General features: G+C 46.7%; 41 protein-coding genes and 4 tRNA genes (2 of these 45 cut by a window edge). 27 read left to right on the plus strand and 18 right to left on the minus strand.

Features of this window, described 5'->3' with window-relative positions; translation table 11 throughout:
- Positions 1–627, plus strand: partial view of a porin family protein gene (locus HGH91_RS10750; RefSeq protein WP_145662472.1) — the 3' portion only. Its footprint begins 75 nt before the window's first position; 627 of the gene's 702 nt are visible here — the last part of the coding sequence; the start codon falls outside the window, past its left edge; its stop codon occupies positions 625–627.
- Between the two features lie 69 nt (positions 628–696).
- Here the strand turns inward: HGH91_RS10750 and HGH91_RS10755 are convergent, their stop codons facing one another.
- A complete protein-coding gene (locus tag HGH91_RS10755) occupies positions 697–1,473 on the minus strand; it encodes an enoyl-CoA hydratase/isomerase family protein (RefSeq protein WP_168738445.1) in 777 nt (258 codons plus the stop codon).
- A 21-nt stretch (positions 1,474–1,494) separates the two neighbouring features.
- Complete coding sequence (locus tag HGH91_RS10760) at positions 1,495–3,480, minus strand: alpha/beta hydrolase family protein (RefSeq protein WP_247651706.1); 1,986 nt, start codon at positions 3,478–3,480, stop codon at positions 1,495–1,497.
- A gap of 155 nt (positions 3,481–3,635) precedes the next feature.
- Between HGH91_RS10760 and hflX the strand changes: the two genes are divergently transcribed.
- The 10 genes from hflX (at position 3,636) to HGH91_RS10810 (ending at position 22,424) form a co-directional block, all read left to right on the plus strand.
- The gene (gene hflX, locus HGH91_RS10765) at positions 3,636–4,826 is read left to right on the plus strand and encodes a GTPase HflX (RefSeq protein ID WP_168738447.1); all 1,191 of its coding nucleotides are present in this window, start codon (positions 3,636–3,638) and stop codon (positions 4,824–4,826) included.
- Positions 4,826–5,167, plus strand: a complete 342-nt coding sequence (locus HGH91_RS10770; RefSeq protein ID WP_168738448.1) for a Rieske (2Fe-2S) protein — start codon at positions 4,826–4,828, stop codon at positions 5,165–5,167. The genes hflX and HGH91_RS10770 overlap by 1 nt, the downstream gene beginning before the upstream one ends.
- Positions 5,168–5,299: 132 nt before the next feature.
- Positions 5,300–6,865, plus strand: coding sequence for an ArnT family glycosyltransferase (locus tag HGH91_RS10775; RefSeq protein WP_247651707.1), 1,566 nt, complete (start codon positions 5,300–5,302; stop codon positions 6,863–6,865).
- 160 nt (positions 6,866–7,025) lie between these two features.
- A tRNA-Asn gene (locus HGH91_RS10780) sits at positions 7,026–7,099 on the plus strand.
- A gap of 195 nt (positions 7,100–7,294) precedes the next feature.
- Positions 7,295–8,314 carry an SDR family NAD(P)-dependent oxidoreductase gene (locus tag HGH91_RS10785; protein WP_168738450.1) on the plus strand — a complete coding sequence of 340 codons (1,020 nt, stop codon included), beginning with the start codon at positions 7,295–7,297 and terminating at the stop codon, positions 8,312–8,314.
- A gap of 53 nt (positions 8,315–8,367) precedes the next feature.
- Entirely contained in the window at positions 8,368–9,105 is a 738-nt protein-coding gene (locus tag HGH91_RS10790) for an SDR family oxidoreductase (RefSeq protein WP_168738451.1), read from the plus strand.
- Between the two features lie 38 nt (positions 9,106–9,143).
- Positions 9,144–9,956, plus strand: a complete 813-nt coding sequence (locus tag HGH91_RS10795) for a helix-turn-helix domain-containing protein (RefSeq protein ID WP_168738452.1) — start codon at positions 9,144–9,146, stop codon at positions 9,954–9,956.
- Positions 9,957–10,223: 267 nt separating this feature from the next.
- Positions 10,224–12,002, plus strand: a complete 1,779-nt coding sequence (locus HGH91_RS10800) for a 7TM diverse intracellular signaling domain-containing protein (protein WP_168738453.1) — start codon at positions 10,224–10,226, stop codon at positions 12,000–12,002.
- Positions 12,003–12,232: 230 nt separating this feature from the next.
- Positions 12,233–13,147: a PorP/SprF family type IX secretion system membrane protein gene (locus HGH91_RS10805; protein ID WP_168738454.1), complete on the plus strand. Its 915-nt coding sequence runs from the start codon at positions 12,233–12,235 to the stop codon at positions 13,145–13,147.
- Positions 13,148–13,175: 28 nt separating this feature from the next.
- Positions 13,176–22,424 (plus strand): Ig-like domain-containing protein, encoded by a 9,249-nt coding sequence (locus HGH91_RS10810; protein WP_168738455.1) that lies wholly within the window; start codon positions 13,176–13,178, stop codon positions 22,422–22,424.
- On the opposite strand, the gene HGH91_RS31395 is transcribed toward HGH91_RS10810, so the two are convergent.
- A complete protein-coding gene (locus tag HGH91_RS31395) occupies positions 22,411–22,542 on the minus strand; it encodes a hypothetical protein (protein ID WP_262888314.1) in 132 nt (43 codons plus the stop codon). The genes HGH91_RS10810 and HGH91_RS31395 overlap by 14 nt on opposite strands.
- A 90-nt stretch (positions 22,543–22,632) precedes the next feature.
- On the opposite strand from HGH91_RS31395, the gene HGH91_RS10815 reads away from it, so the two are divergent.
- From HGH91_RS10815 to HGH91_RS10825, 3 genes are all read left to right on the plus strand, one after another.
- Positions 22,633–23,703, plus strand: a complete 1,071-nt coding sequence (locus HGH91_RS10815) for a glycosyltransferase family A protein (protein ID WP_168738456.1) — start codon at positions 22,633–22,635, stop codon at positions 23,701–23,703.
- A gap of 61 nt (positions 23,704–23,764) precedes the next feature.
- Positions 23,765–24,463, plus strand: coding sequence for a dTMP kinase (tmk, locus tag HGH91_RS10820; RefSeq protein ID WP_168738457.1), 699 nt, complete (start codon positions 23,765–23,767; stop codon positions 24,461–24,463).
- 223 nt (positions 24,464–24,686) lie between these two features.
- Complete coding sequence (locus tag HGH91_RS10825; protein WP_168738458.1) at positions 24,687–25,853, plus strand: glycoside hydrolase family 76 protein; 1,167 nt, start codon at positions 24,687–24,689, stop codon at positions 25,851–25,853.
- A gap of 35 nt (positions 25,854–25,888) precedes the next feature.
- Here HGH91_RS10825 and recB read toward each other — a convergent pair whose 3' ends face one another.
- The 3 genes from recB to recD are packed head-to-tail and all read right to left on the minus strand — an operon-like array spanning position 25,889 to position 34,407.
- On the minus strand, positions 25,889–29,338 hold the full coding sequence (gene recB, locus HGH91_RS10830) for an exodeoxyribonuclease V subunit beta (protein WP_168738459.1): 3,450 nt from the start codon (positions 29,336–29,338) through the stop codon (positions 25,889–25,891).
- Between the two features lie 2 nt (positions 29,339–29,340).
- Positions 29,341–32,544, minus strand: a complete 3,204-nt coding sequence (gene recC / locus HGH91_RS10835; RefSeq protein ID WP_168738460.1) for an exodeoxyribonuclease V subunit gamma — start codon at positions 32,542–32,544, stop codon at positions 29,341–29,343.
- A gap of 45 nt (positions 32,545–32,589) precedes the next feature.
- The gene (gene recD, locus HGH91_RS10840; protein WP_211092260.1) at positions 32,590–34,407 is read right to left on the minus strand and encodes an exodeoxyribonuclease V subunit alpha; all 1,818 of its coding nucleotides are present in this window, start codon (positions 34,405–34,407) and stop codon (positions 32,590–32,592) included.
- A 97-nt stretch (positions 34,408–34,504) separates the two neighbouring features.
- Here recD and HGH91_RS10845 point away from each other — a divergent pair, with 97 nt between their 5' ends.
- Together HGH91_RS10845 and pth2 are read left to right on the plus strand one after the other, a co-directional pair.
- Positions 34,505–35,071 carry a hypothetical protein gene (locus HGH91_RS10845; protein ID WP_168738461.1) on the plus strand — a complete coding sequence of 189 codons (567 nt, stop codon included), beginning with the start codon at positions 34,505–34,507 and terminating at the stop codon, positions 35,069–35,071.
- 32 nt (positions 35,072–35,103) lie between these two features.
- On the plus strand, positions 35,104–35,499 hold the full coding sequence (gene pth2 / locus HGH91_RS10850) for an aminoacyl-tRNA hydrolase (RefSeq protein WP_168738462.1): 396 nt from the start codon (positions 35,104–35,106) through the stop codon (positions 35,497–35,499).
- Here the strand turns inward: pth2 and HGH91_RS10855 are convergent.
- The 5 genes from HGH91_RS10855 to HGH91_RS10875 all read right to left on the minus strand — a co-directional run bounded on the left by HGH91_RS10855 (position 35,496) and on the right by HGH91_RS10875 (position 37,612).
- Positions 35,496–35,705, minus strand: coding sequence for a YwbE family protein (locus HGH91_RS10855; protein ID WP_145662520.1), 210 nt, complete (start codon positions 35,703–35,705; stop codon positions 35,496–35,498). The genes pth2 and HGH91_RS10855 overlap by 4 nt on opposite strands.
- Before the next feature lie 75 nt (positions 35,706–35,780).
- Positions 35,781–36,875, minus strand: coding sequence for a slipin family protein (locus HGH91_RS10860; RefSeq protein ID WP_168738463.1), 1,095 nt, complete (start codon positions 36,873–36,875; stop codon positions 35,781–35,783).
- Between the two features lie 491 nt (positions 36,876–37,366).
- Positions 37,367–37,454: transfer RNA gene (locus HGH91_RS10865), tRNA-Tyr, on the minus strand.
- A 4-nt stretch (positions 37,455–37,458) separates the two neighbouring features.
- Positions 37,459–37,530, minus strand: a tRNA-His gene (locus HGH91_RS10870).
- Between the two features lie 9 nt (positions 37,531–37,539).
- A tRNA-Ile gene (locus HGH91_RS10875) sits at positions 37,540–37,612 on the minus strand.
- A 1,068-nt stretch (positions 37,613–38,680) separates the two neighbouring features.
- Between HGH91_RS10875 and HGH91_RS10880 the strand changes: the two genes are divergently transcribed.
- From HGH91_RS10880 to HGH91_RS10890, 3 genes are all read left to right on the plus strand, one after another.
- Positions 38,681–39,091, plus strand: a complete 411-nt coding sequence (locus HGH91_RS10880; protein WP_168738464.1) for a PleD family two-component system response regulator — start codon at positions 38,681–38,683, stop codon at positions 39,089–39,091.
- A gap of 320 nt (positions 39,092–39,411) precedes the next feature.
- Complete coding sequence (locus HGH91_RS10885; protein ID WP_168738465.1) at positions 39,412–40,134, plus strand: response regulator transcription factor; 723 nt, start codon at positions 39,412–39,414, stop codon at positions 40,132–40,134.
- A gap of 103 nt (positions 40,135–40,237) precedes the next feature.
- A complete protein-coding gene (locus HGH91_RS10890) occupies positions 40,238–40,513 on the plus strand; it encodes a hypothetical protein (RefSeq protein ID WP_168738466.1) in 276 nt (91 codons plus the stop codon).
- A 49-nt stretch (positions 40,514–40,562) separates the two neighbouring features.
- Here the strand turns inward: HGH91_RS10890 and HGH91_RS10895 are convergent, their stop codons facing one another.
- Positions 40,563–40,850, minus strand: a complete 288-nt coding sequence (locus HGH91_RS10895) for a hypothetical protein (RefSeq protein ID WP_168738467.1) — start codon at positions 40,848–40,850, stop codon at positions 40,563–40,565.
- A gap of 222 nt (positions 40,851–41,072) precedes the next feature.
- Here HGH91_RS10895 and HGH91_RS10900 point away from each other — a divergent pair, with 222 nt between their 5' ends.
- Positions 41,073–41,798, plus strand: a complete 726-nt coding sequence (locus HGH91_RS10900) for a hypothetical protein (protein ID WP_168738468.1) — start codon at positions 41,073–41,075, stop codon at positions 41,796–41,798.
- Here the strand turns inward: HGH91_RS10900 and HGH91_RS10905 are convergent.
- Positions 41,784–42,533 (minus strand): HNH endonuclease, encoded by a 750-nt coding sequence (locus HGH91_RS10905; protein ID WP_168738469.1) that lies wholly within the window; start codon positions 42,531–42,533, stop codon positions 41,784–41,786. The two genes, HGH91_RS10900 and HGH91_RS10905, sit on opposite strands and share 15 nt — an antisense overlap.
- A gap of 182 nt (positions 42,534–42,715) precedes the next feature.
- Here HGH91_RS10905 and HGH91_RS10910 point away from each other — a divergent pair, with 182 nt between their 5' ends.
- Positions 42,716–43,201 carry a sigma factor gene (locus tag HGH91_RS10910; protein WP_168738470.1) on the plus strand — a complete coding sequence of 162 codons (486 nt, stop codon included), beginning with the start codon at positions 42,716–42,718 and terminating at the stop codon, positions 43,199–43,201.
- A 9-nt stretch (positions 43,202–43,210) separates the two neighbouring features.
- The gene (locus HGH91_RS10915) at positions 43,211–43,525 is read left to right on the plus strand and encodes a hypothetical protein (RefSeq protein ID WP_168738471.1); all 315 of its coding nucleotides are present in this window, start codon (positions 43,211–43,213) and stop codon (positions 43,523–43,525) included.
- A gap of 96 nt (positions 43,526–43,621) precedes the next feature.
- Here the strand turns inward: HGH91_RS10915 and HGH91_RS10920 are convergent, their stop codons facing one another.
- Positions 43,622–45,469, minus strand: coding sequence for an ABC transporter ATP-binding protein (locus tag HGH91_RS10920; protein ID WP_247651708.1), 1,848 nt, complete (start codon positions 45,467–45,469; stop codon positions 43,622–43,624).
- 343 nt (positions 45,470–45,812) lie between these two features.
- Between HGH91_RS10920 and HGH91_RS10925 the strand changes: the two genes are divergently transcribed.
- Together HGH91_RS10925 and HGH91_RS10930 are read left to right on the plus strand one after the other, a co-directional pair.
- Positions 45,813–47,033: a glycosyltransferase family 87 protein gene (locus HGH91_RS10925; protein WP_168738472.1), complete on the plus strand. Its 1,221-nt coding sequence runs from the start codon at positions 45,813–45,815 to the stop codon at positions 47,031–47,033.
- Positions 47,034–47,097: 64 nt separating this feature from the next.
- A complete protein-coding gene (locus HGH91_RS10930; protein ID WP_168738473.1) occupies positions 47,098–49,374 on the plus strand; it encodes a GH92 family glycosyl hydrolase in 2,277 nt (758 codons plus the stop codon).
- 63 nt (positions 49,375–49,437) lie between these two features.
- Here HGH91_RS10930 and HGH91_RS10935 read toward each other — a convergent pair whose 3' ends face one another.
- From HGH91_RS10935 to HGH91_RS10945, 3 genes are all read right to left on the minus strand, one after another.
- A complete protein-coding gene (locus HGH91_RS10935; protein ID WP_168738474.1) occupies positions 49,438–50,523 on the minus strand; it encodes a family 10 glycosylhydrolase in 1,086 nt (361 codons plus the stop codon).
- Between the two features lie 5 nt (positions 50,524–50,528).
- Positions 50,529–51,650, minus strand: a complete 1,122-nt coding sequence (locus HGH91_RS10940) for a carbohydrate-binding family 9-like protein (RefSeq protein ID WP_168738475.1) — start codon at positions 51,648–51,650, stop codon at positions 50,529–50,531.
- Between the two features lie 170 nt (positions 51,651–51,820).
- On the minus strand, positions 51,821–53,863 hold the full coding sequence (locus HGH91_RS10945; RefSeq protein ID WP_168738476.1) for a M13 family metallopeptidase: 2,043 nt from the start codon (positions 53,861–53,863) through the stop codon (positions 51,821–51,823).
- 118 nt (positions 53,864–53,981) lie between these two features.
- Between HGH91_RS10945 and HGH91_RS10950 the strand changes: the two genes are divergently transcribed.
- The 3 genes from HGH91_RS10950 to HGH91_RS10960 all read left to right on the plus strand — a co-directional run bounded on the left by HGH91_RS10950 (position 53,982) and on the right by HGH91_RS10960 (position 55,857).
- Positions 53,982–55,199, plus strand: coding sequence for a DUF5009 domain-containing protein (locus tag HGH91_RS10950; protein ID WP_168738477.1), 1,218 nt, complete (start codon positions 53,982–53,984; stop codon positions 55,197–55,199).
- Between the two features lie 153 nt (positions 55,200–55,352).
- Positions 55,353–55,580 (plus strand): hypothetical protein, encoded by a 228-nt coding sequence (locus tag HGH91_RS10955; RefSeq protein ID WP_168738478.1) that lies wholly within the window; start codon positions 55,353–55,355, stop codon positions 55,578–55,580.
- 28 nt (positions 55,581–55,608) lie between these two features.
- Positions 55,609–55,857 carry a hypothetical protein gene (locus HGH91_RS10960; RefSeq protein WP_168738479.1) on the plus strand — a complete coding sequence of 83 codons (249 nt, stop codon included), beginning with the start codon at positions 55,609–55,611 and terminating at the stop codon, positions 55,855–55,857.
- 2 nt (positions 55,858–55,859) lie between these two features.
- On the opposite strand, the gene HGH91_RS10965 is transcribed toward HGH91_RS10960, so the two are convergent.
- Positions 55,860–57,671, minus strand: the 3' portion of a protein-coding gene (locus tag HGH91_RS10965) for a monovalent cation:proton antiporter-2 (CPA2) family protein (RefSeq protein WP_168738480.1). 81 nt of this gene lie beyond the right edge of the window; 1,812 of the gene's 1,893 nt are visible here — the last part of the coding sequence; the start codon falls outside the window, past its right edge; it ends in the stop codon at positions 55,860–55,862.

Raw genomic sequence — 57,671 nt, forward strand, 5'->3', positions numbered from 1 at the left:
ATGAATAAGGCGGTGAATAAGCTTACCCATTCCAACGACTTTTTGATGATTCAGTTGTCTTACGATGGCTGGGCTGGTAAGCCAGACAGCTTAAAGAGTGGGCTGAACAGGGGATTTAATATAGCGCTGATGTATGATTTCCCGTTTAAGAAGTCTAAAATGAGTTTAGCGGCTGGTTTGGGTTTCAGCACCAGCGGCGTATATCTGAAAGATCATTATATGGAGATAGGAAAAAATAACAGTTCTGTGGCATCCTTCCCCTCTTCTTCCTATAAAAAGAATAAAGTAGCAACTACTTACCTGGAAATTCCGATTGAATTACGGTACCGTAGCGTCCCAGATAATGCCAATAAAGGTTTTAAAGCGGCTATCGGCGTAAAGGTAGGCGCACTGGTAGATGCACATACGAAGGTGAAATATACCGGGGCCAATGGCAATAAGGAGTTTGACAAGGTATCCAACAAAGGGTTCTTTAATCCATGGCGTTTTGCGGCTACAGCCCGTGTAGGTTATGGTAACTTCGCGTTATTTGGCGCTTACTCGCTGAATCCATTATTAAAAGACAATGCTGCCAATAACCTGGACATCAGGCCGTACTCTATCGGTATCGCCCTGAGTGGACTGTAATAACAGCTAACATTATAAAAAGCGAAAGACTGAAGCTACCTGCTTCAGTCTTTCGCTTTTTATAATGAATTAGATTCCTTTAAACGCTGGTTTTCGCTTTTCCCGGAAGGCCTGTAGGCCTTCGGCGTTATCTGCCGAGTTGCCGGCTATTTCCTGGCAATAGGCTTCGTAGTCGAGTACGGCATCAAGATTTTCCGTCATGCCTTTGGTCAGCATTTTTTTCATGAGTGCAATCGCTTTCGTAGGGGCGGCAGCGTAATAGGCTGCTTCTTCCTGTACGGCGGTGTCGAGGTCGCCGGCAGGCACTACTTTGTTGACAAGTCCCATTTGCAGGGCTTCCGCAGCCGTGATTTTAGTAGCCTTGGTGGCCAGTTCAAATGCACGGTGGTAGCCTACAGTGCGGGGCAGGAAATAGGAAGAGCCGGAGTCCAGCACCAGTGCAATGTTGACGAAGATTTCGATCATGGTAGCTGTTTCGCTGGCGATGATCATGTCGCAGGCCAGGGCTATGGAGCATCCGGCGCCAGCCGCCACGCCATTAAGCCGGCAAATGACCGGCTTAGGCATGTTGCGGATGGCGCGAATAATGGGATTATAGCGTTTGTGCAGTGACTCGCTGAGATTACGTTTACCTGACTCCATAGATGCTTTCAGGTCCTGGCCGCTGCTAAATGCTTTGCCAGCGCCTGTAAGCACCACCACTCTCACGGAAGCATCCTTTTCGACCTTTTTTAATGCGTCCTGTAGCTCATAGCTGAGCGGGTCGTTGAACGCATTATATACTTCAGGTCTGTTAAGGGTGATGGTGGCAATACCATCCTGAATATCCATTAATAAAGTAGTCATGATACCAGGTTTAGCGGTTATTTACAGGGTTTCTTTCAGCCAGTTGAAGAATTCACGTTGCCATACGATGGCATTTTGTGGTTTCAGCACCCAGTGATTTTCTTCCGGGAAATAGAGCAGTTTGCTCTTGATGCCCTTTAATTGTGCCAGCTGGAAGGCCTGTAATCCCTGCTCGATAGGTACGCGGAAGTCGATACCTCCCTGGATAATGAGGATAGGCGTATTCCATTTGTTGGCGTATTCGCTGGGGTTGAAATGCTTAAATCCATTGGCGTTGGCCGCATCCCAGTAGGCGCCGATATCCCAATTGGCGAACCAGAGTTCTTCGGTGGTACCGTACCAGCTTTTCAGGTCGAACAGGCCATCATGAGCAATAAATGATTTGAAGCGATTTTCGTGTACACCTGCCAGCATGTATACAGAGTAGCCGCCATAGCTGGCACCTACAGCACCCCGGCGGTTTTTATCTACATAGCTTTCCTTGCTCACATCATCTATAGCGCTCAGGTAGTCTTTGATTGGTTGTCCGCCCCAGTCTTTACTGATAGAAGCGTTCCATTCCACACCATGTCCGGGCATCCCTCTCCTGTTGGGTGCTACTACGATGTAGCCCTGGGAAGCCATAAGCTGGAAGTTCCAACGGAAGGAGTAAAACTGTGATACGGCCGATTGTGGGCCACCCTGGCAGTACAGGAGGGTGGGATATTTTTTAGCGGGATCAAAATCCGGTGGATAGATCACCCAGGTGAGCATGTCTTTATTGTCGGTCGTTTTCACCCAGCGCTTTTCTATTTTGCACATACCGATCTTATCGTAAATAGGTTTGTTAACGCTGGTGAGTGGGGTTACTGTACCTTTCTGGAGGTCTACGGTAAATAGTTCCGCGGCGTGGTTCATATCGGCACGGGATACCACCATGGTATTGCCGGCCTGGGCTACCATGTCGTTGATGTCGAAGTCGCCGGTAGTTACCTGGCGTATATGTTTGGCGTTGGTTTGCGCCAGGTTTTTCTGGAGCGTTATTTCCAGCAGTTGCTCAGTGCCTTTGATTACGGCTACGAAGTATATTTTTTTGCCATCGTTGCTGAAGCGGGAGGAGGCGGCAGTGCCATCCCAATCTTTGGTGAGGTTGGTGATAACGCCAGCCGCACGGTCCATCACGATCACATCATTTTTATCAGACTCATACCCATCGTGGGCCATGCTTAACCAGGTGATGTATTTTCCATCCTGACTGAAGGAAGGGGCTACATCGTAGCCCATCATGCCGGTAGACAGGTTGCGGGTATTTTTGGTATCCAGGTTATATTCGTAGATATCGGTATTGGTGCTGAGGGCGTATTCTTTCCCGAATTTCTTCTTACAAACATAGATAATGCTTTTGCCGTCCTGGCTCCAGATCATGTCTTCTGGGCCACCAGAGGGCATTTGTGGACAGTCGTGCGGCTCTTCTGCCATGATGTCTATAGGGGTACCTACTTCGCCATTATTGTAAGTAGCATAGAACACATGGGAGAAGCTGCCATCTTCCCAGGTATCCCAGTGGCGGTAGTTGAGATTATCATAGATCTGGACATTGGATTTAGGAAGATCCGGGAAATGATCTGCACCGGATATATTTTTCACTTTCACATCTTTCGAAAACAAGATATGTTTACCATCGGGAGAGACACGGATATTTTGCATACCGCCTTCCACATTGGTTTTTTGTACCGGGTTGGAGCCATCGGCATTCATTTCATACCATTGTCCTTTCAGGGAAAAGCCGATTTTGTTGCCAGGGAGAATGGCCACATCTCCTTCTGCACCCGGTGTTTGGGTGATTTGGGTGGCGGCGCCACCGGCTAATGGAATGGCATAGAGATTTTTTTCACTTTTGTTTTCCGTCATATTGATCTGGGAGACGCCAAAGAAGACGGTTTTCCCATCGGCGCTCAATGCCTCGCCGCTTACACGACCTAATTGCCATAGCAATTCAGGCGTCATCTTATCCTGGGCTACTGCCATAGTTGAGATTAATAGTCCTGTCAGTAAAAAAGGTTTATACATGGTATCGAAAGGTTGTTTTGGATCGGGTAAATGTAGGAAGAAATGGGGATTTTACGGGGCTCGCTCTGTAGCCGGTAAATTCTGTGTAAATTTGCTGCAAATTCAGAAAAAACTTGATTGAGAAGAAACAAGTCGTACAAAAAGAAGAGAAGGCCGTTATTGTAGGGGTGATCACAAAAGACCAGACAGAGCGCCAGGCGAATGAGTTCCTGGACGAGCTGGTATTCCTGGCGGAAACTGCCGGAGCAGCCACTGTAAAGCGTTTTACCCAACGGTTGGCGCATCCCGACAGGGCCACTTTTGTGGGAAAAGGAAAGCTGGAAGAAATACATCAGTTTATTGCCGGCCGGGATATTTCACTCGTCATCTTTGACGATGAGTTAACCGGGTCGCAGATTGCCAATATTGAAAAAGTCCTGAAAGTAAAAACGATCGACCGCAGTGACCTTATCCTGGACATCTTTGCCCGCCGTGCCCGCACTGCACAAGCCAAGGTACAGGTGGAGCTGGCGCAATACCAGTATATCCTGCCGCGTTTGCGTGGGATGTGGAGTCACCTGGAAAGACAGGGAGGTGGTATTGGTAGCAGAGGCCCCGGGGAAACGGAAATCGAAACGGACCGTCGTATCGTAAAGGATAAAATTGCCCTTTTGAGAAAAAGGTTGGAGGAAATTGATAAGCAGTCGCTCACCCAACGTAAGGAACGCGGCGAATTTGTGCGTGTAGCCCTGGTAGGATATACCAACGTAGGCAAAAGCACGATCATGAACCTCCTCAGCAAAAGTGAAGTATTTGCCGAAAATAAATTGTTTGCCACGCTGGATACTACTACCCGTAAGGTAGTGTTTGAACAAACGCCTTTCCTGCTCAGCGATACTGTAGGATTTATCCGGAAACTGCCTCACCACCTGGTGGAGAGCTTCAAATCTACCCTGGATGAGGTGCGCGAAAGCGATATCCTGATCCATGTGGTAGATATTTCACACCCGCAATATGAAGAGCAGATTGAGGTAGTAAACCGCACCCTGCAGGAGCTGAAAACCTTTGAAAAGCCTACTATCCTGATCTTTAACAAGATGGACCTGTATGAGGCCAACACCTTTGATCAGTGGCTGGAGCCCGAAGTGAAAGCGGATATCCTGAGAGATCTGAAGCAGCAATGGGAAACAAAAACCCAGGGTAACTGCGTATTCATTTCCGCTTTAGAGAAAAGGAATATTGAAGAACTGCGGAAAACCATACTGGACAAGGTATCCAAGCTGTACAAAGAGCGTTTCCCCTATAAATCGGAATTTTTCTACTAATGGCCAAATCGTATAACTGGTATAAATTGTCGGAAGGGCATTTGCCGCTTGCGGAGGGAGAAATCACGGAGTTAGAGGTAAATGGAAAGAAAATTTGTTGCACGCTGCACCAGGGCCAGCTTTTTGCCTTTGCCCATAAATGTCCGCATGCTGGTGGTATTATGTCCGATGGGTTCATAGATACCGCCGGCAACGTGGTATGCCCGATACATCGTTATAAGTTCAGCCTTAAAAATGGATACAACTGCAGCGGAGAAGGCTACTACCTGAAAACCTATCCCATAGAGCAGCGGGGAGACGGCCCCTGGCTGGGAATGGAGAAAACCGGGTGGTTCTGGTAGGCAATTATCTTTCTGTTAAAAGTGATAGGTGAGCTTGACGTAACCGGCATATGCCTGTAACTTTTCGCTATGCTGACTACACCTACAACTATCACACACAGATTTCATCTTCAGGAAAAACAGGTCTGGCTGTTGATAACCGCAATAGCCGTACTGTTGCAATTCAGTGCCTTGTTTGTACCTATCCTCGAGCCGGATGGCGCCCTGTATGCCGGTATTGCCAAAACAATGGTATTAAAACATGACTATTGGAATCTTTATGCCGATGGTCATGACTGGCTGGATAAGCCCCACTTCCCTTTCTGGATGGCTGCCATCAGCTTCCAGCTCTTCGGTTTTCATACCTGGTCATATAAACTGCCTGCCATCCTCTTTTTGCTGATGGGCGCCTGGTATACTTATCGCTTTGCCTATGAGTTATATGACGAAAAGGTAGCCCGCTGGGCGGTATGCATCTTACTAACAGCCGAACACCTGGTTATTTCCAATAATGATGTAAGGGCAGAGCCCTACCTTACCGGGTTGATCATTGCGGCGGTATATTATGGCTACCGCCGGAAAATCCTGTTAGGAGCCATTTTTACGGCATGTGCCATCATGACGAAGGGTTTATTTGCCCTCGTGCCCATTGGCGCCGCTATTGGCGGCCAATTGCTGTTTACCCGCAACTGGAAAGAATTGTTTCATATTCGCTGGCTGCTGGCGCTGCTATTGACCGCCCTGTTTATTACGCCAGAGCTGTATGCGCTTTACCGGCAATTTGACCTGCACCCGGAGAAAACGGTGTTTAACAACACCGGGGTATCGGGATTACGCTTTTTCTTTTGGGACAGTCAGTTTGGGCGGTTTATGAACACCGGCCCCATCAAAGGAAGCGGCGATCCCTTTTTCTTTTTTCATACGGTATTATGGGCATTTTTACCCTGGTCGGTGATGTTATATGCCGCCGTCATTCTATTTATCCGGAAATGGAAGCAGCAAAAGGAATATTACTGTATTTGCGCGGCCCTGGCTACTTTCCTGTTATTTTCATTGTCGAGGTTTCAACTCCCCCACTACCTGAATATCATTTTCCCTTTTTTTGCTATACTCACCGCCCAGTATATTTTATCGCTTGAAACGGTAAGAGGATTAAAATTTTTTCGGATCACCCAATATACCATCATTATCCTGGTGGCGATAGCCGGCGTAGTGCTGGACCTGCTCTACAAACCAGCTATGCACTATGCCTGGCTGTTGCTGGCAGGTGCGTTGTTACTCTTGTATGTATTATTACACTACTGGTTGGATAAATCTACCCGGCAGGCAATTTTTTATCGCACCATCGCCATCAGTATTCTGTTGAACCTCTACCTGAACACCATTTTGTACCCCGATATGATGCAGTACCAGAGCGGCAGTCAGGCTGCGACGTATGCCAATACCGCACTTCGGGGGCAAAGCATCGGTTTATACCAGGTCAATTCCTACGCATTTGATTTTTACCTGGATGCGCCTGTAATACGCGAGGATAGCGCCAGCGCGGTAGTGTTTACCTCCAGGGAAGGCCTGGATCTTTTGCAGGGCCAGGGACATACCTGCACCATTATCCGGTCATTTCCTCATTTTTATGTGAGCAAACTGGATTTACCATTCGTCCGGAAAGTAACTCGGGCAAGTGCTTTGGGGGAAAGATTGCTGGTGGCGGTGAAAAAATAAATTTTTCATTTATTGCTGAAATATAATGTGGTGGCTGGTTTCATTGATATCTTCCTTTCTTTTCCAGAAAATTTTTGAAAAAAAGTGCGATAAGATTTTGCGAAAATAAAAATTTACCTATTTTTGCAATCCCAAATCGCACAAACGATACGGGAAACACTCCTCCTTAGCTCAGTTGGTTAGAGCATCTGACTGTTAATCAGAGGGTCGCTGGTTCAAGTCCAGCAGGGGGAGCAGAAGAAAGGAAGAAGCCTTATCAGTTCAAACTGGTAAGGCTTTTTTGATTTTATACCGATTTGTTTTTCCTGCCAAAAAATTCTCTTTCAACAATTATTTCCACGGCCCTTTAAACAAAGCATATTCGGCCTTTTGAACAAAGTCGGTCGGAAACCACTGTGCTACTTTTGTATCAAACAAAATGAAATTAAAATGATACAAAACAATTACCAGGGAGCGTTACAGCATCCTATTGCCTCTGGCTTTCATGCACAATCCACCACTGCAGATGTTATCAAAGGTGTTGATCTTACGGGCAAAATCGCTATCATAACTGGCGGAAACACAGGTATCGGTTTGGAAACAACAAAGGCACTCGCCTCCGCTGGCGCTACAGTGGTTGTTCCTGCAAGAGATGTAGAAAAAGCAAAGAAAAATTTGGCAGGCATTGCCAACGTGGAGATTGAGGCAATGGATATGATGGATCCTGCGTCAATTGATGCTTTTGCCGGGAAATTTCTTGCTTCCCGCCGGCCCTTGCACCTGCTGATAAATAATGCCGGCATTATGTGGGTGCCACTGCGTAAAGATCAGCGGGGAATTGAATCACAGTTGGCCACTAATTACATCGGGCAGTTTCATTTAACGGCCAGGCTTTGGCCTGCACTTAAAGAAGCCAATGGTGCAAGAGTAGTGAATGTTTCCTCCCTGGGTCATCATATGTCGCCATTCAACTTCGAGGATCCGAATTTTGATCACCGGGAGTATGAAACACTGGAGGCATATGGCCAATCAAAAACAGCCAGTAACCTGTTTGCCCTTGAACTGGATAGTCGCGCACGTGCATATAATGTAAGGGCCTATGCTGTACATCCCGGATCAATTGCCGGCACTGAATTGGGCCGGGAGGCATCCATTGAATTATTTCAGAAAATGGGTTTCCTGGACAAAGAAGGAAATATGCGTACGGACGTATTAGCGAGATTAAAAACAATTCCGCAAGGAGCGGCAACCACCGTTTGGGCAGCTACTAGCAGTCAACTTAATAATATCGGCGGTGTATACTGTGAAGACGGAGATATAGCCGAATTATTGTCTCTTAATCCTGCAGAGAGCACCCATGCAAAACTCCATCAAAGTGGTGTACAGCAGTATTCGCTGGACGAGAATACTGCGAAAAAGCTCTGGACATTCACAGAAGAGATCGCGGGAATTCATTTCGAAATCAGGTAAGATCCATGTTTAATAAATCTCTCCCCCCAATTATAAAACAAAAACTATCCGAAATGACAAATTTAAAAGGAAAAGTAGCCCTGATTACCGGAGGTAACAGCGGAATTGGATATGCTACCGCAAAGGAACTTATTGCAAACGGCGCCGAGGTAATCATTACAGGCCGTAGAAAAGATGCCATAGAAAATGCCGCTGCAGAATTGAATGCAATCGCTTTGCCCGCGGATCAAACGAAACTAGCTGATATCAATACCCTGACTGCAGAAGTTGCCGCTCTGTTTGGCAAGATCGATATCCTGGTGGTAAATGCAGGAATATCAAAGCTGACAACAATAGAAAATGCAACAGAGGAATTGTTTGATGAAGTAATAAATCTAAACCTAAAGGGTACCTATTTTACACTAAGCAAGTTTATTCCTCTACTAAATGATGGAGCATCGGTCATATTGATTTCCTCTTCTTCAGCATCAAAGTCAATTCCACAGACCTCTATTTATGCGGCAAGCAAAGTAGCTATCAATGCAGTAATGAAGATTGCTGCCGTGGAACTGGCGCCACGTAAAATCAGGGTGAATTCAGTGAGCCCGGGCCCTTTTGCAACAGAAATCATGAAAAAAACAGGGCTGGCAGATGCAAGGATGCAGGACTTCATTAGGGCAGGGGTACCATTGGACCGGTTAGGGCATCCCGCGGAAATCGGTCAGCTCATCAGCTTTCTGGTTAGCGATGCAGCGTCATTTATTACTGGTGCAGAGTATTTGGTAGATGGGGGACAATCACTTAATAAGTAGGTATTATTTCTCTTAAATTTGAAGAAGAATACAGTATAATGGAGTATCAAGCAAAATATATCACAGAAGATATCAAGCTGTCTTGCTACCAGGACAAGTTCTTTAAATCGGATATCATGTTTGAACACCATATGCTCATCTGGTTTATCTCTGGCGAAACTAAAATCGTTCGGGCAGAAGGAACCTACCTATTTAAAGCCGGTGATATCTTCTTAATTCCAAGAAATCAGCTGGCTACCATCATCAATTACCCGAAAGATGGTCTGCCACATAAAACAGTAGTAATGCACCTGACAACAGCATGGCTGCGGAGTTTCTACGCCGGGCTTAATGTTAAGCCGGCTACGGCCAATGTCCAGCAGATACGGCATTATGCCAACCATCCGTTGCTCAAGAGTTGCCTGGCATCGCTGATTCCCTACTTTGAGATGAAGGATTTGCCCGGTGGGCTCGCCAATTTAAAAATTACAGAAGCCGTCACCATATTACGTACGATAGATGCTGACATTGATAATCTACTCGCCAATTTTGAGGAGCCAGGCAAAATAGACCTGGCAGATTATATGGAGAGGAATTTCATGTTCAATTTACCTTTGGAGAAATTCGGTTACCTTACGGGAAGGAGCCTGACAACCTTTAAAAGGGATTTCAGGAAAATATTTGCGACTACACCACAACGGTGGTTGACTAAGAAACGACTGGACCTGGCACATTATGAGTTTGTACATAAAAAGAAGAAGCCTGTGGATGTTTGTTACGAGGTAGGATTCGAGAATTTGTCACATTTCTCATTCGCATTTAAGAAAGAATTTGGTTACGCACCTACCGAGTTGCTGGCATCAGGAATATAGGAGCGTAGAATAATAGAGACCGGGACATTAACTCCAGGAACATAGGTCCAGTCGCTGAAATGGGTGGTTTGTATGCTTAAGGGGCGATGCTACAGGTATTGGTAATTGGACATTGGGTGCTTTTCATGATAAGTTTGCTCTCCTGCAACACCCGGTCAAATAGATTTTTTAATCATCCGGCAGGTTATTTCAGTAGAGAAATTCTTTCTTAACAAGTTAAACTACTAACTTTAACACCGCTACGAAATTTCCTATGCCGGGATAAGAATGCCACTACTGCGTATTAAATATGTATTGTTGTTAATGCTTTGCATGGCCTTCCGGGTAAATGCACAAGAGGCACCGTCACTTACCAATGAGCCCGTTTTAAAGATTACCCAGTATGGCGTATGGCAGGGTTCCCGGATAAACTTTAATGATACCACCCTGCACTTTGAGCCGGCAAAAACACTATCCACTACCGGCACGGACTATTACTGGCTAAAAGTACTCGTCGATAACCCCTATCCTAATGATGAAAAATACCAGCTCACTTTATCACTCCCGCTGGATTACACGCTGTATATGCCGGATAGCAGCGGCAAGTACTGGGTAGGCCGCCATGCCGGTTTAGGAATGCCATGCCTGCAGCGGGAAAGAGGGGCTTTAACCTGTGTTTTAAAGAAGGCATCCCTGAATGTATTGTATATAAAGATGGATGTACGCCGTGTCCAATCAAATGGATACACTATACGACCAACGGTGATACTGGAGAAGCAACTACTGGCCGATAACAGGGAGAGCTACCTGTGGGTGGCCTGGCTGGTGGCTGTCCTGGTATTGGGCTGTGTGGCGGGCTATCACCTGTATGTCTATTTTCATTTAAAAGACCAGGTCTATCGCTGGTATTTGTTGATGCAGGTGGGAGGCATCCTGTTTATTACGGCATTCAAGCATTTTTTTAGCTTATTTGTCCCTGTGGCCATATATAGCGTGCGACTGAACCCGGATGGGACGATGTATTACTACGACATCAACGCTTTTTTATTACATATAGGCGCCGCCGTTATCCTGGCGTCTACCCTTCAGCTAACCCGTTGCTACCTGCGTACGGGCAAACTGTTGCCCGGTTGTGATAAACTACTTCGATATGGGGCCTGGGCCTATGTTGCCTATGCAACGATACCTGCTATTGTTACTATTTCCGGATGGTATTACCTGGATAATTACACGCTGTTGTATGACAATGTTTTTATCCTCTTGTTGTCGGGTATTATCCTGTTTACTTGTGTAATGGCCTACAAGCGCAGAATAAGGGCAGCCCGGTATTTTTTAATTGCCAACCTGATGCCCATCCTGTTGATGACAGGCCTGGCGCTTTATTTTATTATTCATTCGGCCCCCAATTACCTTAACTACGGTTCTGTAATCCCGGAATTGGCGGTTCTCTCCCAGATATTCCCATTGGGGGTAGCCTTGGTGGCTCGTATCAGGGTCATTGACGACGAACTAAAACGGAAATCAGTGGCCATACAGCAGCTGGAAGCCGAGATTGAAGAAGCTACTTATAAATGTGAAGTCATTCAACAGGAGAATGAACTGATCACAACGGCCATTCAACAGGAAAAAGATAAAAATGAGGAGTTGCAGCAGCAGCTGGAAGCCAATCAGCGCGAACTGATGGGGAACAGCCTGTATATCCACCAAAAAAATAAATTGCTGGCTGATCTCAAAAGCCAGTTGCAGGATATTGATAAGCTATACCCCGATGCCCGGCATCCCGGACTGCATGATATAAAGTCGTCGCTGAGAGATAACCAGTATCTCGATGCAGAATGGGATAAATTTAAACTGCATTTCGAACAGGTGCATCCCGATTTTTTTGAGCAGCTCGAGTCCAGGTACCCTGCTCTCACCAAAAACGAATTGAGGTTATACGCCTATTTCCATATTCATCTTTCCACTAAAGAAATTGCCGTATTACTCAATATTGCCCCGGCGAGTGTAAGGCAGGCGAAAGCCAGGTTAAATAAGAAGATGAATAACGCAATATCGGGCGTAGAATAAGTGATTTTTCATAACTTATTCATTTTCAAATTATTTTACATTTAATATTTAAATTGTTTAATAAAAAATACAGAGATGTATACACTTTGTCGACGCCCGTTTTTCGGTTTTTAGCCCATAAAAATTTCTCTTTGCAAATAATTACCTATGGCTGAAAAAGCCTTCATCCTGGAAACCCCTTATCATCTTTCCCGGGAGTATACATTGACCTCCCGGAGTATTATCAAAATATGCGTAACAGATCCTATACTCAGCTGCTATTATTATTTGGCCTGCTACTACTTTCCTGTCAGGCAAAGGCACAATCTTTCAGTAGTACGCCTGCCCTGCTGGAGCCTTCCAGTACCCAGTATTTTCAAAACCAGTACCTGGCCAACCCTGCCATGGCGGGGATTGACACCGGTCTACATCTAAATGGCGCCTACCGTAGGCAATGGAGTGGCGTAGATGGGGCTCCGGTAACCCAGTTCTTTTCTGCCGACGGCGCCCTGGGCAAAAGAGTGGGCGCCGGCCTACACCTGTTCAACGATGTAGCCGGACTGATCAACAGAACCAGGGTGGCACTTACTTATGCCTATCATCTACCCCTCAACGAAAAGAATGACCAGCTAAGCTTCGGACTCTCACTGGCCATTAATACCCAGCACCTGAATACGGCGAAGTTGAATGGAGATCCGAATGACCCATCGGTTTCACTTTTCAATATCCGCGACAATTATTTTGAAGTGGAATACGGCATGGCCTATACGAACGGGCACCTGAATGTACAGGCCGCTCTGCCCAATGTAAGAGGCCTCTTCACTGGCAAAGAAAGAACCGTGGAGGGAGGTACCATTTTTTTTTCCGCCGTTTCCTACCGGTTTACGGCCGATAATACTGTTAGCAGCATCGTACCCAAAGTGTGCTTCCGGGGAGTAAGAGGGTATAATAATATCCTGGATGTGGGAGTGAATGTGGGGTTGCTGGATAATGTGGCCAATGCGATGGTCATGTACCATACCTCCAACAGTTTTACCGCCGGTATCGGCGTAAATATCCTGAAAACAGTAGCTATCCAGGCATTATATACCACCCAGACAGCTGGCATCAGCACCTATGTAAACGGTACCTATGAAATAGGCGCCAGTATCCATTTATTTCAATAGACGCTTGTAGCGACTTATCCTCTTCCTTATGAAGCATACTTTACAACACATTGTTCCTATTATATTTTCCCTCTTTTTTATACTGCATAGTACCGTCGACGCTTCGTCAGGGCTGGGCTCCGGGGTTGTATTGACCGGTAGTGATAATAAGGCTTCCCATGTGCCTGGTATATATGCGCAGCCAGCCGTTACTTCTGTCAATGTGCCGGCCCCGGGCAAGTACAAACTCTCAGACCGACTTAATTTTTCCGTCAATTTCTCAGCCCCGGTATATGTTACGGGAACTCCGGCATTATCAATAATTGTAGGCTCCACCATAAAAAAGGCGAATTATATCAGTGGTACAGGCACTTCTACATTGGTTTTCCAGTATGTAGTGGGAATAAAGGATCTTGATACAGATGGCATTACGTTGGGCGCTGCATTGGAGGGAACCATAAAAGATGGAACGAACCTGGACGCAGTAATGACGCTGAATAATGCAGGGGATGTAAGCGGGATAAAGGTGAGTGGTGTTGCACCTAATGTAACCATTGATCCACCTGCATCGACACTGGTGAATGGCCCTTTTACGCTACATGTAACTTTTGATAGCCCGGTAACAGGTTTTACGGCGGCGGGCATGATATCTCTAAATGCCACGTCATATATGCCACAAACCACCGACAATATACACTATACCGTATTCATCTCTCCCATGATGAATGCGGTGGTACAGGTATGGGTAGGGATAAATGCCGCTAAGAACGCCGATTTAAACGGTAACGTTTATCCTTCAAACACCGTTAGCATCACGGTGGATCTTACCCCACCATCCATCACATCAATAGACATACCTACGGCAAAACGTTACCATGCCCTGGATAAGCTGTCTTTCACCGCGCATTTCAGCGAAAATGTGAAAGTAAACCTGAACGGGGAAGCGCCCTACCTGCCAATTAATATGAATGGCAATACAGTGAAGGCTTATTATACCGGTGGCACCGGAACAGATGCGCTTAACTTCGAATACACTATCCAGGATGGCGACATGGCGCCGAATGGTATTGCATTAAATGCAAACCCGATAGCCCTGGGCGGATCCACCATTACAGATCTGGCCGGCAACAATACAGGACTGACCATCAGCAGCCCCGTGGATGCAAGTGGAATACAGGTGAGTACCCAACATCCCACTGTGCAATTATTTGGCGCAATTCCATCGCTGGTAAATAAGCCATTTACCCTTACCGCGCTTTTCAGCGAACCCGTAACGGGATTGACTGTCAGTAGTTTTGCCCTCACCAATTTACAGGCGGGAGCACTCAACACTACAGATAATACACGTTATACATTAGAGCTGACACCCGTTGCCGATGGAGCAGCCCAGGTATCATTGCCGGCAGATGCCGCGATGAACGACTTTGCTAATGGCAATGTTGCTTCAGGCATATTTTCGGTAATGGCAGATGTGACCCCACCTTCCGTTACCGCCATAGTGGCGCCAGGCAACGGGTATTATAATGCCTTGAAGGCGGTAACGTTTAAACTTCAATTCAGTGAAGTGGTGAATGTGAACTTAACAGGACAGGCTCCTTATCTGAATATCAAGCTGGATAATGGTACCGGCGTTGCTAACTATACCCAGGGATCTGGTACCAATGAACTCGACTTTGTATATGTTGTACAGGACGGCGACAATGCCCTAAATGGTGTAGACGTGGAAAGCTTCTCCCCTGGCGCATCAATCATTGCGGATCCGGCAGGGAATAATGCGGTAACGGTCTTGCCCGGAGGAACAGTGATGAGTGGGGTAGTGATAAATACCATCCGGCCAACAGTGACTTTGACTACTACCGCGCCGCCAATCGTCAATGAAACATTCCCGCTGACAGTTACATTCAGTGAACCAGTAACGGGTCTTACGCAAACCGCTTTCTCCGTTGCAAATGGATCTGTTTCCAATCTCCAAACCAATGATAATATTACTTATACCGCCGACGTATCGCCTGCGGGTGATGGCCAGGTGAGTATTACCTTGCCGGCTAACATGGCAGAGAATATAGCTGCCAATGGGAATACTGCTTCCACGCCACTGACGCGATCAGCAGATATGACTGCCCCCGCTATACTCAGCGTAGGCCTTCCTCCGAATGGATACTACAATGCTACCGGGCTACTGAATTTTGTAGTGAATTACAGTGAGCCGGTATTTGTAAACACTAGCGGCGGGGTGCCTTACATGGCTGTTAATATAGATGGGACTGCAGTTCCCGCCACCTATGTAAGCGGCAATGGCCTTATGAGTCTCGTGTTTAGTTATGCCATACAGAACGGCGATATGGATATGGACGGCATTTCATTGGGAGCAGGCATTTCCCTGGGCGGTGGCGGAACTATGCGCGACCTGGCAGGTAACGATGCCAAACTCGTGTTCAGCGGGCCTATCGATGCCAGCGGGATATTTATCAACACCACCCACCCCACTGTAACGCTTTCCACCACTGCGCCTACCTATGTTAATAATTCTTTTACGGTAAATATTGCCTTCAGCGAAGCGATGACTGACTTAACCGCCAGCGATTTTGTGGTCACTAATGCTAATGTGGGCGTATTGAATACTACAGATCAAATCCACTATACACTGGAGATCCTTCCTACTGTAAATGGAGAAATCAGTATTTCGTTGCCTGCCGATGCGGCATTGAACATTGGAAGAAACGGCAACCAGGCATCTAATGTAGTTAAGGTAACAGCCGACTTTACGCCGCCAGCTCCCACGCAGGTAGATATACCTGTAAATGGGTATTATAATACCGGTAAAACCCTGAATTTTAATATTCATTTCGGAGAACCTGTAACGGTGAATACCACCGGTGGTACGCCCTATATAGCGATTAACCTGGATAATACCGTTGCTCCGGCTACCTATACCAGCGGCTCTGGCACCAACACTTTACTGTTTAGCTATACTGTGGTGGACGGCGATATGGCCAATAATGGTATATCGCTGGGCGCAGGCATTTCCCTGGGAGGAGGCGCCACTATTACAGATCGGGCAGGCAACCAGGCGATATTGGTTTTCAGTGCGGTAGACGCCAGTGGCGTGAAAGTGAATACAACGCACCCGGCGGTAACATTGTCTACTACAGCCATTAACCCAACAAACGTACCATTTACCGTCACTACCACTTTTTCAGAAGCGATTACAGGGCTTACCGCCAGCGATTTTGCATTGACCAATGCTACGGTGAGCCAGTTGCAAACAACCGATCATATTACTTATACTATATTGGTAACACCTGCTGCGGATGGTCCGGTATCGATATCCCTGCCAGCCGACGTGGCTGTAAATATTGGTGACAATGGCAACCAGGCTTCCAATACGCTCAGTATCCTGGCAGATGCAACGGCTCCTAATATAACGGGTGTGGCGGTGCCTGTGAACGATTATTATAATGCAGGCAGACTACTTGACTTCACCGTGCAATACAGCGAGGGGGTAATCGTGAATAATACCGGAGGTAGCCCTACCCTGCCGATTGCTATTGGTAGTAATACGGTATACGCCAGTTATGGCGGCGGGTCCGGCACCACCAGCCTGCATTTTTCCTATACTGTGGTCGCTGGCGACCAGGATATGGATGGTATCACCGTTGGTACCGGTTTATTACTGAATGGCGCCACCATTAAAGATGCAGCCGGCAATAACGCTTTACAGGTATTAAATAACGTGGGAGTTACTGATAACGTAAAAGTGAATACTACACATGCCACGGCAGTTTTATCCACTACCGCTCCATCGATAGTAAATGCGCCATTTACCATCACGGTTGCTTTCAGCGAAGCGGTGACTGGTCTTACCCAAGGAGACTTTGCGGTAACGAATACCAGCATCACCCAGTTACAAACCACCGATAACATCACTTATACCGCGCTGGTGACACCTGTGGCTGATGGCCCGGTAACGATATCCCTGCCGGCCAATGTTGCGGTGAACCTGGGGAATAACGGTAATACCGCATCTAATACGCTTAATATAATAGCTGATGCCACAGCTCCTGTTGTAACACAGGTAAATGTACCCGCTAACGGATATTATAAAGCCGGGCAGCCAATCATATTTACCGTGCAATACAGTGAAAATGTAATTGTAAATACGGCCGGTGGCGTACCGTCGCTGCCATTAATTATTGGTGGAAACATTGTACAGGCGGCATATATGAGCGGTTCCGGTACCAGTCAGCTGACCTTCGCCTACACGGTAGCAGCTGGCGACCAGGATATGGATGGTATATCAGTCGGAGCCAGCCTGTTATTAAATGGGGGTGCTATTAAGGATGCAGCTACCAATAATGCTTTGCTGGTACTGAGTAATATGTCGCCTACCAATGGAGTGTTGGTGAATACCACGCACGCTACCGTTGTATTGTCCACTGTTGCTCCGGCTTTAGTGAAGGCGCCGTTTGTGGTGACCATTACTTTTAGCGAAAGGGTAACCGGCCTTGGCAGCACCAGCTTCGCATTGGTAAACGCCAGCGCCGGACAACCGGTTTCTACCAACAACATTTCCTATACCTTATTGGTAACACCATTGGCAGATGGCCCTGTCAGTATTAGTTTACCGGCGGATGCAGTGGTAAATGTTGGTAACAACGGTAATGCCAGCTCCAATACGCTAAACATTACAGCAGATATCACCTCTCCGGTAATAACACAGGTAAATGTACCAGCCAACGGTTATTACCAGGCCGGCCAGGTACTTCGCTTTACTGTATTGTATAATGAAAATGTGCAGGTAAGCGGTGGTACTCCTTCCCTGCCGCTGATCATTGGAGGAAATACCGTGCAGGCTACTTATACCGGTGGTAGCGGTACGCAGCAACTGACTTTTGAATACACCGTGATAGCAGGTGATCAGGACATGGACGGCGTGGCCCTTGGGGCTAACCTGCAACTGAATGGAGCTACCATCGCAGATGCCGCTACCAACAATGCTTTACCGGCATTAAACAATGTAGCGTCTACCACCGGGGTACTGGTAAATACCACACATCCTTCAGTAACCTTGTCTACGCTCGCTCCGGGGATAGTAAATGTGCCATTTGATATTACGGCTACCTTCAGTGAAGCGGTGACAGGCCTTTCCGGCAGCGACTTTGTACTCACCAATGCTACCGCAGCACAGCTGCATACCACCGATAATATTACGTATACCTTGCGGGTAACACCTACCGCCAATGGCATGGTGAATATATCGTTGCCTGCCGATGTAGCGGTGAACGTTGGCGCAAACGGTAATACTGCCGCTAATGCCCTCCATATCACCGCAGATATCACCGCCCCGTTGATCACGGTTGTTAGTGTGCCCACTAATGGCTATTACAAGGCTAACCAGGTACTCAACTTTGTGGTAACATACTCCGAAAATGTGCTGGTAAATGGAGGAATACCTTCCTTGCCGGTGGTGATGGGTGGAAACACTGTACAGGCGGTGTATACCGGCGGATCGGGGACTACTCAGCTGAATTTTGCCTATACTGTACAAAACGGCGACCAGGATATGGATGGCATTGCACTCGGCGCCAATATGCAGTTGAACGGAGCCGTCATTACAGACGCAGCTACCAACAACGCTTTGCCGGCGCTAAACAATGTAGCATCCACCGTTGGTGTAAGGGTGAATACAACTCGTCCGTCCGTTACTTTGTCTACACTTGCCAATGGCATGGTGAATGCACCGTTTAAGGTTACCGCTACCTTTAGCGAAGCCGTAACAGGTCTTTCCCGCAGCGGGTTTTCACTGGTGAACGCCACGGCTGCACAGCTGCAAACCAACGATAATATCACCTATACCCTGTTGATAACGCCAGCAGTAGATGGGCCTGTAAGCCTTTCCCTGCCGGCCGATGTGGCCGTAAATATCAGCGGCAATGGGAACACAGCTTCCAACACGCTTAATATGGTGGCAGATGCTACAGCTCCCGTTATTACACAGGTAAGTGTACCCACCAACGGCTATTACCATGCCGGTCAAACGCTCAGCTTCATCTTGCACTATAGTGAAAACGTAATAGTAAGCGCCGGTACGCCGTCTTTGCCAGTAATCATTGGAGGAAAAGTAGTGCAGGCCACGTATACTGGTGGCTCAGGCACTAACCAGCTAACTTTTGCTTATACTGTACAAAACGGCGACCAGGATATGGATGGTATTGCACTTGCTGTCAACATACAACTAAATGGCGCTACCATCGCCGATGCGGCTGCAAATAACGCGTTGCCGGCATTGAGCAATGCAGCGCCGATGACTGGTGTAATGGTTAATACCACACATCCTTCGGTGACCTTATCAACTACTGCTACCGGCATTGTGAAAGCGCCATTTACTATTACGGCTACTTTCAGCGAAGCAGTCACAGGGCTTGCTACTACTGACTTTGCACTGACCAATGCTACGGCCGGTCAACTGCAAACTACAGATAACATCACCTATACCCTGTTGGTAACATCAACGGCAGATGGCATAGTGACCATCACTTTACCAGCAAATATTGCGGTGAATATCGGCAACAACGGTAACACCGCTGCCAATACCCTCAGCATAACAGCAGATGTAACTGCTCCGGCAATAACCGGTGTACATGTACCGGTCAACGGTTATTACCGTGCTGGCCAGGCGCTCACCTTCACCGTGCAGTACAGCGAAAACGTAACAGTAAATAATGGAACGCCTTCATTGCCTGTGATCATCGGAGGAAACACCGTGCAGGCTACCTATACCGGTGGTTCAGGCACTACTCAGCTGACCTTTACCTATACCGTACAAAACGGTGACCAGGATATGGATGGTATTGCACTCGGTGCCAACATGCAGCTGAATGGCGCTATTATCGCAGATGCAGCTGGAAATACCGCCTTGCCGGCATTGAATAATGCAGCGCCAACGACTGGTGTAATGGTGAATACCCTGCATCCTTCGGTAGTCTTATCAACCGCGGTTACGGGTGTTGTTAAAGCACCATTTACCATTATGGCAACATTCAGTGAAGCCGTGACCGGGCTTGCTGCTACTGACTTTGCACTGACCAATGCTACGGCCGGTCAACTGCAAACTGCAGATAACATCACCTATACCCTATTGGTAACACCTGCCGCAGATGGCGTAATAACGATCGCTTTGCCTGCAGATATTGCCGTAAATATTGGCAGCAACGGGAATATGGCATCTAATGTACTTAGTCTTACGGCAGATGCTACCGCTCCGATGATTACGCAGGTGAATGTACCGGCTAATGGCTATTATCATGCCGGTCAGCTACTTAGCTTCATCGTACAATACAGCGAAAAGGTAACGGTGAGTAATGGTGCTCCTTCATTGCCCGTGATCATCGGAGGAAACACCGTGCAGGCTACTTATACCGGTGGTTCAGGCACTACTCAGCTGACCTTTGCTTATACTGTACAAAACGGCGACCAGGACATGAATGGTATTGCACTCGGCGCCAACATGCAGCTGAATGGTGCTATTATCGCAGATGCAGCTGGAAATACCGCCTTGCCGGCATTGAATAACGTAGCATCTACTACGGGCGTAATGGTAAATACCACCCATCCGTCTGTTAGCCTGTCTTCCGCCACCACAGGCACCGTGAATGCATCTTTCAGTATCACCGCTACTTTCAGTGAAGCGGTGACCGGGCTTACTGCCACCGACTTTGTGCTGGTTAACGCCACGGCCGGCCAGCTGCAAACTACCAACAACATCTCCTATATATTGCAGGTAATACCAACAGCAGATGGAGTGGTGAAGATATCCCTGCCCGCCGATATAGCCCGGAATATTGCGGATAATGGTAACAATGCCGCCGCCGAAACGCTCCGCGTTACAGCAGATATGACTGCACCGGTGATTACCATCGGTCAAACCTTTAATGTAACAGAACATGCACCGGCAGGTACTATGGTGGGTACCTTAGCCGCTATAGAAACGATGGGTACCTTGCAGCACTGGACCCTCACAGCAGATGGCGCCGGCGGAGCCTTTGCATTGGATCCGGCTACAGGCGCGCTTACCGTAAGAGATATGGCATTGTTATCAGGTAAAACAGATGTAACACTACTGCTCACTGTTAGCGATGGCCTGAATACCAGTACGCCCGGAAGTGTGGGCATTCATATTATACATGTACCACAGGGGCCTACCAATATCAATATCGACAATAATACGATTATCGAAGGAAGTCCGATTGGTACGCTGGTAGGCAATCTCACTGCTATCAGTACCGAACCGGGCGCTACTTTTACCTTCAGCTTAACCGCCGGCGGTACTAATGATAACAGCGCCTTCCAGGTGGTGGGCAATAGGCTGCAAGCAGCTGCTGTGTTGAGTAATAGCGTGAAAAGCAACTACACGGTCAGCATTCGTGCAACAGACAATAACAGATTGTGGGTCGAAAAAACAATCACGATTCAACTGCTGCCGGTAAACCAGGCGCCTACCCTGGATGCCATTCCTGATCAACAGCTATGTGCTATTAACGACTTGCAAACTTTACAACTGACCGGCGCATCTCCGGTAGAAAATGGCCAGACGCTCAGCTTCTCCGTTTCCGCAGATCAACCGCTCTTTAGTGCCTTAACAGTAAATGCGGCGGGCCTTATCAGCTACCGCCTGAAAGACGGCGCAACCGGTACTGCTCGTATAACAGTAACGGTGAAAGACAACGGCGGAACAGCCAATGGCGGGAAAGATAACTTCCAGCGGACCTTTAACTTAACCGTCAACAGTCTGCCGGTGGTTACTATTGCTAGCGATAAAACACTGCCGGTAATCAAGGGGACAACCCTTTCACTCACGGCCACCGGGGGAAGCCTTTATAGCTGGGCCAATGCAGATGGTATTATTAGTGGCCAGCAGGAAGCGGTATTGCAAGTGAAGCCTGAAAGCAACACCACCTACCAGGTAACGGTTACCAACGCCGCCGGATGTATCCGTACCGGGGAAATCAATGTGATAGTTGCCGATGAAATTAAATTAAGCGCCACTAACATACTCACCCCCAATGGAGATGGTAAGAATGATAAATGGGTGATCACTGATTTAGATAGGTATCCTGATAATGAGGTGACTATTTTTGACCGGTCGGGACGAATCGTTTATCACCGGAAAAATTATAGTAACGACTGGGATGGTACATTGAATGGGCATCCAATGGCGCAGGGGACCTATTATTATGTGCTGACAGTTACCGGCAACAAAACAATGAAAGGATTTATTACTATTATCAGGGATAACTGATAGCCCAACTTTCCAGGTACATATCCCGGTGAGGCGCTATGGGCGCTTTGCCGGGATATGCTGTTTTTAAACCAACCGCTACCGTTTCTCCTGATAAAAAGAATAATAAAATGAACATTATACTGCTATGGTTGTTATAGTATCCGATTCTTCCACCATTAAAGAAAAACACGGAATGCAACACAGGATATCCTTCTGTACAGTATGTATGAACAGGACTATACATCTTAAGGAAACCTTTATCCGTAACATCCAGGATAACATGGATTACGGAAACATCGAATTCATTTTGCTTGACTACGGCTCCCGGGATGATATGTATGAATGGGCACAAACAGCATTGTCATCTTACATCGACGCTGGACTGGTGAGCTACTACCGGACTACCGCTCCTTTGTTTTTTCATATGAGCCATTCCAAAAACATGGCCTTCAGGCTGGGTACCGGCGATATTTTATGTGGTATTGATGCAGATAATTATACCGGCGCCGGTTTTGCTGCTTATGTAAATGAGCTATTTAACCGGGAAGAGGACATATTTATGGCGCCACCCCGTATCGCTACCGATAGAAAATGGTGGGATGTGCAAGGCCGGATATGTGTAAGGAAGGAAGACTTCCATCACCTGAGAGGTTATGATGAAAAGGTGGTGGAATACGGATTTGAGGACCAGGATTTCAAGAGCCGGCTGGAAGCCATGGGACGCAAGAGAACTACTATTAAAGAGGAACGTTTTTTACATGCAATTACCCATGATAATAGCCTGCGTATTGCCGACAGCTTATCTGGGAAGAACGGGAAAGACTTGTTCATGGCTTGCATTGGAGAGCAGATGGCGGAGATTATCTATCTGCAGGAAAATAATATCTTCGAAAAATTTCTCGTTGCCAGCGACTCCCTGACAGACAATGATTTGAAACACTCTATGCTGCATCCCAGGAAAAGAGAAACAGGCCTATATCACCAGGATGGCCAGCAGCTACAACTTTACCGGGAAACGGGGAAGCCTTTCCAGACCCTTACTTACCAAACTCCCGATCACCTGGTATCAGATAACCAACACCATTTTCATCGGATCAAGACTGAATTGCAGCGCCAGAATTTTCTCCTGAAAAGGGCGATCTACATGGGCAAAAGGATATTTGCAGATAACAAAAGTAAAGGAGGCCCCATCAATGAATCCGGTTTTGGCGAAGGGACCATTTATAAGAATTTTGGCAATACCGCTATACACCTGGGAGCGATAAACGCGCTATCTGAGAATTCTACGGCCTGGTAAGCGATTTGGATTTGCTCCAAACTTTACTAACTTCGCGGAGTTCCTTAACTCAGGTTTTATAATGAAAGAAAGCAATAAGTTTATAGCGGTCGAAGGTTTAGATGGCTCTGGAAAATCAACACAGATAGAGCTTTTAACAAAATACCTGGAATCAAAAAATCAAAAAACAAAATTCGTTCACTTCCCCAGAAGTAACCAAGGCGTTTTTGGTGAGCTTATTGCTAAATTTTTACGTGGTGAGTTTGGAGATGTTAAACAGGTGCATCCCCAGCTGGTAGCCCTCTTGTTTGCGGAAGACCGCAAAGCATTTGCCGCTACGATCAATGAATGGCTCCGCGATGGCTACTTTGTATTGGTAGACCGGTACGTACTTTCCAACATCGCTTTCCAATGCGCCAAACTCCATGCCGACAAGGAAAAGGCCCACCTGAGAAAATGGATCCTGGATTTTGAGTACGAATACAACCAGATTCCCCAGCCACAGTTTTCAATATACCTGGACGTTCCCTTTTCTTTCGTAGAAGCGGCATTGTCGAAAAGAAGGGCTAATGAAAACCGGGAATATCTCCAGGGAAAAGATGATATCCATGAGAAGGACTCCTCCCTGCAACAGGCTGTAAAGAAAGAATACGAAGCGATGCTTGCAGTAGATCATACTATCAGCAGCATTCACTGCACCAACACTGCTGGCCAGATGAGGTCTGTAGAAGATATTCATGCGGAAATTGTACAGCTGGTGAATGGTCAGTTACAACTGTAATAAAATAACTTAATAGATAGCCCCCAAAAGCAAGCTGCTTTTGGGGGCTTTTTTTCTTTCCTTGTAAGTAATTTCTCCTCCTAACCCTGTCCTGACCTAATGGATACCTGTGTAAACCCGGTTCCATTGTATACGTGTATTGCCGGTACCAACAGGCAATGGCTTTTGTATTGACTGGCCCTGTTTCAACCTGATCTCTTTATTCCACAAAAACAGCACAAACATGAAAATTCCAGATCTCCGCAACAAGTGTATGGCGGCCCTATTGCTGGCATTGACCACTTCCGGATGCCAGAAAAAAGAAATGACGCTGAAAGACAGCAGTTCACTCAACAGCAAAACCACCGGCACGGTAACGATCAACTCCGTACAACCGGTAAAATCGGAGGCATTGCTGGCCATGCAATGCTACAATAATGCATTTTATCACCAATATGGCACCTATGGCCCGTCCTACAAGGCCTATTACTATTCAGATGTAACGCAAACCGGCCGCATGGATTTCTGGCGCCAGGCGGAGGCTATCGAAACCCTCATTGATGCCTATACGATCAACAATGACACGGACCTTAAAAACAAAATGGTATACCTCTACAATGGTATGAGAGATGCCTATGGACTACTCTGGTCATCTAATATTTATAACGATGATGTGATCTGGGGCGCCCTGATGTGTATCCGGGCTTTCCAGATTACCAACGATGGCGGTATGAAAGATATGGCGAAAAACAACTTTGACATGGTATGGGCCCGCGCCTGGGATACCAGCCTGGGCGGCGGTTTATGGTGGACTACCGCCAACAATACCAAGAACGCCTGTGTGAATGCTCCCGCCGCTATTTGCGCTATGTACCTGTACCAGGCCACCGGCGATGCCGGCTATCATGATAAGGCCAAACTGATTGTAGACTGGATGGTGAGCAAATTATATGTATCTGGTACCGGCGAAGTGAAAGGCGCCATCAATGCCGGAGGCACCATTACAGAGGGCGCCCGCACATATACCCAAGGCACTTTCATTGGCGCCTGCAATATGCTGCAAAGCGTTTACCCCTCCAATAATTACAAAGCTATGGGAGCTAAAGCGATGGACTATACGAAAAACAGTATGTGCAACGCGCAGGGTTTATTGCCAGATGAATACAACAACGATGATTGCCAGGGCTTTAAAGCCATTTTTGCACGCTGGGCCTGTAAGTTTGTGCATGACCAGGGCTATCAAAGCTCCTATGCGTCCTGGCTTAACTATAATGCTGCCGAAGCCTGGAACTACCGTAATTCCAACGGTCTGATGTGGGGACAGTGGTGGCATAGAACGCCGGATAACTACGTCAATTCCTTTGAAACTACCTGTGGTATTGCCATGATGAATGGCGTATGGTTATTTTAAGTATTCAACTGGCGGCAGTTTGCACTGCTGCCGGTTTATTTTGTTAATAATCTTTCCAGTCGCTGTATTTTGTCAAGCGCCGGTTTGGTGGTATAAAATCCATAACCGGCATTATTTCTTACGCCCCGCACAAAACAATAGATAATCCCGCCAAACTGGCTATGGTAGTCAAAGTTAGGTAAACGGCTTTCCAGGTATTTCTTCACGGCCACCGTATAAATAAAGTATTGCAGGTGATAATTATTTTCATTCATGGCTGCTGCCAGGCCTGCCGCGTCATAGTCGGCAATGCTGTTGCCCAGGTAGTTCGACTTCCAGTCGAGAATATAATACTTACCGCCATGTTCAAAGAACAGATCAATTTTCCCGTTCATAATGCCTTCCAGCTCCTGGCTGCTATATTCCGAAAAGCGCCGGATGCTAACGCTCACTTCGTCGTCCGAAAGTTGATTGAGCAGGTTGGATTGAAATACTGGTACCGGGAAATCGAATTCAAATTCTGCGAGCCGTTGGTGCCGCCCAACGGAAGCCAGCTGGAAGCTGGGGCCACCTACCTGGATGGTGCTGTACATTACATGCTGTAGCATTTCGTGTAGCCGTTCGAGGTATAGTTCTCTATGACCTGGTACAAACCGGCGGATCGCTTCTTCCAGCCAGTATTCCCATTTACTGCTATCTGCAAAATTGATGCTTTCAAAAATGAAGTGCAGCAGGTTTCCTGTTTTAGCGCCCCGGCGAAGGGTGGTAAAAATGAAGTTATCGTAAGGGTCGGTTTGTTGAAAGGAGCGTACCCGGGGCCGGTGTGCTGCTTTGGCTGCCAGCATGGTATAGCTCATTTTGCGCCAGTTTTGTTCCAGCAGGAGGAAGTTGACCGAAGTACGGTTTACTGCCAGCTGACCTTTGGTAATTTGCTGGCGATAGCTTTCTTCTGGTGCCGCCGGCACAGGGGCGTTCAGGTCAATTAGGCTGGTATCCAGTACTGTAGTAATGCCTGGAATGACCGCCTGCTCCGGGCTGATTTTTTTCAGCTCTTTCAGGAAGATGGCCAGGGAAGAATCGTTGAACCTGGCGTAGCTGTTTTTAAACAGGTAGCATTTGTACACCGCGCGGGTAATGGCCACATAAATGAGGCGGCGGTTTTCCTGTTCTTGTTGTTGCTGGTAAGCGGCCAGTTGATCTTCTGAGAGACGGGAACGCTGCGTGCTCAGGTAATCGCCGGTTACCGGGTCGCGAAAGCTGACCAGCTCTATGTTTTGCTGTTCTACGAAATCCAGGAAAGGCGCCATCACGATCTTATATTCCAGCCCTTTACTTTTATGGATGGTAACGATATTAACCGCTTCTTCGTCGCTTTCCACGCGCTGGGCGTACTCGTCGCCATCGGTGGTCATCCCGTCTATACCACGTTTGAGCCAGGAAATGAGGTCACGCATCGACAGGTTCTTGCGACTCTGTACCTGGTGTACGAGTTCCGACAACTGGTAAAGGTTAGTGATAATGCGTTCGCCGTTTTCTACCGCTCCATCCAGTAGTACGTGACGTACACTGAAGTCGGAGATGAACTCCATCAGGGCGGTGTAGGCGCCGTCGCGTTGCCAGAGGGTACGGTATTTGGCAAACAGGTCCAGCATAATTTCATCGTCCAGTTTCAGGATGGTATGGGCGTTGTAGCCGGTAAAGGATCCCAGTAAGGCACGGTTAATGGAAGACCGGTCGGGTGCTTCCATAGCTTCCAGCAGGTGCAGCAGCTGTTGCGCTTCTCCCGTTCTCAATACCCTGGCCTCGTCTATCGTTACGGCAGGGATGCCCAGCTTTGCCAGCGCGTGCTTGATATCTTTTCCTTCCTGACCGGTACGCACCAATATGCCGATATCCGAAGGGGTGATGGAGCGGGGGCCCTTGTCGTTGGTAATGTGATAGTCTTTGTTCAACAGAAGTTGCGCTACCTGGGCTGCTACAGCGGTACAAACACTTTCTTTCTTCTCACAGGTGATAACTGCTATGGGCACTTCTTTATCCCGGCCATTAAACAGGTCGCCTTTGTTGTTGTTAGCGGGACTGTTTACCTCGATATAGTCGATACTATTGGTTTCCTGGCCAAAGTTGAAGGTATCGAAATCAGGCGTCGGTTTAAAGAAGAGATTCATGGCGCGGATCAGGCTTTCCGAAGAGCGAAAATTTTGGTCCATGTCGTAAATCTGCTGTACACCGTTACGGGCCTTGAAGTAGGTGAAAATGTCGGCTTTACGCCAGGCATAAATACTTTGCTTGGGGTCGCCGATATAGAACAGGATGGTATTTTGGCCGAAGGCCTGGTTAAATATTTCAAACTGTTCACGGTCGGTATCCTGGAATTCATCTACGAAAACCGCCTTGTACTTATTTTGCAGGGAGGCCGTCAGTTCAGGATTTTCATTTTTTACCAACGCTGTATGGAGATTGTTGATCAGGTCATCGTAGCCCATCATGTTGCTGCGTTCTTTGAACAGGCGCACCTCCTCTCCCACTTCTTTGATAGCGGTATAAAAGACCTGCCTGCGTATAGCCTGTTGCTGCAGGGTAAGCTGCTGGCGCATTTCTTCTATCTTGTCCAGTTCTTCCAGGATATCAGGAAAAACGGCCGCTATATATTTTGCGTCTTTTTTTTCCAGGATCTTTTTTACCAGTAACTCCGGCTGTGTTACCAGCTCCGGCCAGTCTTTTTTGGTGTACCGGTTAGCGAGACAAGCAGTTTCCAATTGGGCGCTGTGCACGGAAATCCAGTCGTATAGCGCTTCTATGGCAATCTGGATTTTCGCTGTTTGTTGTGCTATTTCCTGGAGCCAGCTGTCTTGCTGCGCTTCGCTGATGGTATCGGGAATCTCTTCCGTATAGCCGATATATTTCTTTCCGCTCAGGTGTTCCTGGATCACCTGCTGCATATCCGGCTTCATCTTTTCATCCCAGATATTTTCCAACAGCTCTGTTTTTAGCGTGGTAATATTTCTACGCCAGAATTTATTCAATTCATTTTCTACGATGGGCGTAAGATCGGGCACCATTTGCGCGCCAAACAGCTGGTTGGTTTCAAAGGCGTATTCATTCAGCGTTTGCTGGCAAAAGCCGTGGATGGTTAATACGGCCGTTTCATCGAGCAGCAGGATGGCATCACGCAACAGCTGCTGCGTGGGGATAGGATCTTCCGGATCAATAACATCCAGTACCAGGTTGAAGATGGTTTCGTCCGGGATGTCTTTACCCAGGCTGGCTTTATAGGCCTGGCGAATAAAAAGGCGGATCCTTTCTTCCAGTTCTGCTACCGCAGCCCGGGTGAAGGTCACCATCAGAATTTCCTTGATGGATAGCTTTTGTTCCAATATCAGTCGCAGTACCAGGATGGCAATGGAGTAGGTTTTGCCCGTTCCGGCGCTGGCCTCAATGAGGTTGCTGCCTTCCAGTGGCGCTTTTATGGCATCGAATGGTTTATATATGTTGCTATCGATCATTACTATTTATCTGGTGTTTCAAAATAAGCGGGCAACAAAGTTGCCAGGGGCGTTATCAGCAGCTCGTAAATATCGAGAAAGCTGACAAGGGCGGCTTCTCCATCAAAAAATCCCTGTTCATACGCCTGCGCAATGTATGGGTCGGGCGATTCCTGCCTTTCCACCAGGCTGCCCAGCTTTGTAGTGAATTTTTTCAAATCCAGCGTGAGCAAGTCTTTGGCGCTAATCTCCAGATCCGGGTAGAACGCCATCATGTGGTTGAACCCCGCTTTATATATCCCGATAATATTACTTAGCCGGCGAATGGCCTCCTCCTGGGTGATTGCCACCGCCTGGAAGGCATCCTCTTTTTTGGTGCCGGAAATAAAGCACAGGTCACTGGCAATGCCGGCGGCCCTGGCGGCGAGGTAACGGAGATAAGCCTCTATGAGGTATTTGCTTTCCCGCTTTGACCAGGATATCTGTAAAACGGTATGATCAAATACCCGGATATTTCCTTTTACCAGGCTATCGTCTATCATTATTTCAATGGGCAGTCGTCTTTCTGTAGCGCCCTGGGTACAGGCTTCGTAGAGGTTGCGCACCGGCACCACCTGGTCTTCCATCCGGTGAATGGCCACTGTGGCCATATTCCGCAGAGGAAGTTTCCCTTTTTTGACCATGCTTCCCTGGAGTGAGCTTTGCGCGGGCGCGGGTACCGGCAACAATTCATTTTTGATAGACCATTGCTGCAGTTTATTCAGATCAAAGATTTCTGTTTCGCTGAGCAGCAGCTGGTTGTCGTTATACCGGATGCCCAATACCTTGTTATAATATGCTCTAACAGGGTTTTTATAGAAGCTGATCAGCTCATCCAGCGTAATTTCCTCGAAGGTTAAAGGGCTGGTAGTTTTATTTTCATTGAGAAATGACTTGCCAGCTGCCGCTTTGGTACTCAGGTAAGAGAACAGGCGTTCGTCTGTGCCAGCATACTTTCTGCTGAAACTTTGCAATGGTTGCAGCGTCACCAATTGTTGCCGCGTCGTTTCCGGCGAAGGTGCGCCGGCTTCTATATAATCTATCAGTTCATCTACCAGGGCCGAAGGCGGAAGGTCTGCATTGTCTTTCGCATTTTTCCCGAGATAGCTGATATACAGGTATTCCCGGGCAGAGAGCAAGGTTTCGAGGAACAGGTGTTTATCATTTTCCTTTACATTACGATCGCCTTTCTGCCGGTTTTCTTCCATGAGGTTGAAGCTGGATTTATTTTCCCGGCGGGGAAACTTATCGTAATTCAATCCCATGAGGGCTACAATCTTAAAGGGGATACTACGCATGGGGATGAGCGAGCAGAAAGTGATACCGCCGTTTACAAACAGCCCTGCGCGGGTACTGCCGGTAAGGGTATCGAGGAAGCTATGGCTAAACACCTCAAAAGTGACCTTTTCGCTCATGAACTCATTGAGTGCATTATAAGTGGTGAGCTGTTTTACCAGCGTATTATAGTCTTCATCTATATCTTCAACGGGTTCGAATACCATGTTGTGCAGTAGTCTTTCTGTATAGGCTACCCATTCCACGATGGTGCGGGGGCGCCGCCGGTCGAGGATCGACGACATCAGCACTTCTGCAAAATGGCAGAACCGGATCACGTCGTGCGCATCGCTGCCCTCGGTGATGTCCAGCGGAAAAAAGCTATCTTCTCCCGTGCCATATTCTTCTTCCCCACTCATGCAAATGCCGTACATAATGCGTTGTATGCCATATTGCCAGCTTACAAAGTGCGTTTCATCCTTTTTCTGGCCGTTGATACCAAAGCGGATATTGGCCGCTTCTATAATCCGGCGGATCTGCACCGGGTCGGTCAGGTTGAAACGTTTGCGGATATACGAAAAGTCGAGCAACTGCACTACCGCCTCTGACTTAAACGATTCCTCGTTCATGGTGAGGATGGCATGGAGGGCATTGAAGATATTGTCGTTGTCGGTATAGCTTTCGTCGGCAATGGTATAGCGGAAGGTGTAAGGAGCATTGTTGAATACCGCCTTGATATAGGGTGCATAGGCATCTATATCGCTGACCATCACCACAATATCGCGGGGCGACAATGCTTCTTTCCGCTGGGCCACCAGGTGTACCAGGTAGTTGTACAGTACTTCCACTTCGCGGGCTACCGTATAGCAGGCGTTGATGGTGATAGAACCATCTGTGATATCCTGCCGGGTGAGTAGAAGCCGGTCGGAAGGCGCTGCGGCAGAAAAGATATCGTGCTGGATTTTATGCAGCAGGGTATCGGTACCTGGTTCTACGGATTCAATTTCTTCATAGCCATTAATAAAGGCATCGTAGGCAAAGAAGAGGCTGAAGCTGTCCTGGATAATCCTGCCCCAGCCGGTGAGGAGGGCATTGCCGGCCTTATTGTTTTCCAGCTCGTTGAGTCCCTTCTGACGCCAGCGGGCCAGTTGTTTTTCGTTGCGGTCATCGAACCAGAATACGCCGGGCGCCGGGTTGATGATATGGAAATGTACGTCGATAAAGGATGACAGCTCATGCAATATCTTCACGTGATAGGCGGTAATAATAGAGAGGCCAAACAGGTGTATAACCGGCATACGGCTGGTGAGCGCCGATTTGTTATGGGCGGTATTGTGTAAGGTATCGAGGATATAGTTACCTACGATGGTTTTGTCGGGCAGGGCGCCGCCCGACAGCTGTTTTACCTTTACCCACAACCAGTGCTGCCAGCCTGCGCTGGCTAGTTCCGGGGTATTGGTATAGGTCCAGGCCTGGATCATTTCCGGGCGGTATACCTGGTACTGGTCAAATAAGTCGGCTACTTTTTCCGCCAGGGCCATGCGTTTCAGGTCACTTTCGCCATTTTGATCGGCATAATAAGCAGCTACTTTAGGGAATTTGGCCATAAATTCTTCCTGCCCCAGCAGCTTAAATACCAGCCAGCTAAGGTTTTGGGGAGAAAGTACTTCAGAATATGGCCCGCCCAGCAATACATACAACTGGTACAACAGGTCGTTGGGCTTGAGGAAACGGCAATTGGCCGCTATGCCCAAACGGTCTGCCAACTGGAGTTTCAGCCAGTTGTTCATACCTTCGGTTTGTGTAATAATATAATGAGGTTGAAATACACTGTTGCCCGCATCCTGCAGGTCTTGCGCCAGTCCGGATGATAAGCTGTTCAGTGAATTTGAAACCTTTAAAAACAATGCCATTGATAAGTCCTTTGTTTACACTCCGCCATTCCCGAAGCATGTTATTTAATCTGCATTCTCTGCTACTTCCCTGAACCGGGCTGCAATTCCGGAGGCCCTTTCCACAAAACGTTCTGCCGCCATTAGTATCACTTCCGGCGATCCCTGTACGTATACTTTGTGCCTGGCCCTGCTCACCGCGGTGTATAACAGTTCCCGGGTAAGAATAGGCACATCGGTGGTATCCGGTAATAATACCAATACTTCTCCGAACTCCGAGCCCTGACTTTTATGGATGGTCATAGCGAAGGCGGTTTCTGCCTGGGTAAGATAGCCGGGTAATACCGCTTTCAGCGCGCCGGTACTATCTTCAAACCAGGCCATGAGCACCCCGTTTTCATCAGCGCGGATAATGCCGGTATCGCCATTGAACAGGCCATGTTCATAATAGTTACGGGTGAGGATCACCGGGCGGTTTTCATAAAACTCGCTGTGCGCGGTAATTAGTTTCTTATCGTATAAATATTTTTCGATTTGCTTGTTAACGGTATAAAGTCCCTGTGGTCCTTCTCTTACGGCGGTGAGCACCCGTTGCGCATTCAATAATTTCAGTGCAGTAGCAATATCGCGCTCCTGGATAAAAGCGGCGTAGCGGGCTATAAAGTCTTCAAATAATTTTACATCCGCGCTGGGGTCTATGACTACTTGTTCATCTGCCGAAGGCGGAAAAAAAGACTGGATAACGGGTACCTGGTTAGCGATAACAGCTTTACTGAATTTGCCAATACCGGTGTTGCCGGTAAAACGATGGCTGCGCCGCAGTTCTACCAGGTGCTGAAACAAGGGATGATGGCTCTCTTGTTGTTCATGCGCTACTGGTATATGGCGCTGTTCATCGGCAATAAAGCTATTGATAAAGCGGCGTCTTTCAGCACTGAAGCCATTGAGGGATTCTTGTGCCTGGCAAAGATCACCAAACAAACTGCCTGCTTCCACGGAGGCGAGCTGGTCTTTGTCGCCCAATAAAATGAGGCGGGTATCCGGATGGATGGCATCCAGCAGTTTGGCAAACAGCGCCACATCTATCATAGAGCACTCATCCACGATAACAACATCATAGTTGAGCGGATTGGTTTTATTGTGCCGGAAGTAGGGACTGCCATTGATAGATTTCAGGAGGCGGTGAATAGTGGCGGGTTGTAGCTGCCTGAATTGCTGGTTAATGGAGGCATCTATCTCCAGGTTAGTATTACGGAGACTTTCCGCCATACGGGCGGCAGCTTTACCGGTAGGTGCTGCCAGGGCCACTTTCAGCCGGGGATCGGTAGCAAACAGGATCGCCAGGATTTTGGCTACTGTAGTGGTTTTACCGGTACCGGGGCCTCCGGTTATAATGGTGAAATTATTCAATACGCCGGTGATAGCGGCGGCCAGTTGCCAGTCGGCCGGGTCGCTGCCATCGTTGATGGTACCACCCGCAAACAATTTACTGATCAGCGGTTGCTGGCTTTGCAGTAAAGCCATTCTTTCCGGCAGTAATGTTTTTTCCGTGGCCAGAAATGCTTTGATGCGTTGCAGGAAATTGGTTTCATACCTGAAATAACGTTGCAGGTAGAGGCGGTCCTGGTATACCACGAAAGGCTGTTTATCGTTGCCTTGTAGTCCTATCAGCGGGATACTTTCCAGTATTTCTTTCCCGGTTGCTATTTTCTGGTAAGATTCCGGAAGATTTTCCTGCTCTTCTTTTATTTTATCAAGATGAAGACAGATATGGCCTTCGCTGCCTTTTTTTGATAGCAAATAAGCATACGGCTTCAGTGCTGGTATATCGAAATACTCAGCAAATTGTTGGTGTACATCGTTCAGGGTGGGTATATTTCGCATTCTTTCAGGCCACTTGAAAAGATTAAAATACAACTTTTTCTGCTTCATCAGAAAGGGCTGTATATTGCAAAAATACGTAACCTATACACTGTATACAATGTCCCAAAAAAAGAAGGCGCTCTGCGCATTATTATTGCTTTCCTGTTTGCGTGTAGCCGCCCAGGAAGAAGGTTGGAGAAAACCGGGTCAACTAAAAGCGAATCTTTCCCTGTTAGGTGTTGGCGCTAATTATGAATTACGATTGTTGAAATATACCACGCTCAACCTGGAAGCAGGCGTTGAAATGGGGCTGGCATATTCCAGCAATAGTTATAGTTACTTTGAGGATGATCATTGGGCTTATGCGGGCGTACCCGTTTTTTCGGGAGAAGTAAGGCAGTATTATGGAATAGCCCGCCGGATGGCCAAAGGGAAAAAAGTAAATAACAATGCGGGCAGCTTTGTAAGCATTACCGGAGGAACGGTAACGGCGCCCCTTTTTTCGAAGAACTTTGCAACAGGCACTTATGGTTTTGTAACACCTGCCTGGGGCATGCAACGCAGCTGGGGAAAGCATATCAATTTCGAGGGCCGCTTTGGCTGGATGTTTACACCACGCAACTACTACAACGATGCCGCACATTACCTGAGCATACGCCTCAGCGTGGGTTATGTGATATGGTAATGTCGTACATTCGCTGCTTAAAATCGTGAGATATGTCATCCAGGATAGTTAAGCAGGTAATTGTGATGCGCAAGGATTTAAACATGCGCAAGGGGAAGATGATTGCCCAGGGGGCGCATGCGTCTATAGCCTTTCTTACCCGGCATGCTACCATAGAAGGTTACACATTGCAAACGAACCTGAGAAACCCGGAAGAGGTGTCTGAATGGATGACGAAAGGGTTTACAAAAATTTGTTTGTCGGTCGATTCGGAAGAAGAACTGGAGCGGGTGTATCAGCAAGCCGTGGAGGATGGGTTGAATGCTACTTTGATAACAGATTCGGGGTTAACGGAATTCGGCGGAGTGGCTACGAAAACCTGTTGTGCTATTGGCCCCAACCTGAATGAGGCGATAGACCGCATCACCAAAGACCTGAAGCTGCTTTAGTCCTCGTCACCTACTACATCTGTTTCTACCACCCGGCCTATCTGGCCATCTTCCAGTCGTACTTTAATACCACGGGAGTGATACGCGGCCGAGGTGAGTAAATCTTTCACAATGCCGTAGGTTTTTTTACCGCTGCGTTGGTCTTTTTTCAGGATGATGGCTACTTCCAGTCCTGGATAAATGTCTTTTCTATATTGTCCGTCCATAGGGCAAAGTTAGTTTTTTACCCAGAAAGGAAAAACATAACAAGCGGGCGCATCAAATTTGATGCACCCGTTGTTTTATTTAGGGATAAATATTTGCCTCAATTGATCTATCAGCACACCGTTTCCGCTCAGGCTGATGCTGTTGATTTTTTCAGCGATCTTCTCCACATACTCCATCTCCTTCAGCTTAAACAGCATAGGATTGTCTTCCATCAGCTTGGCGGTATTCAGCAAGCTCCTGGTGCTGGCAGTTTCTTCCCGGCGCATGATGATATTGGCTTGTGCCTTCTTTTCGGCTACCAGTACCTGGTTCATGATTTCCTTCACATCGCCCGGCAGGATGATGTCGCGGATACCGAAGGTATGCAGGGTGATACCCAGGTTTTCGGCCTTTTCGCTCACTGCCTTCATGATGAAAGGCGCCAGGGCATCTTTCTTTTCCAGCAATTCATCGAAGTGCAAGGTGGCGATGTATTCTCTCAGCGCGAGCTGGAACAATACATACAGCTGTCTTTCGTATTCTTTGTTTTGCAGGATGGCCTTGTTGATATCTGCTACCTGGTATTGTGCCCACGCATTGATACGCAGGGCTGCCTTGTCTTTGGTCAGGATTTCCTGGCCGTTGATTTCCAGCTGCATCTGCCGCATATCAATTTTGCTGATGGCGATAGAGATATTATTTCTCCACCAGGAGTAGATGCCGGGATACAAGGTAGTGGCGTATTTACCATCTACCAGCATCACCGCCTGTTCGTAATTTTCTACGTTGAACGTTCTTACGAAAGGTGCTACCAGCCGGTGACTCAAGGTAGACCGGTCTATGTTTTCGGTGATGGCGATCTTGGAGATATCGGCCCTGACGAACTTATAGTCGATCATGTTTTTCCAGAAAGTATATCTTCCGGCGGTCAGTACCTGCTTCAGCAGCCCGTTTTCGTAGTGCAACACAATTTCAGTTTCGCTTACCTCCACCACGTGTAAAGCGGCTCTCAGGTCGCCGTCTTGCAGCAATATGTTTAATTCAATCGGAGCCACGAATGGTTTGTTGATATCATAGATCTGTACATCTTCGTTGATCAGCCAGTGACGGCCTTCTGTCAGCATTCGCTGGTATACGCCATTCTTGAATATCAATCCTCTTTCGTAGGCATTGACGGTAACTCTTTTCATTTTTTTTGTTTTTGGGGTTCATAAAAAAAAGCCAGGAGTGTTGTCCAATGGATGCGCACGGAGGCAGTGGTTCAACAGCTATTCCTGCATCAGTTGGGGCGGAAGTGCCAAGTGATGAGGGATAACAGCCGAAGCGATTGCCTGCTGGTGTTTACCCATTTGCCGTTATCATCCTTTTGATGAAGTGGCGGGGCTTACAGCCCTGGCTTTTGTTGATTGTCTGGATTTCAAGTCCATGTTTGTTGTTTTTTCTCTTTTCAGGAGAATTCTATTGCTCTTCCTACTGAGCTACCGCCCACGGAGGCGGACAGGAATCGAACCTGCGACCCATAGATGATGGCGAGCATCGTGCCTGTGAAGCAACAGCATACAGCGCGTTACTACGGCTGCACTGCGGGGCTATCTGAAACCCTCGCCTGGTTTGCTTGGTGAAGGCATCGATACTCGTCTTCCCGTGAGGGAAGTTCTTTAGTAAATGCGGTGCATTTACCTGGTGTGAGTAGCAGGATTCGAACCTGCTAAGCCGTTAAGGCGATGGTTTTACAGACCATTGCGACACTCCCACGTCGCCGTACTCACAGTTGGGTGCTGGCGGGGATCGAACCCTGTTCTTCCGGTTCACAGCCGGATATTCTGCCATTGAACTACAAGCACCATAAAAAGGTTGACCAGACCGGATTTGAACCGGCAACCTGCTGCGTATAAGGCAGTCGCTCTCACCGTTGAGCTACTGGTCAGCGTGTGGCCTATGCACACTTTGGGGTCCTCACTATGCGAGTAGTAATGGATGAAGGCCGGTTTTACGTTGGTCACATTGGCCTATAACCTTTTGCTATAGTACCTTTTACCAATTTTGGGGCAATAAAAAAAGCCGGTCGTTCATCACGACCGGCTTTACGTTTAGCATAACCCCTGGTTATGTTCGTTGACAACTCGATCGTTGAAAATAATATGTATACGTGTCTCCTATCGGTAACCGTTGTTTACCGCTATGGTGACTAAATGATATGTATTGGATGCGTATTTGCATGTTTAAAATCTATTTTAAGCACAAATGAAAAGCCCCGCAATCTCTTGCGGGGCCTGTGTTATATCGAATTCGTTTTATCAACTATTCAGTAGCATAACATGCCCCGCCATTAGCATAACCTCCTTTGTGGCTAAACCAACTTTTTGTTTGTATGTGTATAATTGAGCGGTACATGTTTATGATTTTTTTAACAGTGCAAAGATGAATATATTTTTTTAATATCTCCAAAATTTTTAAAAATATTTTTTGACTTGATAAAGGTGGGCTTGTTTTTTACGTAGGTGTTTGATCGTTAGTGAACCATAAGGGCAAGTATTACGGCGGAATATAATCAACACTATGAAGTTTTTCGTGTAGCATAGAAATGGCATTCTTAGCAAATGTTTGTTAATGCAGATTAACAAATTTGCAAGGGAAACATATTACAGTTACGTAGCTATCCTTTAAGATGCTGTAAGAAATTAGTCATACCTGCTACTAACGTTAACGGGCATACATTAAGAATCTATTAACATATTGATGGATTATGCTAAAACTATTTACTACTAGTGTTCTAATTGATATTGTAAATGTTGATTTGAAACTTTTTTTTTGAAAATATTAGTTAAGCATTCGGGTATCCTGATTAATAGTTCCTTATTTTGAAGGATTAAATTTTAATGCATGAAAAATATTTTTGCAAGGATTAAGTTACGAGATGCAACTGCTCTATTTACATCGATTCGATATCATCAAATTAGTGTTTACAAACTAGCCACCCAACCTCCGCAGGAATATGAAATCAAGAATTCTTCACGCAGATGACGATATATTGTTCAGTAGGATAGTAAACAATATTCTACGACAAATTGATTTGGAAGTGTTTCATGCTCCTGATGGGAAACAGGCATGGCAGCTCTTTAACAAAATACAATTTGATTATTGCTTGCTAGATGTTGTTATGCCTGGTTTGAATGGTATTGAACTGGGAGAAAGAATCCGGAAAGTGGATGGCAATATGCCTATTTGCTTTCTTTCAGGGGAAGATCCTGGTTGGTTAGAGAGAGAGGTGTCTACTCGCGTTGCTGATGCAAAATTCTTTTGTAAGACATTTAATATCAGATCGTTATCATTGTTTTTAAGCCATTATTTAATCACTCCTCCAATATTGAATCAATATGGATCAAATCGGACGCTCAAAATATGACAGAGAGTTAAGGGAATTGATCGGACTGAAGTGTAAGACACAAATACCTCCTTATTTACATCGTTTGTTAGTATGTTTTCTGGGGCGATCTGGCGAGCTGGTGCCAGAGATAGAATTGTTTGAGGCTGTATCAGGAAGTAGAGAATTGGTACATACCTGTATATCTGAGCTAAATGAAATACTGGAAACTGTAGACGGGACTGTACGTCTTGTAAATAAGTATGGCAAAGGCTACAAGTTGGAAGACTGGAAATATTGACCCGATCACCAGTTAGCTACGAATAATTTAACATCCACCTTTTTATTTAAAAATGTAAAACATGTGTGTAGAAGAGCGCACTAAGAGGCCGTTTGCGGTGCTTTATGCCGAAAACCACTCCATATCAGCGAAAACAATGAAACTTGCACTTGAGCAATCGGGCGACTTTGTTATTGTCGTTGCAGAAGATGGCTTAAGGGCATGGACGCTTTATAATCAACATGATTTTGATCTCTGCCTGATTGATGTGCATATGCCGGGGTTAAATGGTACAGACCTGGGTGCGAAGATCCGGGAAGTGAACTCCATAATACCGATTGTGTATATCTCCGTAGACGCTCATGTTGAAACAAAAATAGCGGGATTTGAGATCGGCGGGGCCGATGATTATATTGAGAAGCCAGTAGATCTTCCTTTGCTCATTTATAAAATGAAAGCACTTATTGGCAGGGCTGTGACGCAAGCAGGTATTGGGCGACAGGTAGCGTTCGATAAATATACATACAACCCAATGACCTATTCTATTGTTTATAACAACAAAACTTTTCACTTGAATCAGAAGGAAGCTACTGTTTTGAATAAGCTAATTATGCAGATGAATAAAACCGTCACTAAAGAAGAGCTGATAATACTTGCCTTTAAAAGACCAGACAAGAGATCGATACGCCCGATTATATTGAAACTGATAAGCTGTTTTATGGATAGCGACTATGTTAAAATACGCACCATCAGAGGTGTTGGTTATTCGCTGGAAGTACCCAGGGATATGATCAGATATTTTTAACAATTGGTTTGTTATCCTGATTAAATATTTTACTATATTCGGTTATTGTTAGATAAACCCAAAACACGTTAACCATATTTTTTACCCAAAAAATCTATATAATATGAAACTCCACAGAACATTGCACCACCCAGACGGTGCGCGTTCATTTGCCGAATATGAAATAAGAGAAAATAACGTGTATACTACTGTTCATCATGACAACGGCTCCAGTGCCCTGCCGTGGTTTGAAATACGGGGTAATAAGCTGTACCCTACTACGCATCATCCGCAAGGGCGGAGCTCATTCCCCTGGTACGAAATCAGCGACAGTGTAGTGCTCACTTCCGTTCACCACCCGAAAGGGAAGGATGGAATGCCCTGGTTCAAAATAGTATAAATTTAAAAAGGGTTTACTGACGAAGCCTGGCCTGCTGAGCCGGGCTTTTTTATTTAAACGCCAGGATCGTTATTAGCAGGTATACTGCCAGGTGCATAACCCGGTAAATGCGGGTATCCGTTTTATCATCCAGCGCTTTATCTGCTTTCCCAGGCCACCCTACCCCAATGATAAACGCCAGGAACTGCGTAGGCAACACCGCTATCAATGGGATGAGCCAGATCACCACCGAGCCCAGCGCCACGCGCACATAACCCGCATGCAGGTGGATATATAGCAATAAAGTGAGGAAGTAGATAACGTAAATAACCAGGAGTTCGGCAAGTCGTTTTTTCATAGGAACCATAAGATAGGAAAATTTTCTATTCCCTAAGAAAGGATAGATGAGCTGTCGCCTTCGTAAAAGGGTTATTTTAATTTCCTTAATAGCGCCGAAGGTTAAAGTTTATCTTGTTACTAGGAATATAAATATAAACACTTTTGTTGATGTGATTAGGTTCCGTTTTTTTAATATAAATCTCTATAATTGAGCATCCGTTAACCAGGTAAACATTTACACATGCAATACCAGCAAGAAGTAACCTTATTGCGCCAGCAAATTCCCATAGGTATACGCCAGGCGCTACACTTACTCAATAGCACCAACGGTAATATCGACCAGGCAATCCGCGAGTTCAAGGCCAAAATGATAGCTGTTGTCGTGGAAAAAGCGGGTATAGCAGCTGAAACGGCCGCGGAGCAATTGGCCAAATGCAGTTATGATATTGCTGAAACGTTGACCAGTATTGAAGAAGAGCGGTATACCCTGCCAGAAAGGATCTTGCGTAGCAAAAAAAATGATAAAGAAGGGGCGTTAACGCTATTGGCCAGTAACCTGGAAAAAGAACAACAACTTCCCCGTAATTACTGGTTGCTGTTGGACCAGCTACCGGCTCTCTCCCCTGTACAATATACATTGGCAGTAGTAAAAGAATGGTGGGAATACCTGGACTATGAGGGGTTTGATCACGCTATTTATTTCCACCTGGATATTGTAACACCGCAACTGGAAACCGTGCTGCAATTGCCGGAAATAGCCAGCTGCCTGCGTGCAGCCAAGGTGCGTAGCGATGAACTTGTCGCGCACTACAAACAGCTACCTAAGAAGAAAACAACGTTCCATGTAGCCAATGTGATTAATAAAGATCGCTGGTTCCTCAAGCAGGAAGCGACTTTTGAAACGCAACGAGGGGTGGTAATAGAACGGTTGTATGAGTTAGTGGCGGCTAATTTAGCGAGCCTGTAATTTCGGAGGAGCCTGTATCATTACTCGCAGACTTTCTATCGATATATCATCGATTTTTTTATGCAGCATACGATGACAATTAGAACATACCAATGCCAAGTCAGCTAAGGTAGTGCGCCGCGACACTTTCATATCAGCCAATGGCGTGATGTGATGACATTCAATAAAACCTTTACCTACTTCCCCATAGCAATCGTGAAAGTCAAAGCCACATACTTCACAAGATAATTTCCCCTTTTCCTTTAATACGGCCTCTTTTTTATCTTTTACAATCGAAGGCACTCTTTCCCTCACTTTATGTAGTTTATATAAAATAGCACCTTCTTCTACGGCATCGGTTAAGGTTTGTTCATCTTCTTCCACTTGTAGTATTTCCTCTTTGAGCGCTTTGTTTTTGGCAATAGCGGTAATTTCTTTAGCTATTTTACCCAACAAATCTTTTTTGTGCTGAAATTCTAAAAATATTTCTTTATCCAACTTGGATCCACTGGTCATTCCTTTGCCGGTATAGTGTTCGTCAAAAGGTAGAAAATTGCTCAACTTAAGCGTTACACCGTTGGGGTTCCTGAACCGCTCCTTGTCCGGCCGATTCGTCACCAACGGTAGTTCATTCAACAACTGGCTTAAGGCAATTATTTTCGGATTTTTTGCGTCGATACTGCCCCTATCAGGCGAAAAGTAAAGATGTAGTGCAAGCATGATTTCATCCCTATGCCATTTTGGATTGCGGGTCATATTACTGCGACGTTTTATGGGTATAAATGGTATAGAAGCTAACGAATAACGTGATCAGGTTTTCGATCTCCAATCATTTTCATATTGTGAATATCAAAATGATAAACAAATATAAAAAATAGCAACCACTTCTCCTCCCCCTCCATTGCAAATCCCCCCTATTCTCCCTACATTTACCTTGCATGTACACCAAAGAACAATCTCCTGCATTCCACCAGCTGAAGTCATTATTTGACCTGCTATACCTGCGTCTGTGCCACTTTGCCGACCAGCTTATATCCGATTCCGCGATAGCGGAAGATATCGTACAAGAAGTATTTATCCAGTATACACGGCAAAAACAAACGATTACGGACTACCCGGCTATTAAAACTTTATTGTATACAATGGTGAAAAGCGCTTGCCGGCAACAGGGGCAACATACCGAAACAGCCATGCAGAAAGCAGAAGTATGGGGTGAGATTTATGGCGGTATTGCCGCGTTGCCTGAAAACTGTCAGCAGGTATTCCGCCTGGGTTTTATTGAAGGAGAACAAAATGATACCATTGCCAGCAGGTTGAATATCTCTATGGAGGTGGTGATGCTACAGAAGTCGAGGGCCCTGGAACTACTGCGGTTGAAGTTAACGTCAGAAACTTTCCTGGCTTTATATCTTGTTTGTTTATAAAAGTGAACTATGGAGCAAGTGTATCGTACATCGAGGTTAATTGTTAAGTATTGGAAGAATGCTTTGTCGCACGAGGAGCGCAAAGAGCTGCATCAATGGATCGCGGCCAGTGAGGAAAACCGGGCATTGTTTGAAGAATTAAGCCAGGAGCCCATATTGAAAAAAGAGATGGGGAAAATGGAACAGTATCACCCACAACAAGCCTGGCAGCGTATTTCGGGCGAGTTACTGGTAAAGAGAGAAGTACCCTGGGTAAAGGTGATATTGGGCGTTATACTACTACTATTAGCCATCATATTAAAATGGTGGTATACCCATCGGTAGGGGGAATGATAGCCGGTAAGCGTCCTGTTTTACAGAAAGAGCATCCTTTTCTTTCCGCCATGGTATTTTATGAGCGTTTCCCCACCAGGAAACGCTTTATTTATAGCCAGCTGCCTGGAGCTCAAATAGCTCGGCATACCTACCCTTCTTATCCAGTAGCTCCTGGTGGCTCCCAATTTCTACCAGGCTTCCCTTTTCCAATACCAGTATCCGGTTGGCCATGCGTACAGTAGAAAAACGGTGAGAAATCAATACGGCAGTTTTATCGCGGGTCAACTCCGCGAAATGTAGAAATACATTGTATTCTGCCCTGGCATCCAGGGCGGAAGTGGGCTCGTCGAGTATCAGCAGCTGGGCATCTTTCATGTAAGCTCGTGCCAGTGCTATCTTCTGCCATTCGCCCCCGGAAAGTTCCACCCCCTGGCTGAAGCGGCGACCGAGCATCTGGTCAAAGCCATGGGGCATTTTTTCTATCAGCGGATAAGCAAGGCTCTGTCTGGCCGCCTCTTCAATCATAGGCTGGTTGTGACTTTCCGTGATCTTGCCTACGGCAATATTTTGAGAAACGGTCATCTGGTAGCGTTGATAATCCTGGAAAATAACGCCTACCTGTGTACGTAATTCATTGATGTCGTATTCTCTTAAGTCTACTCCATCCAGTAAAATCCGACCTTCAACCGGATCGTATAAACGCGAAAGCAGCTTTACGAGCGTGGTTTTACCGGCGCCGTTTTCCCCTACCAGCGCCAGTTTTTCTCCGGCATGCAGGGTAAAGCTCAGGTGACGGATAGCCCACTTATCGGAATTCACATATTTAAACCCTACATCTTCAAAAGTAAAACCCGTTTGTATAGGCCGGGGAAATTGCCTGGGACGTGCCGCTGCTACCATTTTCGGCTGAATCTCAAAATATTCAAACAGGTCGCGCAAATACAACGCGCCCTGGGTTACGCTGGAAAACCGGATCAGGATACCCTGGAAAGTGGTGCGCAGTTGCCGGAAAGAGCCTGCCAGGAACGCCAGGTCGCCAATGCTGAGGTGTCCGCGGATGGTTTGCAGGATGATAATTACATAAGCGGCATAGTAACCGGCCGCGCCCACAAAGGCAAATACGGTACCCCAAATGGAATCCCTCACCTGCAGCGTTTTTTTATCAGTGTAAAATTTATCAGAGATCGCCCGGAAGCGGTCAATCAGGAAATTAGAGAGGTCAAACACCTTTACCTCTTTGGCTGTTTCATCGCTCGCGCCCAGGTAACGAATGTAGTCCAGCTCCCGGCGATCGGAGGTTTGTCCCCAAGCCAGCTTGTAGTACAGGTCGTTGAAATGCGACTCATTCAGAAACGCCGGTACTACTGCTAATAATAGCAGCAGGATAAGCCACGGGTTGAATATCATCAGGCCTGCCGCTAGGAATGCAACGGTAATCACATCCTGTACCTGGCTCAATACCTGCGCCAGCAGCACTGTTCTGCCGCTGGTTTGCTGCCGGGCACGCTCGAGCTTATCGTAAAATTCTGCGTCTTCAAATTGGTCCAGGTCCAGCCTGGCGGCATATTCCATGATTTTTATGGAGGTATGGTTGGCGAAAAGATCACCCAACAGCCCATCCAGTAAGGAAATAGCCCGGCTCAGCGCATCAGACACAATGGCCAGCACAAATTCAATGGCTACCAGCTCCCACAGCCAGGTGGCGGAATGAGTGGCATCTTTGCTCAACAATACCACCTGGTCTATAATTAGTTTGCCTACATACAACAAGGATAAAGGCATGGCCGATTGTGCTACCCGCAACAGGGTATTGGCGATGGTTAACCCCGGGCTGGTTTGCCACACCATCCGGAAAAAGGCCGGCAAATTCCGCAGCGCGGCCAATCGTTCTTTAAAGGTTAATTCCTCGTCCTTTCCCGGACGCTTTCTTCTTGCATTCATCTGTGCGCTCATACCCTTAATTTACGAAACTCTGGCGGGAAACCGCAGCGTTAGGTCAGTAACAAAAAAAATGTAAATTTGGGTTCATGTGAAAAATTCGAGTGCTATGTTATTAATTATATCTGCCGTACTGATCGTATCCTGCCTGGTAATCGCAGGCGCTGTTTATGCTATTAATCTGCAGTCCAGACAATGGGCCGAATCAGAAAAGTAATGCACGCTTGCTACCAGGCGTATTTTTTCCAGAATGAACAGGTGTTTCATACCTACTGCCACATAAATATACTCCAGCATAGGGGGGCCTCCTCCTGGCACGCGTTATACAGGCATATTGTAGCTTTAAATGATCACTGATATGCGTGAAAAAAGAAATGTGCTGACTTATCTGGCTGAGAAAGAGTGGCTGATCCTGGGACTCTGGTTTGGACTGGCCTTTCTGGGCGCTGCATTGGAAATCTCCAGGCATAATATTAATAACTACCTTATATTTAAACAGGTCTTCTTCCATGTGTTGCATCAGCAACCGTTATATGCTGCCTATCCCGCAGAATATTTTGACGTTAATCACTACGGTCCGGTATTCAGCTTCCTGATTGCTCCCTTTGCAGGGCTCGACGACCGCCTGGGGGCCATGTTATGGGCATTAACCGGCGCAGCCGTACTGTTTTATGCTATCAGGCAACTACCTCTCAGCCGCATCCAGCAAAATATCATCCTGCTATTGTGTGCCCAGGAAATGATGGGGGCCAGCGGCTGGTTCCAGCTCAACCAGTTTATCGGCGCTTTTATCATCCTCACGTTTACCAATACCCTGAAAGGACGGGAAATGTGGGCTACTTTTTTAATTGCATTAGGTACGTTTACCAAACTATATGGTATCGTGGGACTGGCATTCTTCTTCTTCAGTCCCAATCCCAGGCGCTTTATTGCCGGCTTTTTCCTGTGGAGCGCCGTATTGTTCGTATTACCAATGGCCATTTCATCGCCGCAATATGTTATGCAGGCTTACCAGGATTGGTATGTAGAGCTGGTGCATAAGAATGAGCAGAACCTAAATACTGCAGCTACTCTTTACCAGGATATTTCTGCCGGAGGCTTCATCAAACGGGTATTTCATATTCCTTCGCTGAATGGCGCCATTATACTGATTCCCGCTATTATACTTTTCTTATTACAATATACGCAGCTCAAATATCGCTATAACTCGCGTTACCGCTTATACATATTATGCTCTACCCTCATGTTCCCGGTATTATTCAGTAGCGGCTCTGAGGCTTGCACTTATATCATTGCTTTACCTGCAGTATGTATCTGGTACGTATTGCAACCCGCTACCCGGGCGAATAACATATTCCTCTTTTTCTCCATTTTATTGGTCAGCTTCTCGCATTCCGACCTGGTAACACCCTGGGTAAGGAAAAATATAGCCACCCCCTATGCCATCAAAGCCTTTCCCTGCCTGGTTTTATGGCTGATGATTGCATACCAGGTACTTACCCGTAAATTTTTAGTGAGAAAGGAACCAGCGCCGGCTCCTGCGCCTGCCAGGGAATTACAGCCCGTGAGCCACCTGTAAAAAATTAACAAAAATCCTTTAACATTCTGCCGTAAATTGCCAGGATTATTAAAGGTTTTTGATTATGAAATCGGGATTCAAGATAGGTAGTGCTTTGGCGCTGTCTGCTGCATTGCTTCACGGCGTACAAGCAGAGGCGCAGAAGAAAGAAACATTTGTAGAAAGCAAATCTGTTGCTTCAGTAGATCCTTATATCGGCTCCGGGGAGCATGGACACGTATTTGTAGGCGCCAGCGTACCTTATGGGGCCATATCTGTAGGTCCTACTAATATTGTGAAAGGATGGGATTGGTGCTCTGGCTACCATTATTCTGATAGCGTGTTGATTGGATTCTCCCAGCAACACCTGAGCGGAACAGGTATCGGCGACCTGGGCGATGTATTGGTGATGCCCTACACCGGCAAAGTGAGAACCAACAGGGGCACACAGGAAGATCCTACTTCCGGCTACGGCTCCCATTACTCCCACAGCCGCGAAAAAGCACGTCCCGGCTACTATTCTGTTCAGCTGGACGATTACAACATCCTGGCGGAATTAACGGCGTCAGAAAGAGTATCGTTTAATCGCTTTACTTTCCCGAAAAATCAACCCGCTAACATTATCATCGACCTGAAGGAAGGTATTGGCTGGGATGCTCCGGTAGAAACATTTATCAAACAAGTAGATGAATATACCCTCGAAGGATACCGCTATTCCAAGGGCTGGGCGGAAGACCAGCGCCTGTGGTTTGCGATTAAATCATCTGTACCGGTAAAACAATTCCTCGTTTTTGATGGAGATACCAAACAAACTGGAAACTCCGTGAAATCAAAAGCGGCCAGGGGAGTCATCGTTTTTGATAAATCTCCCGGACAAGTAATGCTGAAAGTAGGTATCTCCCCGGTAAGCAGCGAAAATGCACTCGCCAATATCAAAGCGGAAATACCGGGATGGGACTTTGCCAAAACAGTGAATACTGCCAACGCCAAATGGGATAAAGAACTGTCTAAAGTAAACATCGAAACTAAAGATCCATCCGCCCGCCGCGTATTTTATACCGCCCTTTATCATACCATGATTGATCCGGCTTTATTCAACGATCATGATGGTAGCTACCGCGGCACCGATAAAAAAGTATATCCTAATCCAGGATTCGATAACTATTCCGTTTTCTCCCTCTGGGATATCTACCGCTCTTGCGCGCCATTAAGCACCATCCTGCACCCTGAAAAGGTAAACAGCTTCGTCAACGCTATGCTCACTGTTTATAAGCAGCAGGGCAAACTGCCGGTGTGGCACCTGATGGGCAATGAAACCAATTGTATGGTGGGCTATCATGCGGTACCGCCTATTGTAGATGCTTACCTGAAAGGCTTTACAGGCTTCAATGCAGAAGAGGCGTTTACTGCAATGAAAGTTACCGCCAACCGCGACGACCTGGGACTCAAATACGTAAAAGAAAGAGGCTATATTCCAGCAGATAAAGAATACGAATCCGTTTCCAAAGCACTGGAATATGCGATCGATGATTGGTGTATTGCCGCTATGGCAAAGAAGTTGGGCAAAACTGCCGACTACGAATACTTTAAAAAACGCGCCGGCTATTACAAAAATTATTTCGATAGCACCATCCACTTTGTACGCCCACGTATGAGCGATGGCAGCTTCAAAACCCCTTACAATCCGTTTAATTCTATTCACGAAAAAGGCGACTTCACCGAAGGTAACGGCTGGCAATACACCTGGCTGGTACCGCAGGATGTAGAAGGTCTGATCCAACTGATGGGTGGCGATGATGCTTTTACCCGCAAGCTCGACAGCCTCTTTACCGCCAAGGGCGATATGGGCGCCGAAGCGTCCAGCGACATTTCCGGCCTCATAGGCATGTATGCACACGGTAATGAACCCAGCCACCACGTTACTTATATGTATGCTTTTGCAGGTAACCAATGGAAAACAGCCGAGAAAGTAAGACAGGTAATGAAAGACTTTTATTTCGATAAGCCGGAAGGACTTGCCGGTAATGAAGACTGTGGCGCTATGTCGTCCTGGTATGTGTTCTCTTCCCTGGGCTTCTACCCCGAAAATCCCGCCAGTGGCGTGTATGTGCTGGGTAGCCCGCTGTTCGATAAAGCTACTTTGAAAGTAGGCGCCGGTAAAACATTTACTGTACAAACCATTGGTAACAGCCCGGAGAATATCTATATCCAAAGCATCACGCTCAATGGAAAGCCTTACAGTAAAAGCTTTATCACCCACCAGGATGTGGTGAAAGGTGGAACCATGGTGGTAAAAATGGGAAACAAACCTAACTACGAGTTTGGTAAACCCGCTGCCGACAGACCTAAAAATATCTTATAAGATAACAGGAAATGGAAAGGGCCCCGCGTTACAACGCGGGGCCCTTTTTTTATGTCAAAAAAGTTAAGCGCTTTCTCCCAATATCCGTAACACTTCCGGTGTTACTTCTCCAAAAATGGATACACCCGCTGCTCCATTCTGTATAGCTAGTCTTACTGCTTCTGCCAGATCGGTGTAGTTGCCGTGAAAATCGGGCAAATAAAGCCCCGCATACAATGGGAATGCCCCATGCAGCCCCTTCACGCCTTCTGCTACGGCATCTCCTATCCATGCTACATTCTCGCGGTAAAAGCCATGATAAATCATAGGACATACGGCGTTCAACGGCCAGTTGGTCCAGTCTTGCCGCACAATCCGTTTGGCAATTTCCGGCGTAGGAAATACCGCTGCGGAAATTGGCTTTTTATGTTGCCGTGCTACCTGTGCCAGGTTATTCACTACGTTGGTAATACGATCGTAACGGAACTTCCGCCAGGAAGGGCTTTGGTCGGGATGTTCTATCTCCAGCGGATCTATGCCCCGCTTTTCTTTATAGGCATTGCGGCATTGTTCGCAATAACAGAAATCATATTCTGGTAATTCTTTCGATTGATCAATACCATAATGGCTCCACAGGTTAACCGGCAATATCACATCGCAAAAACGCACATAGTCAAGATGAATACCGTCCACATAGCTCAGGGAGAGGATCTTTTCTACCTGGTCTTTGAGGTAATTGACTACTTCCGGTTTACTCGGACATAACCACCGGTAATAATCTACATAGGGTGGATGATTGGCGCAGGATTCCCCTTTGCGGTTTTGTGCATACCATTCCGGGTGACTGGCCAGCAGCTCTTTTTCGCCCCTGTTCATGGTCCACATCCAGCGGTGTGCCCTGATACCATTGGCCTTTGCAGTTTTGAAGTGAAGTTCGCTATCCGCTTCAAACATAATATCGGTAATTCCTGCTTTCCGGTAAGTGGCATACCTGGTTTGCAATACAGCAGCGGTATCTTTATGATCTGGATTAATCCATACCCGGTGTTCAACGGCTGTTTTTTCCAGGCTGGGCGAAGCTGCTGCCACAGCTGCACGCGCCGGCAATGATGGCTTTACCAGCGCCAGACCACCAATACCCAATGACTTAATAAAATGACGTTTGTTCATATCCGTTATTTTCTGTTGTGATAAACTTTACCTTCCTGGTCAATGTAGATGGTGCCCGTAAAATCGGCGCCGGTAATGTTGGCATTGAACTGGGAAGAGGTGGCCTCCAGGTGGAGTGTATATGTTTGTCCCTTGCTGCTCTGCTGCTTTTCAGGTATTTGAAGCATAGCCAGGTTACTGGCATAACGTCCATGGGCTTGCCGGTATTGTTGTTGCGCCCAGTATACTTTCCAGAGGTATGGCTTGGCCTCCTCGGCTGCCGGCAGCTGAAAATCGGTATGTGCCTGCGTGGTGAATAGCAGGTAGCCCCATCTTTCCGGCGCATGCATATTGATAATATTTTGTGGCGACCATACCCAGTTGTTTTCTGGCTTCCTTTGTTTTACATAGGCGCCATTTTTAATATCAGTGTCCCACTCTACCCTTGAAAAATTAATCCGCCATAGCATATTGTTTGAAGGCCGTAGAGTTCTATCGAAGAAGCTGAGGGCACTATAAGGAATCGCTATCTCCACCGTCCATTCTTTATCTGTATCCGAAGGATTGTTGACGGTGCCATTTACATGTACGGCGGTACGTATACCCTTGGTATCCCAGTTGAGCATGGCCAATCCTCCATTGCGGTAGGGCTTGACCATAAACAGGTCCATTACCGTATTGAGGGCGTTGATCTCTATTTCATAATATTGGTGCGTATTGCCATCAGGATCAATAAATACTTCAAAATCATTATCCTGGAAAATGATGGTATCGTGGTTTAAAAGTGTGCCCCATACATGCGGCTCCTCTAAAGATGCGGCAATATATAAATACTGGTTATCCCATAGCATTTTTACCCGGGTACGCAGTCGTGGCGCTGGTTTAGCGTCGCCTTCAATATCTTTAAAATCTTCCGACCATGGTGCTTTCTCCCAGGCGCCTTCTGTAATATTTCCATCAATCTGTATGCTGTCGGTGGTTTGATAACATACGTAATGACGGGGTACACCAGTAAATGGGCGAAAAGCATTGGAAAAAGTTTGTGCGGAGCTGGCTGTTCCAGCTAGCAATAATCCTATTATACCTGCTGCCACCTTGCTGGTCAACGATCTACCTGTCTGCTTCCTGCAGCGAGTTTCATTTTTCATCTTAAACACACCGTTATAAGCTACTAATGTACGATGTGGTACCGGTTTTTTCATGGCTATGGCAAAAAGCATAAAGCATAAAGCAAAAAGCTATTGGAGCGATAGATGCGAGTATTTAAACATTCGCTGATATCATCCGCTTCAATAGCTTTTTGCTTTATGCTGCGCAGCTACCAGATTCTTACCCTGGCGCTATCTGCTCTATACATCCCGTTGCCAGGCTGTAATCCATATACTTCGTAAAACGCGTCTACATCGCTGAAGGGGCCATTCACCCTAAATTTCGCCGGCGAATGTACATCTGTCAGCACCTGCCGGGCCAGCGATTCTTTTTTGGTATGGCTCAACCATCCCAGGGCATATCCCATGAAATAGCGCTGTGCAGGCGTATAGCCGGCAATTTTTTCATTTTTCTTGTATTGTTCGGCCTTTTTAAATGCCTCCCATCCCAGTAAGATACCACCCAGGTCTGCAATATTTTCACCCAGGGTAGCTTTCCCGTTGATATGTAAGCTATCTACCACTACATAGCTGTTGAACTGCCGTACCATTACATCGGCGCGGTCATTGAATTTTTTAATGTCTTCTTTGGTCCACCAGTTTTTCAGGTTACCGGCGGCATCAAATTGGCGGCCTTCATCATCGAAGCCATGGGTAATTTCATGGCCAATGGTAGAAGCGCCGGCATAGCCATACACAATGGCGTCGTCCAGCTCTTCATCACGTTTGCCGGGAACGGTGAAAATGCCTGCCGGTAATACGATTTCATTGTTGCTGGGGTTGTAGTAGGCATTGTAGGTTTGCGGCGTCATATCCCATTCGCTGCGGTCCACCGGTTTACCCAGTTTGTTAATCTCATAATTTTGCCACCATTGTTTGGCTGCCACTACGTTCTGATAATAGGATTGATCCTTGATATCCATAGCAGAAAAGTCTTTCCACTTATCGGGGTAGCCTACTTTTTTGCTGATTTTAGAGAGCTTGTATAATGCTTTTTGTTTAGTGCTGTCGCTCATCCAGTCCAGGTGTTCAATCCTGTTTTTCAGTGCGGCACGAATCTCTTCTACCAGGTTTTCATATCTTTTTTTAGCAGTAGCATTGAAGAATTCTTTTACAAACAATTGTCCCAGCGCTTCGCCCATGGCGCTTTCCTCCGCATCTAATACCCGTTTCCAGCGGGGTTTCTGTTGATCCTGTCCCCTGAGTAGTTTACCATAAAAAGCAAATTGGGTATTGGCAATGGTATCGCTCAATTGCGGCGCTGCGTTGGCAATCACTATCCATTTCAGGTAATTCTTCCAGGTGTCGAGTGGTTGCGATTTGATGGCGCCACTTAGCGCTGTATAAAATTCGGGCTGACCAACAATCACAGTATCTGCAAATTTGCTGATACCCTGTTGTTTGATAAATCCCGCCCAGTCTATATTGCCGGCAATTTTATTCAGCTGGGTTACCGGCATTTTATTGTAATTGGCTTCCGGATCACGCAGGGCTTCCAACTTGCGACTGGATTTGGCCAACAAGGTTTCCAGTTGTACGATGCTGGCCGCGGCTTTCTGCGCAGTAGTGGTATCCATGCCGGTAAATGCCAGCATTTTAGCCACGTGACCAGGATAGGCTTGTCTTATTTTAGTGGTGCGGTCATCTGTATTGAAATAGTAGTCGCGGTTCGGTAATCCAAGGCCGCCTTGCCCCAGCTGTACCATAATGGCATCGCTGTTTTTCGCATCCTGTCCTATGGAAATATCACAGGTACCGCCGGCGGTTACATTCAGTTGAGAGGCCAGCTGCGCCAGTTGTTGCACGTTGGTGATGGCATCAATCTCTTTTAATGTACCGGTTATTGGCGCAATACCCGCCGCATTGATGCGCACGGAATCCATACCGCTTTTCCAGAAGGCAGCAATTTTTTTAGAAATGGGATCAGATGGATTTTCCGCTGCTTTTTCATTGATGATACGCAGGCGTTTATATAGTTCTTCCTGTACCAGGTTGCCGATGCCCCAGGAGCTGTATTCTGCGGGAATCGGGTTACGTTTAATCCAGCCTCCGTTCACATAATCAAAAAAATCGTCTTTGGGATTTACAGTGGTATCTACGTTGGCGGCTACTGCATCAGGGGTGGCGTTCACCTGCTTGTTATTGTTGGACTGCCCCTGGTTGCAGGCTACAAAAAAAGCCACGCCGATGCCGGCGAGAAGGAGTTTGTTCATAAGTTGTTTGAGATTTTGTTAGCGGGCGAAAGGTAATTATTTTTTGCCACCTCCGATATTAGAAAGGATAAGAGGCGATCTTGATAAATAATAATAAATCACAATTTAATATTGTATTTTGTTACTACTTCAACGCTTATCCGTTACCCATATGATCAACAACCTGAAACCCGGTCGTATTTTATCTATCGATGCATTCCGCGGAATTACTATCCTGGTCATGATTTTCGTGAATAGTGTGGCAGGCGTACAGGGTATCCCTGCCTGGATGCAGCATGCACATGCTGCGGAAGACCGGATGACATTTGTAGATGTAGTATTCCCCGCATTTCTCTTTATTGTGGGCATGTCTATCCCATTTGCTATAAATAGCAGGTTGGCTAAGGGAGATAGTTTCTGGAAGTTGCAGCAACACATCGGTTGGCGTACCGTAGGCCTCTGGGTGCTGGGTATTTTTATGGTAAATACAGAAGAGATAAATGCCGCCGCTACCGGGATGAGCGTAGCGCTATGGTCGTTGCTGTTTTACGTTTGTGCTATCCTGGTGTGGAACGTTTATACGTTTAAACAATCCTGGATAAGCTGGTGCTTCAAAGGAGCTGGTATGGCAGGGCTGATCATATTGGGCATAATTTATCGGGGCGGTGATGGTAGCGAGCGACTGGCGCCGCAGTGGTGGGGCATCCTGGGATTGATTGGCTGGGCCTACCTCTACGCCTGTATTTTTTACCAGTGGTTTAAAGGCAATGCCAACGCTATTATGCTCATGATAGCCGTTTGCATTGGCTATTATATTTTGTGTAAGCAACCCTTTATGCCTAAAGGGGAATGGAGCTGGATCGCCTCCCAGAGCAGGAATGCGGCCCATACTTCTATTGTTTTATCCGGGATGTTGCTCACCTTATTTTATTTTGACGAGGATCTCGACTTGAAAGGACGCAGGCTTTTTTCAAAGGTATGCGGCTTTTTTGTGTTATTAATGATGAGTGCCCTGCTGTTAAGACCTACATATGAAATTTCTAAAATACGCGCTACGCCTTCGTGGTGCTTATATAGCGCGGCTATTTGTGTGGTAATATTTTCCCTGTTGTATATACTGATAGACGTAAAAAAGGTCAGTAAATGGACAGCCTTCTTCCGCCCGGCAGGATCCAACCCGCTGCTCACCTATATATTGCCCGATATCGTTTATTTCGGTATGATGCTGGCCGGCGTCAGCTTGCCCGCGGTATTGAACCAGGGAGTACCAGGCATTCTCTGGTGCGGCTGCTTCGCCATATTGATGCTATTGCTGGTAAAAGGGTTAAATAAATTAGGTATTCGTTTACAGCTGTAACAATCCGATCCCTTTGTTCGTTTTACCCCTCATTACACGATAAACAGGTGAGCTGCACATCCGTTATTGCCGTTGTTGCGTATATAGGATGTTGATTTTTGTTTACCTGGATATAAGTGTAGACCCCATTTTTTATCCCAAAAATAATTCTCCATGAAAAAAATTGCCGTGGTATTGGTGTTGACAGGAGCGATTTTAGCTATCTTAGCGCAGTACGCCATCACAAACGACTGGATATGGTTTAAGGTCTTCCATGCACTTGGTTTTATTGGCTACATATTGATCATCAGCGGCCTTGCTTCCTTCTCCCTGTGGGGTATTCACCAGCTGTCCCGTGAAGAAAAAAACCGGATCAGGCGATATTATCACCAGGATGAATAAGCAATGAGCACTGCATAACGATAACCGTATGTCAGATGTTTTCACACTTAAATTTGAATACAAAGGTCACCCACATATCGTAGAGGTAACAACAGCGCATCAGCAATTCAAAACGGTATACAAGGTGGTGATCCAGGAACATGAAATCACCTTTGAGCCCGATGAAGAAGGTTATGTAAGAGCCGTGTCGAGTAAGCCCCTGCACGACCACTTACATTCGCTGGATGTAGGACTGCTGCACCATGTAGCCGAATTAATCATTCAGCATATCCGGTAGGCTTATTCTATTTCTCTTTTCTCGCCCCTGATTTCGTCCCGCAGTGATTCGGGATCCCAGCCCTGTCCCTCGTCCAGCCAGGTTTTCACGCGGTCAGATGAAATGAGTTTTTCCATTTCTTCAATGCGCTCCTTCATGGAGATGATATATTGTTTTTTATCGTCGCGGAGTGCTGATAAGCCTTTCAACGTACGTTCATCCTGCCGGAAAAAGGTACGGGCGGCCCGCTCGCTTTTGTAGGCGCGGTTGCCCAGCATGCGCAAGGCATCTACCCCTACCCGTAACGAAGTGTCTATAGTTTCCCGGTAAATGTGTAACACGCCCAGGTCCATCAGCTCAAAAGTATCTTCGTTATTTTCTGCCCGTACCAATAGCTGCAGGTGTGGAAAATAGCGCTGTGCCATCTTCACAATTTCCAGCGTTTGCTCCGGATGGTCGGTGGCAATGATCAGTATTTTGGCATCGGCTGCACCGGCGGCCGCCAACAAATCATACCGCGAAGCATCTCCATAATATACTTTAATACCCAGGTTGTGCAGGGCATCTACCCGGTCGGAATCCAGGTCCAGGATGGTGGCGTTAATACCATTAGCCCGAAGGAAGCGCCCTGTCATACTGCCAAAGCGGCCAAATCCTGCAATAATCACCGGGTGCTTTTCGGTAATTTCATCGGCTTCGCGCTCCGCCTTCACTTCTGAACGGGTGAAATGTGGTTGTATCACTTTTTCATACAACAGCATAATCAGCGGTGTCAACGCCATACTAATAGCTACCACAGCGGTCATCATCGCCGTCATTTCACCACTTAACAGGCGGGTCTGACTGGTAAATGATAACAGTACAAAGGCAAATTCTCCAATATCCGCCAGGGCAAAGGCAAACAATAGGTTCTGGTCTATATTTAGTTTAAATATCTTACCCAATACAAACAACACAATACCTTTTACGGTCATAATACCCACTACCAGTCCCATTATTAACCAGGGCTGTTCCAATATCAGCTTGAAGTCGATAGAAGCGCCTACCGCAATAAAGAATAAACCCAGCAACAATCCTTTGAACGGTTCAATATCACTTTCCAGCTCATGCCGGTATTCACTGTTAGCCAGTACTACTCCGCCTAAGAAGGCACCCAGTGCGGAACTCAGGCCTACCAGGTTCATAAGTACAGCAATGGCCACCACCATCAGCAAGGCAGTGGCGGTAAATAATTCCCTCACCCGCGTACGGGCTATTACCCGCATGATCGGCTGCACCAGGTACCTGCCGGCAATAATAATGATAGCAACGGCCCCTAAAACCACCAACGTTTGTCCCCAGCCGGGTAGGTTATCCCGGAGAGAAGCACTATGCGAAGTACTTTCTGTAGCCACACTTCCTGCCAACAGCGGAAATATGGCCAGCATAGGGATTACCGCAATATCCTGGAATAACAATACAGAAAACGCACTTTGTCCCGCAGCGGTACCCATCCACCCTTTTTCATTCAGCGTCTGTAATACAATAGCGGTGGAGGAAAGCGACAATATCATACCCAGGGCCAGCGAGTTATTTACCGGTTGCCCCAATAGTAGCGCAATTCCGGCAAGGGCGGCGGCACTCAGTACTACCTGCAGCCCTCCCAGTCCAAGTATGGAAGCCCGCAACCGCCATAGCAGTGCTGGCTCCAGTTCCATACCGATCAGGAACAACATCATCACCACGCCAAATTCTGCAAAGTGCATGATGTCTTCTCCTTCAGTACCTATAAAACCAAATACCGACGGGCCTATAATAATACCAGCCAATAGATAACCCAATACGGCGCCCAATCC

Origin of the sequence: Chitinophaga eiseniae, assembly GCF_012641265.1 — a bacterium.
Classification (GTDB): domain Bacteria; phylum Bacteroidota; class Bacteroidia; order Chitinophagales; family Chitinophagaceae; genus Chitinophaga; species Chitinophaga eiseniae_A.

Bases quoted from the DNA above. Each gene is read 5' to 3' on its own strand.
- HGH91_RS10800 (WP_168738453.1), top strand. From the start codon at position 10,224: ATGCCACTACTGCGTATTAAATATGTATTGTTGTTAATGCTTTGCATG.
- HGH91_RS10825 (WP_168738458.1), top strand. From the start codon at position 24,687: ATGAAAATTCCAGATCTCCGCAACAAGTGTATGGCGGCCCTATTGCTG.
- HGH91_RS10910 (WP_168738470.1), top strand. From the start codon at position 42,716: ATGTACACCAAAGAACAATCTCCTGCATTCCACCAGCTGAAGTCATTA.
- HGH91_RS10930 (WP_168738473.1), top strand. From the start codon at position 47,098: ATGAAATCGGGATTCAAGATAGGTAGTGCTTTGGCGCTGTCTGCTGCA.
- recC (WP_168738460.1), bottom strand. From the start codon at position 32,544: ATGGCATTGTTTTTAAAGGTTTCAAATTCACTGAACAGCTTATCATCC.
- HGH91_RS10940 (WP_168738475.1), bottom strand. From the start codon at position 51,650: ATGAAAAATGAAACTCGCTGCAGGAAGCAGACAGGTAGATCGTTGACC.
- HGH91_RS10880 (WP_168738464.1), top strand. From the start codon at position 38,681: ATGAAATCAAGAATTCTTCACGCAGATGACGATATATTGTTCAGTAGG.
- HGH91_RS10945 (WP_168738476.1), bottom strand. From the start codon at position 53,863: ATGAACAAACTCCTTCTCGCCGGCATCGGCGTGGCTTTTTTTGTAGCC.
- HGH91_RS10885 (WP_168738465.1), top strand. From the start codon at position 39,412: ATGTGTGTAGAAGAGCGCACTAAGAGGCCGTTTGCGGTGCTTTATGCC.
- HGH91_RS10855 (WP_145662520.1), bottom strand. From the start codon at position 35,705: ATGGACGGACAATATAGAAAAGACATTTATCCAGGACTGGAAGTAGCC.
- HGH91_RS10785 (WP_168738450.1), top strand. From the start codon at position 7,295: ATGATACAAAACAATTACCAGGGAGCGTTACAGCATCCTATTGCCTCT.
- HGH91_RS10790 (WP_168738451.1), top strand. From the start codon at position 8,368: ATGACAAATTTAAAAGGAAAAGTAGCCCTGATTACCGGAGGTAACAGC.
- HGH91_RS10920 (WP_247651708.1), bottom strand. From the start codon at position 45,469: ATGAGCGCACAGATGAATGCAAGAAGAAAGCGTCCGGGAAAGGACGAG.
- HGH91_RS10770 (WP_168738448.1), top strand. From the start codon at position 4,826: ATGGCCAAATCGTATAACTGGTATAAATTGTCGGAAGGGCATTTGCCG.
- HGH91_RS10925 (WP_168738472.1), top strand. From the start codon at position 45,813: ATGCGTGAAAAAAGAAATGTGCTGACTTATCTGGCTGAGAAAGAGTGG.
- HGH91_RS10860 (WP_168738463.1), bottom strand. From the start codon at position 36,875: ATGAAAAGAGTTACCGTCAATGCCTACGAAAGAGGATTGATATTCAAG.
- HGH91_RS10935 (WP_168738474.1), bottom strand. From the start codon at position 50,523: ATGAACAAACGTCATTTTATTAAGTCATTGGGTATTGGTGGTCTGGCG.
- HGH91_RS10845 (WP_168738461.1), top strand. From the start codon at position 34,505: ATGTCCCAAAAAAAGAAGGCGCTCTGCGCATTATTATTGCTTTCCTGT.
- tmk (WP_168738457.1), top strand. From the start codon at position 23,765: ATGAAAGAAAGCAATAAGTTTATAGCGGTCGAAGGTTTAGATGGCTCT.
- HGH91_RS31395 (WP_262888314.1), bottom strand. From the start codon at position 22,542: ATGTTCATTTTATTATTCTTTTTATCAGGAGAAACGGTAGCGGTTGGT.
- HGH91_RS10760 (WP_247651706.1), bottom strand. From the start codon at position 3,480: ATGGCAGTAGCCCAGGATAAGATGACGCCTGAATTGCTATGGCAATTA.
- HGH91_RS10960 (WP_168738479.1), top strand. From the start codon at position 55,609: ATGTCAGATGTTTTCACACTTAAATTTGAATACAAAGGTCACCCACAT.
- HGH91_RS10755 (WP_168738445.1), bottom strand. From the start codon at position 1,473: ATGACTACTTTATTAATGGATATTCAGGATGGTATTGCCACCATCACC.
- HGH91_RS10815 (WP_168738456.1), top strand. From the start codon at position 22,633: ATGAACAGGACTATACATCTTAAGGAAACCTTTATCCGTAACATCCAG.
- HGH91_RS10810 (WP_168738455.1), top strand. From the start codon at position 13,176: ATGAAGCATACTTTACAACACATTGTTCCTATTATATTTTCCCTCTTT.
- HGH91_RS10805 (WP_168738454.1), top strand. From the start codon at position 12,233: ATGCGTAACAGATCCTATACTCAGCTGCTATTATTATTTGGCCTGCTA.
- pth2 (WP_168738462.1), top strand. From the start codon at position 35,104: ATGTCATCCAGGATAGTTAAGCAGGTAATTGTGATGCGCAAGGATTTA.
- recD (WP_211092260.1), bottom strand. From the start codon at position 34,407: ATGCGAAATATACCCACCCTGAACGATGTACACCAACAATTTGCTGAG.
- HGH91_RS10915 (WP_168738471.1), top strand. From the start codon at position 43,211: ATGGAGCAAGTGTATCGTACATCGAGGTTAATTGTTAAGTATTGGAAG.
- HGH91_RS10955 (WP_168738478.1), top strand. From the start codon at position 55,353: ATGAAAAAAATTGCCGTGGTATTGGTGTTGACAGGAGCGATTTTAGCT.
- recB (WP_168738459.1), bottom strand. From the start codon at position 29,338: ATGATCGATAGCAACATATATAAACCATTCGATGCCATAAAAGCGCCA.
- HGH91_RS10890 (WP_168738466.1), top strand. From the start codon at position 40,238: ATGAAACTCCACAGAACATTGCACCACCCAGACGGTGCGCGTTCATTT.
- HGH91_RS10900 (WP_168738468.1), top strand. From the start codon at position 41,073: ATGCAATACCAGCAAGAAGTAACCTTATTGCGCCAGCAAATTCCCATA.
- HGH91_RS10895 (WP_168738467.1), bottom strand. From the start codon at position 40,850: ATGAAAAAACGACTTGCCGAACTCCTGGTTATTTACGTTATCTACTTC.
- HGH91_RS10905 (WP_168738469.1), bottom strand. From the start codon at position 42,533: ATGACCCGCAATCCAAAATGGCATAGGGATGAAATCATGCTTGCACTA.
- HGH91_RS10795 (WP_168738452.1), top strand. From the start codon at position 9,144: ATGGAGTATCAAGCAAAATATATCACAGAAGATATCAAGCTGTCTTGC.